Raw genomic sequence first — 55,198 nt, forward strand, 5'->3', positions numbered from 1 at the left:
GGCTTTGGGGGTGGTTTTTCCGCCCACCGCTGCCGTTGGGGCCTGTTCTTGCGGGGCCGACGCGCCACGTTTGCCGGTCAGAACGAGCCGACTCGCCACCGACTCCGGTCAGAACGAGCCGACTCGGCAGGGATATCGGTCAGGATGAGCCGACTCGGCATCCTGCGTCCTGGGCCTAGCGGCAGCGCAGGGTCTGCGAGGGGGCGACGCCGTAGGTCTGGCGGTAGGCGGCGGCGAAGCGGCCCAGGTGGGTGAAGCCCCATCGGTAGGCGACCTCGGCGACCGTGTCGCCGTGGCTGGCAATCAGGTCGGCGTGGACCCGTTCGAGGCGGATCTCCTGCAGCTTCTGGGTCGGCGTGCGGCCGAGGTAGCGCTGGAAGCCCTGCTGGAGACGGCGGATGCCGACGTCGGCCTCGCGGGCGAGGTCGGAGGCTGCCCACTCCCGGGCGGGGTCGGCCTCCATCGCCTCCACGACGCGGGAGACGATGCGGGGCTGCACCGACCCGACGGCCGGTTCGAAGGGAAAGCAGGCAGCGACGAAGGCAGCCGTCAAGGTGCCGGCCAGCCGGACCCTGACCCGCTCGTCACCCACCAGCGCGGGGTTGCGCATGGCCTCGGTGCCGAGCGAGCCGAGCAGGCCGATCCACGCCCGGGCGCCGTCGGCGCGCAGGTCGAGCTGGGCAGGCAGCCGGTCGGTGTGCAGGCCGACCAGGGCCGCGACCTCCTCGACCAGGTAGTCACGGTCGACCCGCATCCCGACGATGGAGCAGTCGGCCGACCAGCGCGTCATCTTGGTCGGCCGGTCGGGAGGGCACACCGTCGCCTGCCCGTCGAGCGAGAGCACGTGGGCGCCACCGACGTTGGCCTCGAGCACACCGCTGCGCGGGACGTTGACGGCCCAGGCACCCGGGTGGTCCGACTCCACCGACACCTCCGCGCCCCAGCCGATCCGGGTCAGCCGCACCGGTCCGAGGTCGACGGCACGCAGCTCGGCGGGGCGAGCGGGCCGGCCACGCATGATCAGGGCATGCGGGAAGTAGGCCCGGGAGACCTCGTCGGAGAAGGTCTCCATGTCGCCGGACGACCCGGACGATGCGGTGAGAGTGCCGGTCACGCTCATCTGTCACCCCCTAGTGACGTCCTTCACATTAACAGCGTGAACGCCCGTCGCCGAGAGCGTCCGGAGACCGTCTGAAAACCAAGTGCGCAATCCGGACAGCCCCTTCGCCCAGCGGATCGCCGCCCTCCTGATCCGGATCTAGCGTCGTCCTCCAACGTGACCGCCGCCACACATCCGCGGCCCCGACGAAGGAGGAGCACCATGGACCCACGCACCCTGCGGTCGACCTTCGGCCGCTTCGCGACCGGCGTCACCGTGATCACCTGCCGCACCCCCGACGGGGCGCACCACGGTGCCACCGTGACGGCGTTCACCCCGATATCGCTCGACCCTCCGCTGGTGCAGGTCGCCCTGACGCGTACGTCCAAGGCGGCCGCCTTCCTCGAGGGCACCGGCTTCGCGGTCAACATCTTGGCCACCGACCAGAGCGACGTCGCCATGCACTTCGCCGGCCGCCCCGGCAGCGACCCGCTCCCCTGGCGCGAGGGCGCGACCGCGCCCCGGCTGGGCGGGACGGCCGCGACGCTGGTGTGCCGCCCGTGGCGTACCGACGACGGCGGGGACCATCTGCTCTTCCTCGGTGAGGTCGTCGAGGTGATCACCACCGACCGCAAGCCCCTGCTCTTCCACGACAGCGCCTTCCACCAGATCGGCAATCCCTCCTCGGAGGTCGTCTGGCTCGGCTGCCAGGACGACCCGAACACCGGCTGGTTCGACGCCACCGCGTCGTTCACCGCCATCGAGGTCCCGGCGATCCCGCGATCCACCCACTACTGATGCCCGCCCGAAACAACCAGTCCAAGGAGACACGATGAGCGACACCCTCGCCCCCGAGACCCAGTCCGAGAACGGGCTCCCCGACGGCCCGCCGACCGTCAACCCTGCCGCCGACTCGCCCGCCAACAAGCAGGCCAACTTCGCCTCCCGGCCGATGACCGGCGAGGAGTACATCGACAGCCTCAAGGACGGCCGCGAGATCTATCTCAACGGTGACCGCGTCAAGGACGTCACCAGCCACCCCGCCTTCCGCAACCCGATCCGGATGACGGCGCGCCTCTACGACGCCCTCCACACCGGTGACCACGTGGACGAACTGACGGTGCCGACCGACACCGGCAACGGCGGCGTCACCATGCCGTTCTTCAAGACCCCGACCTCCTCGGCAGACCTGCTCAAGGAGCGCGACGCGATCGCGCGCTGGGCGAAGATGACGTGGGGCTGGATGGGCCGCAGCCCCGACTACAAGGCCAGCTTCCTCGGCACGCTGCACGCGAACAAGGAGCTGTACGCCCCGTTCCAGGACAACGCCGAGCGCTGGTATCGCGAGTCCCAGGAGAAGGTTCTCTACTGGAACCACGCGATCATCAACCCGCCGGTCGACCGCCAACTGCCGCCGGACGAGGTCGGCGACGTCTACATGAAGGTCGAGAAGGAGACCGACGCCGGCCTCATCGTCTCGGGCGCCAAGGTCGTGGCGACGGGCTCGGCGATCACCAACTACAACTTCATCGCCCACTACGGCCTCCCGATCCGCAAGAAGCAGTACGCGCTCATCTGCACCGTCCCGATGGACGCGCCGGGCATCAAGCTGATCTGCCGCACGTCCTACACCCAGCAGGCGGCGCAGAACGGCACCCCGTTCGACTACCCGCTGTCGAGCCGGATGGACGAGAACGACACCATCTTCATCTTCGACAAGGTGCTGGTGCCGTGGGAGAACGTCTTCATGTATGGCGACGTCGACCGGATCAACGCGTTCTTCCCGCAGTCGGGCTTCCTGCCGCGGTTCACCTTCCAGGGATGCACCCGCCTCGCGGTCAAGCTCGACTTCATCGCCGGCCTGCTGATCAAGGCCCTCGAGACCACCGGTTCGGGTGACTTCCGCGGCGTCCAGACCCGCGTCGGCGAGGTCATCGGCTGGCGCAACCTGTTCTGGTCGCTCACCGAGTCGATGGCCCGTGATCCCGAGCCGTGGATCGGCGACGCGGTGATCCCGAAGCTGGAGTACGGCCTGACGTACCGGATGTTCATGATCCACGGCTATCCGCGGGTCAAGGAGATCATCGAGCAGGACGTCGCCTCCGGCCTGATCTACCTGCCCTCGGGCGCCGCCGACTTCAAGAGCCCGGAGGTCCGCCCCTACCTGGACAAGTACGTCCGCGGCTCCAACGGCATCACCGCCGTCGACCGGGTCAAGGTCATGAAGGCCCTGTGGGACTCGATCGGCACCGAGTTCGGTGGCCGCCACGAGCTCTACGAGCGCAACTACTCCGGCAACCACGAGAACGTGAAGGCCGAGCTGCTCTTCGCCGCACAGAACCGCGGCGACGTCGCCAAGATGACCGGCTTCGCCGACCAGTTCCTCTCCGAGTACGACCTCGACGGCTGGACCGTGCCCGACCTGTTCTGAGCACGGCCCTCACCCACTGATCGGACGGCGCCCCTCCTGCCCCGGGGGCGCCGTCCTCAGCTCAGCACGAACCAGAGGCCCACGGCGGCGGGCAGGACCCCGAGGATCAGCCACGGCGTGAACGGGCTGCGCCGGTGGATGAGGAAACCGCCGGCCAGACCGAGCACCCCGAAAGCCGCCGCGATGACGCACAACCCGATCCGCGAGCTCTGGTAGACCGGGTCGATCGCCACCGCCCCGACGGCCATCCCGACCGCCAGGTGGGCAACGGTGAACACGACGAGCACGGACGCGACCCACTGCTTCACGTGAGTCAGCGACTTGTCGTTGACGGGCCGGATCGGGTTGTCCGGGTCCATCAGGTGGCGTGGTCGTCGCGGTTGGTCGTTCACGATCCAATTCTTACCAGGCGAACTGTTTGTGCACAAACAATTGGTACGCTAACTCACATGCCGACGAAGAAGGACCCGCTCTCGGAGATCGAGAACCCCCTCGCCCTCGATCAACAGGTCTGCTTCGGCCTTGCCGTCGCCGCCCGCAGCGTCATCGGCCTCTACCGGCCCCTGCTCGAACCCATGGGCCTGACCCACCCGCAGTATCTGGTCATGCTGGCCCTGTGGGAGGAGGAGCCGCTCCGCGTCTCCGAGCTGAGCCGAAAGGTCCAGCTCGACCCCGGCACCCTCTCCCCGCTGCTCAAGCGGCTCGAGGCCCAGGACTACGTCCGGCGGGAACGCAACAAGTCCGACGAGCGCTCGCTCGCCGTCGTCCTGACCGAGCGCGGACGCGCGCTGCGCGACGACGCCGAGAAGATCCCGCCCGCCATCGTCGAGCGCCTCGACATGAGCGTCGACGAGCTCATGGAGCTCCACCGCCGGCTGCTGGAGGTCATCGCCGCCGCGACCAGGTGACCACACCCCGAGAGGCATAGATCACCTATGCATCCGGAAGAGGATCACCTCTCGCCAGCGTTATTTGAATGTTGGATCAAATGACGCCCGGACCCTGGCCCGGACAGACGCGAGGAGAGAGAAATGACGTTCGAGAACAAGGTCGCACTGGTCACCGGTGGCGGTAGCGGGCTCGGGGAGGCGATCTCGAAGGAGCTCGCCGGGCTGGGCGCCAAGGTCGTGGTCGCAGACATCAACCTCGAGGGCGCGACCCGGGTCGCCGACGAGATCAAGGCCACGGGCGGCGAGGCGACTCCGCTGCAGTCCGACACCTCGAAGGTCGAGGACGCGGAGCGCTCGGTGAAGTTCGCCGTCGAGACGTACGGGAAGCTCAACTACGCGGTCAACAACGCCGGGATCGGCGAGCGTCCGGCACCGGTCGGCGAGCTGGTTCCCAGCGACTGGGACCGGGTCATCGGCATCGACCTCTCCGGCGTCGCGTACGGCCTGCGCTACCAGATCCCCGAGCTGCTCAAGACCGGCGCCGGCGAGTCCGCGATCGTGAACATGGCCTCCATCCACGGCGAGGTGGCTGCCCTCGGCAACCCGGCCTACACCGCCGCGAAGCACGGGGTCATCGGGCTCACCAAGAACGCCGCTGCCGAGTACGGCCCGGCCGGACTGCGGATCAACTCCGTCGGCCCCGGCTACATCGACACTCCGGCCGTCCAGGCCGTCTCCGCCATCGAGGGCGCCCACGAGGCCCTGGTCGCCAAGCACCCGCTGGGTCGCCTCGGCCGACCCGAGGAGATCGCCACGGTCGTCCGTTTCCTGCTCTCCGAGGACGCCTCGTTCGTCACCGGTGCGTACTGGAAGATCGACGGCGGCTACACCACCGTCTGACGGCCCTCAGCGGGACGCCAGCGCGCCCGCGAGCGAGTCGAGGGCACCAGGGACGATCGAGAAGTAGGCCCATCTGCCCCGCTGCTCGCGGGCGACCAACCCGGCCTCGACCAGCAGCTTCATGTGATGGGAGACCGTCGGCTGGGAGAGCCCGACCGGCTCGGTGAGGTCGCAGACGCAGGCCTCCTTGTCCTCGGCGGCCGCGATGATCGAGAGCAGCTTGACCCGGCTGGGGTCGCCGAGCGCCTTGAACATCCGCGCCAGCGCCTCGGCCTGGTTGTCATCGAGAACGCCTGACGTCACCGGCGAGCAGCACGCGACGGCGGCGGACGGGAGCACGGGAAGAACGGTCATGAGTACGACTCTACCGAATGATATTGACGAACGTCGATATGAGTCCTAGGGTCGCCCTCATATCGACGTTCTTGAATCTGAGGAGCATCATGACCGACCTTCCCGTTGCCGTCATCGGCGCCGGCCCCCAGGGCCTCGCGGCCGCTGCCCATCTCCTCGAGCGCGGCCTCACCCCGCTCGTGCTCGAGCAAGGGAGCGAGCCTGCGGCGGCCGTCGCCGAGTGGGGTCACGTACGTCTCTTCTCGGCCTGGCCCGAGCTCGTCGACAAGGCCGCCGCCCGGCTCCTGGAGCCAGCCGGCTGGGCCGCGCCGGAGTCGGGCTATCCCACCGGCGCGCAGTGGCGCGAGCGCTACCTCGTCCCGCTCGCCGACGCCCTGGACGACCGCGTCCGCTACGGCGCCACGGTCACCGGCGTCTCCCGCAAGGGGCGTGACCGGCTGGTCGACGCCGACCGCGCCGAGCAGCCGTTCGTCCTCCACGTGACGAGCGCCGACGGCACCGAGGAGCGCCTCGAGGCGCGCGCCGTCATCGACGCCTCCGGCACCTGGCGCCGACCCAACCCGGCCGGCGCCGACGGGCTCCCGGCACTCGGAGAGCGTGCCGCACACGCCGCGGGCGCGCTCGGCTACGCCGTCCCGGACCGCGCCCACTCCGAGGCGTACGCGGGCCGGCACACAATCGTGATCGGCGCCGGCGACTCCGCGTTCAACGCTGTCAACGAGCTCACCGCCATCGCCAAGAACCACCCGGAGACGCGGATCACGTGGGCGATCCGCCGGGCAGTCTCGACGAACACCTTCGGTGGCGGCGAGGCCGACGAGCTCCCGGAGCGGGGCGCCCTCGGCGTACGTGCGAAGAAGGCCGTCCAGGACGGCTCGGTCGAGCTGGTGACCGGGTTCCGCACGGAACGGGTCGACGGCGCCACCGTCATCGCCGAGGACGGCCGTGTGATCGAAGCCGACCAGGTCGTCGTCCTCACCGGCTACCGCCCCGATCTCGGCTTCCTGAGCGAGATGCGCCTCGACCTCGACCCGACACTGGAGGCGCCGCGCAACATCGCGGTCCAGATCGACCCCAACCTGCACTCCTGCGGCTCGGTCAGCGCGACCGGCGCCAAGGACCTCGCCCAGCCCGAGCCCGACCTCTACCTGGTCGGGATGAAGTCCTACGGCCGCGCGCCGACGTTCCTGGCGATGACCGGCTACGAGCAGGTACGCAGCGTGGTCGCCGAGCTCGCCGGCGACCACGACGCAGCCGCGCGGGTCGAGCTGGAGCTCCCCGACACCGGGGTCTGTGGCGGAGCCGGCGTCTTCGACGACCCGGACAGCACCACGAGCGGCGGCTGCTGTGGGACCACCGCACCGAGCGAGGAGATCTTCACGATCAGCCGGACGCCGATCACTCTCTCGTGATCGGGTGAGCGGGTGTCACGCCGAGCTCACCGAGCAGGGTGAGCACCCGCTGCTCGATCTCGTCGCGGATGCCGCGCACGTGCTCGATGTCTCCACCCTTGGGGTCGGTGACCTTCCAGTCCTCGTAGCGCTTGCCCGGGTAGAACGGGCAGGCGTCGCCGCAGCCCATGGTGATGACGGCGTCGGCGCTGCGTACGACCTCGTCGGTCCACGGCTTGGGGAACTCCCCGGAGATGTCGATCCCCAGCTCGGCCATGACCTCGACGGCGACCGGGTTGATCGCCGCTGCCGGCGCCGAGCCTCCCGACCAGCCGACCGCCTGGTCACCGGCGTAGTGCTGAAAGAAGCCGAGCGCCATCTGGGAGCGGCCGGCGTTCTCGACACAGAGAAATAGCACGTTCATCGAACGCTCTCCTTGCGTGGGGGACGTGGGGTTCAGGAGTCGAAGCGGGACGCAAGCGCCTTGATGCGGTTCTCGAGCTGGGTGTAGGCGACATCGAAGGCCTCGGGGCCCTTGTCCACCGGATCCGGGATCGACCAGTGCAGCTCGCCGGGAACCTTCGGCGTCTCGTGGGCACGGTCGCACACGGTGATCACCAGGTCGTCGGGATCGAGCACCTCATCCATCTGCCGAGGCTCCACCATCGGGAGGTCGAGGTGGTGGCGGGCAGCGGCGTCGACCGTCCCCGGATTGATGCGGTCGGCCGGATGGGTGCCGGCCGAGACGGCCGGGATCGCGCTGTTCTGACGCCACAGCGCCGCGGCCAGATGGGATCGCGCCGAGTTGCCCGTGCACACGAACAGGACACGCCTGGGCACCGCCACGGGGGACGCGGTGCCCAGGCTCTCGAGCGCGTCCTGCTCGAGGTGCAGGTACGTGCGTCTCCCGTCGCCCTCGGAATGATGACGGGACACGACGCCTGCGCTCACCAGCGCCTGGACGTGGTGGGCAAACAAGTTCGACGGGACATTGAGCATCCCGGCGAGCTCTGTGGGGGAGGCATCACTTGTCTGGAGGAGGTCGACGATGCGCAACCGCACCGGATCGCCGAGGGCCGCATGAATCCTGGCCCGACGTTCCAACCCGGCCTGTCTCTCAACCTCCATTGACTCAATATTGACTGAGCAATCTCACCAAGTCAAGAATGCCGGAGTGAACTCTTCCCTGCCCCGCCGCCTGCTCGCCGAGCTCGTGGGCACTGCCCTGCTGGTTGCCGTGGTCGTCGGATCCGGCATCGCCGCGCAGCAGCTCTCCCCCGACGACACCGGCCTCCAGCTCCTGGAGAACTCGATGGCGACCGTCTTCGGGCTGGCCGCGCTGATCCTGATGTTCGGGCCGGTCTCAGGGGCGCACTTCAACCCGGTCGTCTCGCTCGCCGACTGGTTCCTCGGCCGCCGCGCGAGCACAGGACTGTCGCTCCCCGAGGTCGGCGCCTACACGGTCGCCCAGGTCGTCGGCGGGATCGGTGGCGCCGTGCTGGCCAACCTCATGTTCGATCTCGACGCCGTCACGATCTCGGCCAAGGACCGTGTCTCCGCCGGTCATCTCCTGGCCGAGGTCGTCGCCACGCTCGGACTCGTCGCGCTGATCTTCGCGCTCGTACGCAGCGGCCGCGGCGCCCTGGCGGCGCCTGCGGTCGGAGGCTACATCGGCGCCGCGTACTGGTTCACCAGCTCCACCTCGTTCGCCAACCCGGCGGTCACGCTCGGCCGGGTCTTCTCCGACACCTTCGCCGGTATCGCGCCCGGCTCGGTCGCGCCGTTCGTCCTCGCGCAGCTCGTCGGGCTCGTCCTCGGCGTGCTCCTGGTCCTGGCCCTCCACCCGGACACGAGCGAGCGCGCCGAGGACGTCACCATCCCGCGCTCCTGACGAACCCCACCCTCGCCCGCGACTATCTCGACGCGAACCATGCCTCCTTGAACTGCGTCAGCGCATCGACATCAAGTTCGTCGCAGGTCAGCTGCTTGTCCGCGGTGATCGCGATGACCTTGCTCCCCACCTGGGTTGCCGAGCCGGCGAGGGCGCCGTCTGCGTTCGTGACGAAGGCCCTGAGATCCTGCAGGTCGGGGTCTTGCAGCTGGGTGGGGTAGAGCACCGCGACGTACCCGTCTCCGACGGAGTGACCGAAGTCGCCAAGCGGGGCTTCCTCCGAGGGCTCGAAGAACTTCTTCGACGCGTGGTCGCCCCTCGCCGGGAGTGACTCGGTGCGATCGGCGACCGTGCAGACGTCGCTGGAGATGTTGTAGCCGGACGCAGTGATCTCGTCCGGTTCGGTGAACATCTGGTAGGTCACCATCGACGCTCCCACGGAGCCGCCGACGATGAGGGCGGCTGCGGCGAGCTTGACCGCGGTGGGTTCCCGGTCGTTGCCCACGATCGTGGCGACGAGGAGTCCGATCGCGAGGACGGCGAAGATGACCATGATCTGGCCGATCTCGATGCCGATGTTGAAGGCGATCACTCGCCACAGCTGACCGGCTTCGGGGATGCCGAGGTCCTGGAACCTAGTGGCCAGCCCCAGTCCGTGGACGAGCCCGAACCCGAGTACGACCGCGCCGAACCACACGAGGCGCTGCGGACGTCCGAGGATGGCTATGACGGCAACGACGACGACACTGAGGGCGATCACGATGTCGACGGCTTCGGGGTCGATCCGCCATCCTGCGAGGGTAGCGGCGATCAGTGTGGTGGAGTGGCCGAGCGCGAAGAGGCTGATCATCTTCGCGGCCACGCGCACCTGCGAGGCGACGAGGAGCACGCCGGCGACGAACAGGACGTGGTCCCATCCGAGCAGCATGTGCTCGATACCGATCGGGACGAACTCCAGTACGGACTTGTCGGCCGCCTCGCTGCCGATGCCGTGTGCGCGGGCCGGGGTCGGGGCGAAGACGAGCAGCGCCCCGATGGCGGCGACGACCGGCCATCTGAGCTGCAGGGGTCGGGCAAGCATGTCGAGACTCCTTGTGGGGGTCAGGTCGAAAGTCTGGGTGTCAGGGGCTGGGCTCATGTCAGGCTCCGAAGAGCAGGTAGAGGCCCATGTAGGTGTAGAGCACCATCGCGACGAGGAGCGGCAGCTGACCGGCGATCTGGTGTCGTCGAGGGAGGATCTCCAGGGCGCGGTCGTGGGCGGCGATGACGCCGAGCACGTGGCCGCTGACGATGGCGAGCACCTTGGTCGAGGCCAGAAGCGTCGCGTGCTGGGAGAACCAGTAGTTGACCTCCCAGTCCGCCGTGCCGAACAGGTTCGCCCCGGTTCCGATCGGGTCGCTGATCTGGATCAGGGTCTGTGAGCCGACCTGGACGAAGAAGCTCAGGTAGTGCGCCACCATGTAACCGACGACGATCGGGACGATCGAGTGCGCAAGCTGACGTGGGATCCGCCAGCGATCGGCCCCGTCATCGACCCCGGTCGCCATCGACGCCACCACGAACACGACGCCCACCATGGTGACCGCCGCCAGGAGTCCGGCCGTCCCCAGCACGGTCGAGTCGATGCCGCTGGACTGGACGAACCGGATCCAGGTCACGCTCTCGCGCCAGCTGTCGTACGCGGTGCTCCCGAGAAGAACCGAGACCGTGGCCACGAGCCCGGGTTCGCCCGGGACACGGGCGAGGTGGCGCAGCGGACTGATCCAGACCAGATTGCCTCGGTCGTTGCGCGCCCATGGTGAGAGGTGCGAGAGGAGGGTCGAGTAGACCTCGAACGGGTCGGCACGCTCGAGCCATCGCTCGCCGAAGATCGCGCCGCCGAGCAGCATCGCCGCCAGGTAGAACGCGAACCAGGTTCGTACCGGACCCAGGTAGGTCGCTTGGGGAGAGACGAGCTCGAGCCAGACGAAGGCGAACAGCCCGACCGCGGCCGGCCAGTATCCCAGCCAGGCCGGGTAGCGCCTCATGCCTTCGGAGGGCGGTCGTCCAGCAGCCCTGGAGAGGACGAGGTGCACCGTGCGTGCCGGGCTGACGGCGCGGTAGAAGCGTCCGAACAGCAGCGAAGCCGGGACGATCCCGACCCAGAGCCAGACGTAGACCACCCCGAAGGTGGGGTTGTTCAGCAGGTCCGGACCGAACAGCGCAGGCCAGAGCATGAAGCCGAAGAACACCATCCCCAGCGCACGGACGCTCAGAGTCCAGCTGCGACTGTCGAGGATCGCGGCGAGCTCGAAGGGGACGGGTCGTTCGCCGCCGGGGTTCCCGAACCGCGGCGTACGCCACGCCAGGAGCAGCACGACGAAGGACAGCGCGAGCGCGGCCGTGCCCCCGGCGATCGCGAAGGCGGCGGGGATGGGCAGGTCTGCTCCCCCGCCCAGGCCGTGCATGGGCAGGATCAGTGGGAACACGTCAGCGGACCTCGATGATGGCGACGACGGCGCTGGTCTCGTGATCCTCGACCTCGACGGTGCCTGGCGTGTTCACGACGAGCTCGGTGTTGGTGGCCCCGGCGGCGAACTCGATGAACTGCTCCGGCGCGGAGTGGACGTGCAGCTCGCCGGCCCGGTCGGAGTCGACCTCGACCAGGAGCTTCTCGCCGGCGCCGAGATCGATCTCCTCGGCGTTGGGCGATACGTCCTTCCCGTTGATGTCGACCGTGAGGAGCGGTCCGAGATCGGTCGACTCGGGCGTAGGGCTGGCCGGTGCTCCGGACGAGGTGGCCGCCGAAGGGGTCACCGAGGTCGTCGCGTCGGTCGGTTCGGCGGTTGGCGCGGCATCCTCGGCGGTGCTCCCGCATGCGGCGAGGGCGAGGGCGAGCGTGACGGTCGCAGCGGCGGTGGCGCAGGTGCGACCGAAGGGGCGGTGGAACGAAGGCATGGGTGCCTCTCTTATGAGTCGTGTCTGAAGGGTCGCTCGCGCACGCCGCAAGACGTCGCATGGCGAGCACGCGACGCGGCGAGCACTCGTCCGCTACCGGACGAGGTGGGAGGGTCAGATCACGACGACAGGCGGACCACGACGGGCCACGCCGCCGGTCAGAGGTGCCAGGTGCAGGCGTGGTCGGGTCGGCAGGGCCGCAGGCGCAGCGGGGAATCGTGTCTCGATCGGTGCCAGGCTGCTGCGGGCGATCAACGCACCGAGGCTTCCGACGGCGACGGCGGCGACCACCAGGATGAGGCGCCACAGCGCCTTCTCCCCCTGCGCGAGCCACCAGGCCACGACCAAGGCACCTAGGAGGTGTCCCAGCGCCATCGCCAGATGCGGCCCCGTGAAGTCCTCGATGATGTGCGAGAGCCAATGTGGCGCTGCCGGCGCGGTCCCGGGGGCCGGCGGCGACATCGACAGGTCGTAGAGCGATCCCTGCCTGCCTGTTCCGGATGCAGCGGGAGCTTGAACGGAGCGTACGACGACGTCTGCCGGCGAATGATGATGCTCATGGTCGCCACGGTGGCCGGCGAGCGCGGTGAGCATCGCGTGAGTCACGAACTGGCCACTGCCGACCAGCACCATCAACCGGAGGGCGCCGGCCGGGATCCCCATCGCAGCGATGGTGACGACCGCAACTCCGGCGAAGACGGCGATCAGCCAGGGGGCGGAGGGCAACAGTCCGCCGGCCCAGACGTGACACAGAACGCCGATCCCGACGGCCACGACGGCTGTGACGAGGCCGCGCGTCAGCCGCAGGCCGCTGCCGACGCGGAGGTCACTCACACCGGGATCCTCCCAGATGGGGGCTCGATCTCCGCATACGGACCCAGCCGAGGATCGCTCCTGTAACCGTGGTTACAGTGAAGGTATGGCGCAGATCGATGAACCAGGCGAATGGGTGTTCCTGACATACTCGCTCCCGCGCGATCCCTCGACGCCCCGGTTGGCGCTGTGGAGGAGCCTCAAGCGGCTTGGAGTCGTCCAGCTGGCCGATGGGCTGGTGGCGCTACCGGCCGATGCTCGGACACGGGAGCAGCTGGAGTGGGCTGCCGAACAGACCGTCGGGTCGGGCGGACGGGCGAGCGTGTGGCTGGCCCGGCCGACGACGCGGGCCCAAGGGCGCGATCTCGCACAGACCATGAACTCCGCCCGCACCGAGGAGTACCAGGTGGTCATCGACGACGCCGTCGCGGCGTTGGATGCTGAGGAGGTCGACCGCATCAGAGCACTACGGCGGCTGCGTGCGGAGAACAACCGCATCCGACGCCGTGACTTCTTCCGCCCACCGGCGCGGGAGCAGGCCCGCCAGGCCCTCACCACGCTCGCCGCGACGCTCCATGACAACGCCATCGCGGATCTCGCCGAGCCGGAGGTACGACGATGAAGTGGGCAACCCGGGTCGGCGTCCACATCGACCGAGCCGCGTGCGCGTGGCTGATCTGTCGACGCATCGACCCGGGCGCGGAGTTCGTCTTCGTCAGCGACCCCGAGGACGTGCCGGAGGATGCGACCCCGTTCGACATGCGCGGCGTCGACCTCGGCCACCACGGCAACGACTGCACGTTCGAGACCATCCTGCGCCGCTACAGCCTCGACGATCCCGTGCTGTGGCGGATCGCGGCGATCGTCCACGAGGCGGACCTCGAGGACGAGGCGTACGACGCCCCGGAGGCGCCCGGCTTCGACCTGATCCTGCGGGCGCTGTCCGTGGTCCACGACGACGACGCCGTCCTCGAGCTGACCGCGCCGATCTTCGACGCCGTCCACACCTACCTACGACGGACCATCCTCACCGGAACGGACACCCCATGACGCTCGAGACGGCCCGACCCCGTGACGTGATCCCGCTGCGGGAGGCAACCCGCGCATGGTTCGCGATCTCCTTGCAGACCTTCGGCGGACCCGCCGGACAGATCGCGGTCATGCAGCACAAGCTGGTCGACGAGAAGCGCTGGATCGGTCAGCAGCGGTTCCTTCATGCACTGAACTACTGCATGCTGCTGCCCGGACCCGAGGCCCAGCAGCTGGCCATCTACGTCGGCTGGCTGCTCAACGGCACTCTCGGCGGGTTCATCGCCGGCGTCCTGTTCGTGCTCCCCGGTGTCGTCGCGCTCCTCGCCCTCTCCGCGCTCTACGTCGGCGCCGGGTCCACCGCACTCGTGACCGGACTCTTCGCCGGCCTCGCCCCCGCGGTCATCGCGATCGTGGTCCAAGCCGTTCAGCGCGTCGGCAAGCGGGCGCTGCACCATCCGATCCTGGTGGCGATGGCCGTCGCCTCGTTCATCGCGCTGACCGTCTTCAAGGTCCCGTTCCCCATCGTGATCGTCGTCGCCGGTCTGCTCGGCTGGCTGGTCGGTACGCGGGTTCCCGCCTTCACCCGGAGCAAGGGTCACGGCAGCACGGACGACGGCCCGGAGCCGCTGATCAGCGATGACGTCCTCCATCAGGACGCGCCCTCGACGGTTCGGGGTCTGAAGGTCCTCGTGCTCGGTCTTCTCCTGTGGTTCGCCCCGGTGACGCTGGCGGCGATCGTGTTCAGCCGCGACAGCGTCTTCGTGGACCAGGGCCTGTTCTTCTCCGGCGCCGCCGTCGTCACCTTCGGCGGTGCGTACGCCGTTCTCGCCTACGTCGCCCATCAGGCGGTCAACGTCTTCGGCTGGTTGAAGGCCGGCGAGATGGTCCGCGGCCTCGCGCTCGCCGAGACCACGCCGGGACCGCTGATCATGGTGGTGCAGTTCGTCGCCTTCGTGGGTGCCTACCGCAACCCGGGCTCGCTCGACCCCTGGGTCGCGGCCGTCCTCGCCTCGCTGCTGGTGACCTGGGTGACCTTCGTGCCCTGCTTCCTGTTCATCTTCCTCGGCGCGCCCTACGTCGAGCGACTCCGGAACAACCACCACCTCACCGCGGCGCTCACCGGGATCACCGCGGCGGTGGTGGGCGTGATCGCCAACCTCGCGCTCTTCTTCACGCTGCACACCCTGTTCGACCGATCCCGCACCCTGACGTGGGGCCCGGTCGACCTCGACCTCCCCGTCCTGACCTCCTGGGACCCGGTCGCGTTCGCGATCACCGCGGTCGCGATCGCGCTCGTGTTCTGGCGCAAGTGGTCCACAATGCGCACGCTCGGCGTCTGCGCGGTGCTCGGGCTCGCCTCGACCCTCATACCTCGCTGACCGCGGTGAGCAGGTGCGGCCAGGCGGTCGAGGTCGGGTCGCCCCAGGCGGCGTGGTCGGCGTCGTCGACCACCTCCAGACGTACGCCGGGGTGTGCTGCCGCATAGCGCTCGGAGATCGCGAGCGGGATCACGGTGTCGGCGGCGCCGTGCAGGATCCGCACGGGGACGCGAGGGGCAAGGCCGAGCGGGTCGGCGGCGGCGTACGCCTCGGGGGTCTCGGCCGGGGTGCCGCCGAGGAACTCCTCGACCGCGCCGTCGCCGAGGCCCTCCTGGCTCATCGCGGTCAGCGCGGCGGCGGGGGCCAGCGCGACGACGCCGGTGACCAGGGTGCCCGGGCGGGAGGCGGCCCACAGCGCGAGCTGGCCGCCGGAGGAGTGTCCGACCAGGGTGATCCGGCGGGGTGCGTCGTTGTGGATGGTCCACTCCCGGCCGCTGAGCTGGATCGACTCGATCGCGGTCTCGACGTCCTCGAAGGCCTGCCGCCACTGGCCGGGTCCGTGCCGGTACTCCACCGTCGCGGTCAGGTGGCCCGCATCGGCCAGCGCCCGGCCCGCGGACCAGGTGCGCATCCGGTCGGAGTCGCGCCACATCCCGCCGTGGAGCAGCAGCACGAGCGAGTCGGTCGCCTCGGCCGGCTCGAAGACGTCGGCGACCTGACGAGCGGTGGCGCCGTAGCGCATCGTCGCGTCGGGGTAGGTGTCTGTCAGAGTCATGAGTTCTCCTCGCGGTTGCGGCTCTTTCGGCTGTCGTGGTCGAGCAGCACGCTGACCGCGACACCGACCACCAGCCCCCAGAAGGCGGAGCCGATGTTGAAGACGGTGATGTCGGCGACGGTGACCAGGAAGGTGACCAGCGCGCCGGTGACGTAGGGCCCGCTGAAGGCGGTCTGGAAGGCGCCCTGGAGCGGCTTGAGCATGGCCAGGCCGCCCAGCACGGCGACGTACGCCTCGGGCATGGTGGTGATGACCCGCACCATGCCGGGGGCGAGCAGGCCGAATCCGATCGCGAGTACGCCGCACCAGATCGCCGCGGCATAGTGCCGCCGTCGCTCGCCGGAGGCGGTGACCAGCGCGTTGGTCGGCCCGGCCAGGCAGGTGGACACCCCGCCGAACGGGGCCGCGACCAGGGACGTGACGCCGCACCAGCCGGTCACCTGGTTCATCCGCGGGTCGTGGCCGGCAGCCCTCAGGACCGCCATGCCCTGGCCGTTCTGGACGACCAGGACCGTGATCAGCAGCGGGATGGTGAGCTCGACGAAGGCGGAACCGGTGAAGACGGGTGTCGTCCAGACCGGGTCGACCAGCCAGCGGCCGGAGACCTCGACGGCCGGTCGGTCGGCGAGGGCCACCGCGACCGCTCCGACGGCGAGCGCGACCAGTACCGCCGGGAGCCAGCGCGCCAGCCGTGGGACCGCGCTGACGGCGACGAAGGCGACCACCATCGGCCCGGCGATCACCAGGTCGCGGTCGACGGCGAGGACCAGGTCGGTGCCGAAGCGGAGGAAGACACCGGCCACCATCGCCATCACGATCGGCATCGGCAGCAGGTGCATGAACCGGTCGACCTGCCGGGTCAGGCCCAGCGCGACCAGGAGCAGCGCCGCCATGACGAAGCCGCCGACCGTCTCCGGCCAGGAGGTGCCGGCGGCCATCGCCTGGCCCACGACAACGGTGCCGGGGATCGTCCAGAAGTAGACCAGCGGCTGCCGGCTCCAGCGCGAGGCGATGATCGTCAGCACGCCGTTGAGGCAGAAGACCGCGCTCACCCAGGACGCGACGACACCCGCGGAGAGCCCGGCTCCCTGGCCGACGGCGAGGATCACCGCGACCGGGCCGGTGCAGGAGAACAGGAAGCCGATGAAACCGTTGACCAGCTCGTGACGGCCCAGGTCGCGCCTCAGGCCGGTCGGTGCTTCCCGGGCATCCAGACGCGTGCTCATGGCTCCTCCGTCGGCTCGGCCGCCATCGCCGCGAGCTCGGTCCGGCTGCGGACGCCGAGCTTCGCGTAGATGCGGGTCAGGTGGTACTGCACGGTCTTGGGCGAGACGAACAGCTGCGCGGCGACCTCGCGGTTGGAGAGCCCCGAGGCGACCATCTCGGCGACGGTCTCCTCCTGCGGGGTCAGGTCCACCGGCCCGCGCTGGCCGCGCGGCGCGCGCACTCCCCCGGCGCGCAGCTCGCGCTGGGCCGCATCGACGTAGGTCAGCGCTCCGAGCCCGTCCCACAGGTCGCGCGCGGAGGAGAGCAGCGCCTCCGCGTCGCGGCGGCGACCGGCGCGACGCAGTGCCTGCCCGTAGGCGAAGGTGACGCGGGCGCGTTCGTAGCGCAGCGGCAGCCCGTCGAGCAGCTCGAGCGCACGGTCGAAGGTGTCGCGGACCCCGGCGAGATCGCCGCGAGCACCGTGCCAGCGGCCCCGGGCGGTGGCCAGCCTGGCTTGGGCGGACCGGTGCTGCTCCTCACGGGCGCGGGTCTCGTGCGGGCGGAGGAAGTCGTCGGCCTCGTCCAGCCGGCCCTCGGCGATCAGCGCGGCGGCGTACGTCTCGGCCCACGGCCAGATGGCGGGCTCGGTCAGCGCGCTGCCGGCCGGAGCCTGGGTGAGCGGCTCGAGGATGCGGAGGACGGCACGGAAGTCGCTGCGGGCCTCGGCGAGGTGAGCGCGGGCGAGGAGTGCGGGGACGCGCATGATCTCGTAGCCCTGCGCCCCGACCTCGGCGGCACGGGCGGTGCGAGCAGCGTCCTCCCAGCTTCCGCGCAGCAGGTGGGTCTCGGTGGCGGTCCACTCCAGCAGCGGGGTGACCAGGGCGATGCCGGACTCGGCGGCGAGCGCCCGTCCGGCCGCGACCGTCTGTAGGGCGGCGTCGCCCTCGCCGGTCAGGAACTGCACCCGCGCCAGCCAGGCCAGCGCCCACATCGAGATCCGGGTCGAGCCGCCGAGGACCCGTGGGTCGGTGACCCCTTCTAAGCGGCTGCGGGCCTCGTCGGGCTCGTCGGCGAGCACGTCGAGCCAGCCTCGGCCCATGGTGACCCGCTGGGTCTGGGCGCTGTGCCCGACACGGCGGGCGGCCAGGGCGTACGCCTCGTGGGCGTCCCCGAACCGGCCGGCCATCGCCAGGCCGAGCCCGCGGATCGCGGCCGCCTCGACGCCCGCCGCCGAGTCGCGGCCTGCCAGCGAGATCGCCCGGTCGGCCCAGGTGACCAGCTCGTCACCGCGGCACAGCGCCAGCGAATGCAGTACGTGCCGGGTGGCGATCAGCGCGGCGGTCTCCGGCTCCCGGTCGGCGTTGACGATGTCCCAGGCGCGCTTGAGCCGCACCTCGGCCTCGGTCGCGCGGCCGCGCAGGATCGCCAGATAGGCGAGCACCGCGTCGCGCAGCGGCGTCTCGCGCAGGCTCTCGACGATGGGGACCAGCGCCGCGGCGCCCATGCCGTCGCCCGCCGCGACCAGGGCGTCGACGGAGCGGATCAGCCGGTCGTCGCGGCGCACGGGGTCCTCGGTGAGCCGGCTGGAGTCACCGTAGAGGGCAGCGGCCTCCGCCCAGGCGCCCTCGTCGCCACGGCGCTGGGCCAGCCGGGCGACTTCCTCGGCGAGCTCGGCGTCGGGCAGCGGGGTGGCGGCGACGAGGTGCCGGGCCCGGCGGACCTCGTCGTCCACGACCGCGGCGGCGCGCTGGTGCGCATCGGCGGCCCGGCGAGCGCCCATCGTCGCCAGCACGGCGACACCGACCAGCGGCGTACGCCATCGGGGGCGGTGGTCGCGGGTGGTCTCGACGAGCCCGGCCGTGACCAGGGCGTCGACCGCGGAGAGTGGATCCTCGAGGCCGGCCAGGGTGGCGGCCTGTCCCAGGGAGGCGTCGTCCCCGAGGACGGCGAGTGCCTCCGCCAGCGCACGGTCCTCCGGACCGCAGCCGGCGAGCGCGAGCCGGATCTCCTCGCGTACGTGGACCGGTGCGGGCAACTGGGTGTCGGGCCGTGCCCAGCGGGTCGGCGGCAGCTCGTCGAGCAGCGCGACCGCGTCGCGCGGGCTGCCCGCAGTGTGGCGGGCGAGGACCTCGGCCATCGACGGGTGCAGGACCCGTCCGCGCAGCGAGGCCAGCTCACCGACCGCGGCCGCGTCCAGCCCCTCGATGCGTACGGTCTCGGCGGCGATCTCGCCGAGGAACGGGGTGCTGCGGGTCGCCGCCAGCACCACGAGCACCGGCGCGTCGCGGTGCCGGCGCAGCGCGGAGGCGATCGCCTGCAGCGAGAGCGTGTCGGCGAGGTCGGCGTCATCGACCAGGATCAAGCCGGGCTCCTCCCCCGATGCGACGGCCTCGGCGGCTCGCGCGACCAGGACATCGGCAGCTGCGGCCGGATCGGCCGGCGGCTCGTCTCCGAGCAGCTGCCGGAGAACCGCGCCGGGCGAGTCCTGCTCCCACGCACCGGCACGGGCCTTCAACGCCGGGGTCGCGACCCGGTCCGCCAGTCCGCGCAGGAGCGCGGTCTTCCCCAATCCCGGGTCTCCGAGGACGAGGACGGCTGCGGAGCCGGAGGCGCGGGTGAGGGCCAGCCGCGAGGTGAGCTCGACGAGCTCGTCCTCGCGGCCGACGCACCCAGCTCGTTCTATGAGCACGGTCACACCCTAGGCCCCCTTCAGGCTGGTACGCCGTCGTCGAGCGTGACGCTCACGACGGTCTCCTCCGGAGACCGCGGCACGGCCACGGTCACCACGGCACCGAGCACGGCGACCCCCGCGAAGATCTGGAAGGCGGTGGTGCCGCCGACCCCGGCGGCGACCAGTGCCCCGCCGATGATCGGTCCGACGATCCCGCCGAGCCGGCCGAACCCGGCGCACCAGGCGACGCCCGCGCCGCGGGCCCGGGTCGGGTAGAAGTTGGCGACGAGCCCGTAGATCAGCACTTGCGTACCGATCGTGCCGACGCCGGCGATCGCGACGGCCGGGAACAGGATGGAGAGCGGCAGCCCGAGGGGCAGCAGCAACAGCATCAGGGCGGCGAGCACGAAGGTCGTCGAGACCACCTTCTTGGCCCCGGTGCGGTCGGCGACGTACGAGGCGAGAAGGCCGCCGAGGATCGCGCCACCGTTGAGCACCAGCAGGAAGGTGAGCGCGTACGCCTTGCCGTAGCCGTTGTCCTCCATGATCTTCGGCAGCCAGGTGTTCAGGCCGTAGGTGAGCAGCAGGCCGGAGAAGCTCATCAGGCCGAGCACCATCGTCGGGAACGCGAGCGGGCGGCGGGCCAGAGCACTGAAGCCGACCGCCTCCTGCGCGGCACTGGTCGAAGCGACCCGGCCGCGGGAGTCGAGCCACAGCTGCGACTCGGGCAGCTTGGCGATGGCGAAGGGCAGCAGGAGCACCAGCGGAGCGGCGCCGATCGCCATCAGGATCCGCCAGTTGGAGCCGCTCGGATCGATGATGAGCGCCATCACGGAGGCCGTCACACCGCCGGCGGGGATGCCGCTGTAGACGATCGCGTTGAGCCGGTTCTTCCGCTCCGGCGGAGCGAACTCGGCGACCAGGGCGCCGACGGTCGCCAGGATCGCACCCAGCCCGATGCCGGTGAGGAAGCGGAGGATGCCGAAGACGGCGATCGACTGGGCGAACGCGGTCGCGGCCATCCCGAGCGAGAACCAGGTGATGCTGGCGAGCACGACCTTCCGGCGGCCGATCCGGTCGCTGACCGCGCCGGCGCTCAGCGCGCCGACGAGCACGCCGACGAGGGCGTAGCTGCCCAGTGTCCCTGCCTGGCCTGCGGAGAGCTGCCCGATCTGGGAGGGGTCTGCCATGAGGGTCGGCAGCACCGTGCCGTAGACCACGAGGTCGTATCCGTCGAACATCAGGGCCAGCGCGGAGAGCGCGACGACCCAGGTGAGCTGACGCCCGTTCTTGTCGTGCGTGTATTCGGACATGGGTGATCTCCATGGGTGACGCGAGCGTGCTCGCGAAGGGAGGGACGGCCCCGAGAGAGGACCTGGTGGCTCAGCCGAGGTCACCGCCGGCGACGGGCAGGACCGTGCCGGTGATGTAGGAGGCTTCCTCGGAGGCGAGGAAGCAGATCGCAGCGGCCTGCTCGTCGAGCGTGCCGTAGCGGTGCATCAGTGAGGTCTCGAGGGTCTGGTCGATGTGGGCCTGGAACCAGGCCTTCTCGGCGTCGTTCCGAGGTGTTGGAGTGCCCCGGGAGATCCGGCGTGGCGGAGCCTCCGTACCTCCCGGGGCCGTCGCGGTGACCCGGATCCCCGACCCGGCGTACTCCAGCGCGAGCGAGGCGGTGATCGCGTTGATCCCGCCCTTCGCCGCGGAGTACGGGATCCGGTGGATGCCGCGGGTCGCGGCCGAGGAGACGTTGACGATGACGCCGTGGCCGCGCTCGACCATGCCCGGCAGGGCGGCCCGGCAGGCGTAGAGCGTGGTCATCAGCGACCGGGTGATCTCGGCGTCGATCTGGTCGGCCGTGAACTCGGTGAACGGCTTGAAGTTGATCGCGCCGCCGACGTTGTTGATCAGCACGTCGATCCGGCCGTACGTCTCCAGCGCCCGCTCCACCAGCGCGGCCGCGCCCTCGTAGTGCTCGAGGTCGCACTCGACCGCGCTCGTGGTCGCGCCCTGGCCGGTGAGCTCTTCGGCCACCTCGGCCACCAGCGGCGAGCGGTCGGCGAGGACGACCTTGCCGCCCTCGGCGGCCACCCGTCGCGCGACCTGCGCGCCGATGCCCTGGGCCGCGCCGGTGACCACCACGACCTGGCCGGCGAACCGGCCCGGGGTGATGAACCGCGGCCTGGTCGCGGCGGCCGACTCGGCCATCGCGCGCCGCATCGTCTCCTTGGACCGCTCGCTGTGGGCCTTGATCAGCTCGCGGGCGGCCGCTCGGTCGCCGCGCTCGAAGGCCTCGACGATGTCGAGGTGGTCCTGGGTGCACTGCGGGTGGCACCAGGTGGCGTTGCGCAGCACGTCCTCCATCCGGCCCTTGACCCCGAGCGCCTGGTAGGCGGCCAGCAGGTGGCTGTTGCCGGTGAGGGTGAACAGGTAGTCGTGGAACGCGGCGTTCGACTCGGTGTAGCCGTGGGCGTCGAGGAACCGGTCTCCGTCGACGTACGGCAGGGTGGACTCGGCGAGCAGCCGGTAGCCGGCCAGCTTCTGGGAGTCGAGCCGCCCGATGGTCAGATCGAGCGCTCCCACCTCCAGCGCCGCCCGGGCCTCGAAGATCGCGTCGGAGGCCGAGATGTCCGGGTGCTCCTCACCGATCGTGTAGCCGTCCTCGGTGGTGTCCCCGCCGGTCTTGCCGGCTCCTCCGCTGGTCGAGCCGCCGGAGCCGCTAGGCGGAGGCGTGTCGAGACCAACAGAGTCGTCTCGAGCGAACGTCACCTGACCGCCGATGCTCCGCGCCTCGGGCGACTCGATCAGGTCCTCGACCGTGTTGGTCTCGACACGCTCGCTGGCGCTCACGGCTCGACCAGCGGGAGCTGGCGCGACCAACTGGCCGGCGATGCGGCGTACGACATCACCGTCATCACGCGCCACGGCAGCCGATCCGCTGGGACCGAGGTCGAGCGCCGGAAGCATCGACTGCCCGGCGATGCCACGCGCCTCGGGGTGCGTCTCCAACTCGACGTGCACGGCTGACGCCTCGGCCGACGCGGGCGACGGGGCCGACGCCTCGGCAGTGGTTGGCACCGCGAGGGCGAACTTCTCGTAGTAGAAGCCGGTGGGCTCGAGGCCGGCACCGGAGACGTGGGTACGCACCGCCTCGACCATCGGCGGCGGGCCGCACAGGTAGATCGCGACGTCGCCGTCGTGCAGGTCGTCGTCGCCGATCAGGCTCGTCACGTAGCCCTTGTTGGCCGCGGTCGAGTCGGGGTCGGAGACGCAGTGGTCCCAGCTGAAGCCGGGCAGCCGCGAGACGAGCTCGCGGACCTCGTCGAGCTTGACCAGGTCGTCGTCGGTGCTGACGCCGTAGACCAGCCGGCCGCCGCGGTCGCAGCCGTCGACATCGAGCTGGCGCAGCATCGAGAGCACCGGTGCGAGCCCGGTGCCGCCGGCCAGCATCAGCACGGGCCGGCGTGCTTCGCGCAGGAAGAAGGACCCGTTCGGCCCGGTGAAGGTGACCTCGTCACCGACGGTGGCGCGCTCGGTCAGCCAGGTCGACATCGCGCCGCCCGGGGTGAGCTTGACCAGGAAGACGAGCCGCTCCTCGTGCGGGGCGTTCGCGAAGGAGTAGGACCGGGTCACCTCGGTGCCGGGCACGGCGATGTTGACGTACTGCCCGGGCAGGAAGGCCAGCTCGCCCCGGTTCGGGATGTCGATGGAGAGCTCGACCGTGGTGGGGCTGAGCCGGTCCAGGCCGACGACGGCGCCGGTGTAGCTCGCGGCGCCGGTCTTGGCGACCTCGGAGGTGGTGGCGATCTGCAGCGCGAGGTCCGAGCGCGGCTTCATCGAGCACGGCAGGGCGTACCCCTCGGCGGCCTCCGCCTCGGAGAGCGCGTCCTCGATGTAGGTGCCGCCGTCGTACTCCCCCGACTCGCACAGCGCCTTGCACGTCCCGCAGGCGCCGTCGCGGCAGTCGAGCGGGATGTTGATCCGCTGGCGGTAGGACGCGTCGGCGACGGTCTGGTCCTCACGGACGGTGATGAACCGGGTCACCCCGTCCTCGAAGGAGAGGGCGACCTGATGGGTGGCTACCCCGGTGGCGGGTTCGCCAGAAATGGGCTCAGCGGTTGCAGTCATCGTGATGCCTCAGACGTGGTAGATGTCGACGACGTGGTGGATGTAGTCGTTCTTGAGCACCACGGTCTTGCGGCGGATCTGCGGCTGCTCGCCGGAGAAGTCGATCGTGTAGAACGACGTGCCGTAGTAGGGGTCGACGGTCTTGTAGCGGAAGTACATGGTGTGCCAGTTGAAGCGCACGTCGACCAGGTCACCGCGGCGCTCGATCACCTCGACGTTGCTGATGTTGTGCGACGTACGCGGCTCCGGCAGCGAGGTGGCCGAGGACCGCTCCGTACGGATCCGGAAGACCCGGTCCTCCAGGCCACCCTTGTTGGGGTAGTAGATGAGCGACATCTCGGTCTGCGGGTCCTCGGTGAGGAGGTCGGCGTCGTCCCAGCAGGGCATCCAGTAGACGACGTCGTCGGCGTAGCACTCCAGCCACTTCTCGAACTCGCGGTCGTCGAGGAAGCGGGCCTCACGGTAGAGGAACTGCTCGATCGAGTTCTGGGTGATGAGCTTCGCCCCTGCCGGGGCGGCGTTCTGGGTGAGCGTCATGGTCAGTTGCCCTTCTCGTTCGCGATGGCCGTACGCATCTGCTCGGTCCACTGCGCGTGCATGACCGGGTAGAGACCCTCGTCCTCGTTCTTGGCACCGGCCGAGATCACGCCTGGCATGTCGAGGGCCTCGGCGACCTCGTCGGGTCCGGTGTGCCAGTGCTCGGCGCCGCGGCTCATGTCGTTCCACGGAGCCGCGGAGGCCTGGTAGGTCAGGAAGCAGGAGCGGAACTCCTCCAGGTCGTCGGGCGTGGCCATGCCGGAGGCGTTGAAGAAGTCCTCGTACTGCCGGATCCGCCAGGCCCGGGACTCAGGGCTCTCACCCTTGGGGGCGATGCAGTAGATGGTGACCTCGGTCTGGTCGACCGAGATCGGACGGAAGTGCCGGATCTGGGTCGAGAACTGGTCCATCAGGTACACGTTCGGATAGAGCAGCAGGTTGCGCGAGCCCTTGACCATGAACTCGCCCTTGGCCTCGCCGAACTTCTCCTTGAGCGTGTCCATCTGGTCCCACAGCGGTCGGTCGGCGGGGTTGGCCGCCCAGGTCCACAGGCACAGGTGGCCGTTCGGATAGGACCAGTAGCCGCCACCCGCCTTGCCCCAGCTGCCGGCGTCGACGGTCTTGGTGGTGTTCTTCGACTCGCCGGTGTTGCGCCGCGAGGTGGTGGCGGCGTAGTTCCAGTGGGTGGCGGTGACGTGGTAGCCGTCGGCGCCGTTCTCCGCCTGGACCTTCCAGTTGCCGTCGTAGGTGTAGGTCGAGGACCCGCGCAGCACCTCGAGCCCGTCGGGCGACTGGTCGACCAGCATGTCGATCACCTTGACGGTGTCGCCGAGGTGCTCCTCGAGGGGCAGTACGTCCTCGTTGAGCGAGCCGAACAGGAAGCCGCGGTAGCTGTCGAAGCGGGCCACGTGGGTCAGGTTGTGCGAGCCCTCGGTGTTGAAGCTCTCCGGGTAGCCCGCGTCGTCGGGGTCCTTGACCTTGAGCAGGGTGCCGTCGTTGCGGAACGTCCAGCCGTGGAACGGACAGGTCAAGGTCATCCGGTTGTCGGTCTTGCGCCGGCACAGCATCGCGCCACGGTGGGCGCAGGCGTTGATCATGCAGTGCAGCTCGCCGTCCTTGTCGCGAGTGATCATCACCGGCTGCCGCCCGATGTAGGTGGTGAAGTAGTCGCCGGGGTTGGGCACCTGGCTCTCGTGGGCGAGGTAGATCCAGTTGCCCTCGAAGATGTGCTTCATCTCCAGCTCGAAGACCTCTTCGTCGGTGAAGATCCGGCGGTTGGCGCGGTAGATCCCGGCCTCGCGGTCCTCGACCACGGCGTCCGACAGGACGTTCTCGATGTGGCCCAGGCTCTCGGTGAGCGGTGCGGTCATGGTGATGCCTCCAACGGGTGACGGTCACCACACCTTCGCAAGGCAGTGGCGGTCGTCACACCAGGCGAATGCCCAGTTCCGACCTAGGCATCTATTGATCATTCGAATCGATCAATAGGCGTCAGTTTCGTCCTTGTTGTTTATCTATCGCGGACCTAGTGTGGCGATCGTCACCAGCTTTTCTGAGGAGCGCTTCCATGGAGCTACGCCACCTGCGGTACTTCGCAGCGGTCGCCGAGACCTGCCACTTCGGGCAGGCCGCGGCGCAGCTGCACATCGCCCAGCCGGCGCTCTCCCAGGCGATCCGCCAGCTCGAGTCCGAGCTCGACGTCACCCTGTTCACCCGGACGACCCGCCAGGTCTCCCTGACCCCGGCCGGCGAGTTCCTGCGCACCGAGGCCGCCCGGGTGCTGGCCGCCGTCGACGACAGCATTCGAGGCGTACGCCGCATCGGGGCCGGCCGCCACGGTCTGGTCCGCCTGGGCCTGACCGGCACCGCCTCCTTCTCGCACCTGCCCGGCATCGCCCGGGTGGTCAAGCGCGAGCTGCCCGAGGTGGCGCTCGAGATCCACGCCGACCTGCTCACCCCGGCCCAGTGCGAGCGGCTGCAGAGCGGCGCGCTCGACCTCGGCGTACTGCGGCCGCCCGCGACCGGCGAGGGGCTGACCCTGCGCACCCTCGAGGTCGAGCCCCTCGCGCTCGCCATCCCCGTCGACCACCGGCTCGCCGTCGAGCCCGTCGTGGCCCTGGCCGACCTGCGCACCGAGCCGTTCATCGCCTACAGCGCCCGCGACTCGGCGGTCAACGAGGCGGTCCTGCGCAGCTGCCGCGAGGCCGGGTTCGTGCCGCGCCGCGAGCACGAGGCGCCCAGCACCGCGGTCCTGCTGGCGCTGGTCGCCGCGGGCCTCGGCGTGGCGGTCGTCCCGGCCTCGGTCCGCGCTCTCCCGCTGGAGGGCGTGGTCTTCCGCGACCTGCTCGACGCGGGCAGCGTCGAGCTCTCCCTCGCCTACCGCACCGATGACGACAACCCCGTCGTCGACGCCGTCATCGCGATCCTCGAGGCCGCCGACCTGTTCACCGCACCCCGTCTGGAAGTTCCCCGATCATGAAGATCACCAAGATCGAGGCGATCCCGTTCGCCATCCCCTATCGCAAGCCGCTGCGATTCGCCTCCGGCGAGGTCCACACCGCCCAGCACGTGCTCGTCCGGGTGCACACCGACGACGGTGTCGTGGGTGTCGCCGAGGCGCCGCCGCGGCCGTTCACCTACGGCGAGACCCAGGCCGGGATCATCGCCGTGATCGACCAGCTCTTCGCCCCGCAGCTCGCCGGGCTCACCCTGCTCGAGCGCGAGACGGCCCGTGCCCTGATGGAGCGCACGGTCGGCAACCCGACCGCGAAGGCCGCCGTCGACATGGCGATCTGGGACGCCCTCGGCAAGACCCTGGACCTGCGGGTCGTCGACCTGCTCGGTGCCTTCACCGACCGGATGCGGGTCTCCCACATGCTCGGCTTCGACACCCCCGAGGCGATGGTCGCCGAGGCGGAGCGGATGCGGGAGACGTACGGGATCTCGACGTTCAAGGTGAAGGTCGGCCGCTCCCCCATCGAGCTCGACACCGCCGTCGTCCGTGCGCTGCGCGAGCGGTTCGGCGCCGAGATCGAGCTGTACGTCGACGGCAACCGCGGCTGGACCGCGGCCGAGTCCGCCCGCGCGATGAAGCAGATGGCCGACCTGGATCTGCTCTTCGCCGAGGAGCTCAACCCCGCCGACGACGTCCTCGGGCGCCGCTGGCTGGTCAGCCAGGTCGACGTGCCGTTCATCGCCGACGAGTCGGTCCCGACGGCGGCCGACGTGACCCGCGAGGTGCTCGGCGGCTCCGCCACCGCGATCAGCATCAAGACCGCGCGCACCGGCTTCACCGGGTCGCAGCAGGTGCTCCATCTCGCCGAGGGCCTCGGGCTGGAGGTCGTGATGGGCAACCAGATCGATGGCCAGCTCGGCAGCGCCTGCTCGATCGCCTTCGGCGCGGCCCACCGGCTCACCTCCCGCCGCGCCGGTGAGCTCTCCAACTTCCTCGACATGGCCGATGACCTGCTCACCGAGCCGCTCGAGATCCGCGACGGCGAGCTCGCCGTACGTCCTGGTGCCGGCCTCGGGGTCGAGATCGATGCCGACAAGCTCGATCGCTACCGCACCGACAACTGAACACCTGACCCCACCGCAACACGAGAGGACACACCCATGACCACCGACCAGACCCTCGAGTCCACCGAGGCAGCTTCCGCGGCCGCCTCGGGCGCCTCCGCCACCGAGCGGTTCGCTGCCGACAAGTCGCCGTTCGAGGCCGTCAAGGACACCCCGCCCGAGCGCGTCGACGTGCTGGCCAAGCGCGTGCTCGGCGCGATCTACGACACGATCCGCGAGGAGAAGGTCAGCTACGACGAGTACAACGCGCTCAAGGCGTGGCTGATCCAGGTCGGCCAGGACGGCGAGTGGCCGCTCTTCCTCGACGTCTGGGTCGAGCACGAGATCGAGAAGGTCGCCACCGAGCACCGCGAGGGCAACAAGGGCACCATCGAGGGCCCCTACTACGTCCCCGCCGCCCCGGAGCAGGGCGCGAACGGCACCATCCCGATGCGCGAGGGCGAGTCCGGCACCCCGCTGACCTGGGCCGGAAAGATCACCTCCACCGACGGCACCCCGCTCGACGGCGCCAAGGTCGAGCTGTGGCACGCCGACGCCGACGGTTTCTACTCGCAGTTCGCCCCCGGCATCCCGGAGTGGAACCTGCGCGGCAGCTTCACCGTCGGCTCCGACGGCGCCTTCGAGATCCACACGATCCAGCCGGCTCCCTACCAGATCCCGACCGACGGCTCCTGCGGCAAGCTCATCGCTGCCGCCGGCTGGCACGCCTGGCGTCCGGCACACCTGCACGTCAAGGTGTCGGCCCCGGGCCACGAGCTCCTCACCGCCCAGCTCTACTTCCCCGGTGACGAGCACAACGACGACGACATCGCCTCGGCGGTCAAGCCCGAGCTCGTGCTCGCGCCCGTCGCCGGCGAGGACGGCTCGGTGAGCGTCGACTACGGCTTCGTCCTCGACCCGGTTCGCGGCTGATGCTCTATCACGTACGCATGGACGTCCGGATCCCGCACGACCTGGATCCGGACGTCCGCGACGACACGATCGCCCGCGAGAAGGCCTACGCCCAGGAGCTCCAGCGCGCCGGGAAGTGGCCGCACCTGTGGCGGATCGCCGGGGAGTACGCCAACTTCTCGGTCTTCGACGTCGAGTCCCACGACGAGCTCCACCAGATCCTCTCCGGCCTGCCGCTGTTCCCCTACATGGACGTCCAGGTCACGCCCTTGGCGAAGCACCCGTCCAAGGTGGACTAGAGGCGTTCGAGCACTCGGTCGGCTTCGCGCCGCAACGGCGCGAAGCCGTGCTCGATCGCCAGCTGCCGGCCCCGGTGGGCATGGACCCGGGCGGTGTCGTCGTCCCCCTCGGCGTGGAGCGCCTTCGCCAACCCGATCCGGGCACGGGTCTCGGTGAACGAGGCGATGTGCGCGTGGCTGAGCCGGACCGCGTACTCATAGGTCTCGGCGGCGTCGCGGTGGCTCCCGGTCGCGTCGAGAGCAGCGGCATAGCTGCACGCCGTCGAGGCGACGAAACGTACGTCCCCGTGGGCTCGCGCGGTCAGGTGGGCCCGGTCGGCGAGCTCGAGCGCGGCGGCGTGGTCGCCCCGCACCAGGGCGAGCAGGCTGAGCTCCTCGAGCACGTTGGCCTCGGCGAACGGGCTCCGGTTGTGCGTGGCCTGCGCCAGCGCCGACTCCAGCCGTGAGCCCGCTGAGTCGAGCATGCCCAGGGCACGCTCGGCCGCAGCCAGGGTCGCGAGCTCGAGAGGGGTCGGGCTCCCCTGTGCCTCGCTCAGCTCGACCGCCTTGAGCTGGTGGGCGCGCGCTTCCTCGAAGCGGCCCTGCTCGGTGCAGGTGATGCCGTACGCCTGGTGGGCCCAGGAGCGCAGCCCCTCGGCGCCCTCGGCGTCGCCGAGGATCTCCAGCGCGCGCACGTAGGCGGCCTCGGCCTCGCGTCCCGAGTCGGCGACCCGGTAGCGGTGGCCCTCGACGATGGCCGCGAACGCCTGCCCCGGCATCCATCCGCTCACGTCGAGGAGGCGTCGCGCCCGGTCGGCCTCCGCCCAGGACTCGTCCATCCGGCCGAGAACCTCGAGGGCGTCGGAGCGCAGCGTACGCAGGAAGGCCTCGGCGCGGACCTCGTCCTCGTGCATGGCCGCTTCGACACCCACGGTGACGAGGTCGAGGTAGGTGGTCACGTCGAGGCGGGTCCGGTAGTGGATCCTGGACTGGTCGACGAGCTTCCAGGCGTAGTGGCGTCGGCGTGGGTCGGTCGCGACCTGCTTCGTGAACGCGATCAGCAGCTGGGCCTCACGGTCGAGCCAGGTGCGGGCGTCGTCGGCCGAGTCGAAGCGGTTGCCCGGCGACGACTCGATCTCCAGCGCGCGCAGGCGGCCCGGATAGACCGTGTCGGCAGCGCTGACCGCGGTGTCGAGGAGCCAGTCGGCGAGCCGGCCCTGCGCCTCCGGCTGCTCGGGATCGGCGGCGGTCAGATCGCCGGCATGGAGCCGGAGCAGGTCGTGGTAGTGGTAGCGGCCGACACCGTCGTCGGCTCTGTCGTCGGGCCTGACGGTCTGCAGCATGTTGGCGTCGACCAGGTCCTCGAGCAGCCGCTGTGTGGTGTCCGGGTCGCGGTCGAGGACGGCGCACGCCGGGGCAGGGTCGAAGTCGTAGGCCGAGATCAGCGAGCACAGCCGGAAGGCGCGCTGCGCCTCGGTCGGCATCGCGGCATAGGAGATCTCGAGGCTCGCCGCGACGCTCACCTCGCCGACGGCCAGCTCGGCGAGGCGGTGCGAGCTCGCGGTGAGTCGGTCGGCGTAGGTCTCGATCGACCATTCCGGGCGGCTCAGCAACCGAGCCGCGGCGATCCTGAGCGCGAGCGGGAGGCGGCCGCAGGCCAGCGCCAGCGACTCGCTCGCACGAGGCGCGGCGGCGACGCGCTCCTGGCCGACGATCGCGCCGATGAGGTCGACGGAGGCGTCGGTGCCGAGCTCGCCGAGGTGGATCTGTCGCGCCAGGTCGATCAAGCCCGCGAGGGCCGGCAGCCGGTGGCGGCTGGTGATGATCGTCCGGGTGGCACCGAGACCGGGCAGCAGCGGGATGACCTGGCCGGGGTTGTCGACGCTGTCCAGCACGATCAGCATCCGCCGGTCGGAGAGCTCGCTGCGGAAGAGTGCCGCGGCGTCGGCGTCGTCGGTCGGGATCTGCTGGCCGGAGAGGCCGAGCGAGCGCAGGAACCGCCTCAGCACCGATCCGGGTTCCACGGCCTCGCCCGAGACACCGTGGAGGTCGGCGTAGAGCTGGCCGTCCGGGAAGTCGCCGCTCAGCCGGGCCGCCGCGCTCAGCGCCAGCGCACTCTTGCCGGAGCCCGCCGGACCGGTGACCAGCACCGCCGCACCGCCCCCGTCGCCGAGCCCGGCCTCCAGCGTCGCCAGCTCGACATCGCGTCCGATCAGCACCGGCGCCGCCGGCATCTCGCGAGGTACGTCCCGCCGGCGCGCGCCCTCGACCAGCGTCGGTCGCCTGGCGTGCCAGCGTCCTTCCAGCGTGCCTTGATGCACGTCCTCGAGCACCGGACTCGGGTCCAGCCCGAGCTCCTCGGCCAGAGCCTTGCGAGCGGTGTCGTAGGCCGCGAGCGCCTCGGCCTGGCGACCGGCCGTCGCCAGCGCCTTCACGTACGCCGCCCACAACGGCTCGTCCAGCGGCCGCAGCCGGGCGAGCTCGGCCACGATCGGGAGCGCCTCGATGACATGGCCCTCCTCCGCGGCCCGGCTCGCCCAGCTGAGCACGACCGCGACGTACTCGTCCTCGACCGCGCCCGAGAGCCACGGCGCCTGCTCGAACCCCTCGGGGCGCCCACGCCACAGGCGCACCGCCCGGGTCAACGCGTCCATGTCGCCACTCTCGACCAGCTCCCGGAACCGGACCAGGTCGAGCTCGTCGGCGGAGGCGTCCAGGCGCAGGGTGCTGCCTTCCTGGGTGACCGCGATCGGCGCGACGAGGGCACGCAGGCGCCGGAGCAGCTGGGCCATCCGCCGGCCCGCGGCCTCGGAGGTCAGCTCCGGCCACAGCAGGTCGAGCAGCTCGTCGCGGGCGACCCTCTCCCCCGGCTCCAGGGCCAGCCGCCTCAGCAGCAGCCCGACCTGGTCGGGCACGTCGAGCGGCGCCCCGTCACGGACGACGACGGTCGGGCCGAGGACGGCGATGCTCGCGTCCGCGCTCTCGGCCGCCTCGCGACCCGGCGTGGGGTCCTCGGCGAACCGGGCCGTCTCCTCCTGGGTGAGGTCCAGCGCATCGGCGAGCGCACGCAGCGAGGCCGTCCGCGGACGCCTCGTCCTCCCCTGCTCGAGATCCCGGATCGAGGCGACGCTGAGACCCGAGGCGCGGGCCAGCGCACCCTGGGTCAGCGAGCGCGCCTCGCGCATCTGCCGGAGCCAGGGACCGAACGACCCTTCACGGCGCACCCTGGCCTCCGTCAAGGCCCCGAGCCTGGTGAGTCACCACGAAATCCTATCGAGTCGGTCGATGCTGGACTATACGGCGCTCGCTGCGGGCGACGCCTGGTCGACTCGACCCGCAATAGCACGGAAACCTCGGCGTTCTACTGTGGTGGAGCCCGAGTTCAACGGACAGCAAGGCCTCCAGGCCGGGAAAGCGGACACCTCCGGGCACGACCACCGTCTGCTCCGAGCAAGGAGATCACCCATGAGCACCTTCCATGTCCCCGCCGTCGACATCGCTGCGTACGTCCAGGGCGGAACACCCCAGGAGAAGGCGGCCGTCGCGGCCGCCATCGACACCGCCTGCCGTGAGGTCGGCTTCATCCAGATCCTCGGCCACGACGTCGCTCCGTCGGTGGCCGAAGGCCTGGCCGCGGCCATGGACGACCTCTTCGCCCTGCCGCTCGCAGAGAAGACCCGGTGGCGCCGCCCGGCCGCCGAGAACCGTGGCTACACCCCGCCGAAGTCGGAGACGCTCGCGCTCAGCGCCGGCGTGCAGTCCGAGACGCGGATGAAGGACTTCTTCGAGGCCTTCAACGTCGGCTCGTCGGTCTCCGACCATCCCGACGCCGACCTGGTCGCCGCGCACTACGCGGAGAACACTTGGCCCGCGATCCCCGACTTCCAGGTCCGCATCGACGCCTGGCGCGCCGAGGCCGCCCGGGTCGCACGCACCATGGTCACGATCTTCGAGGACGCGCTCGACGTGGAACGGGGCACGATCGCGAGCCTCGCGGCCCACCCGATCGAGGTCCTGCGGATGAACAACTACGCCCTGCCCGAAGGCACCCGCGTCGAGGTCGACGAGGACATGATCGGGATGGGCGAGCACACCGACTACGGCATTGTCACGATCCTGTGGGCCGACCGGGTCAAGGGCCTCCAGGTCCTGCACGGTGGCGAGTGGCACGACGTCAGCCCGGCCGAGGGTGCGCTCCTGATCAACCTCGGCGACCTCACGACCCGGCTGACGAACGAGCAGTGGCTCTCGACGCTGCACCGGGTCAAGCCGCCGATCGTCGGTGGCACCATCCAGCGACGCCGGTCGGCCGCGTACTTCTTCGACGGCGACGCCGAGGCCAAGATCGGCCCGCTGCCGGGGTTCGTCGACGACGTGCACCCGCGCCTCTACCGCGACGTCACCGTCGACGAGCACATCGCCGCCAAGCTCGCGGGCTCCCGCGCCGGCGTCCTCAATGCGGCCGCCGGCCGGGAGGCGGCCCGCGTGCTCACCGCGGGTCGCTGACCAGTTGTGCTGGCGAATGCGTCGGGTGACATCGGGGCTAGGGCCGGTCCAGGCCCGCGGCGGCAGCGGCCCAGCTCCACAGCGCCTCGGCCTCTCCGCGACCCGGGCGGGTCGCAGACCGGTAGCTCGTGGGGCGCTGGCGGCGATCGTGCCAGAAGGTGCCGGACGGCGGGGTGGGCTCGGTGGCCGCGAGCCACACCGCCGTGTCCGCACCCTCCTCGGCCGGGCGCAGCAGCGGTCGGCTCAACGTACGGAAGGCGGGGAGCGATCGGGCGAGGCCCGGTGTGTCCGCCCAGCCGGGGTGCATGACGAAGGTGGCGATCCGGTCCGGTGACCACCGCCGGTCCAGGATCGGTGCCAGCTCCACCTGCATGCGCTTGGACCTCGCATAGGCCACGGCGCCCTGGTAGGTGCCTTGCTCGAACTCGGGGTCGTCCACGGGAAGTGGCTGGGTGTACATCCCGCCCGAGGCGACGAAGACCTGCCGGGCGCCGCGCTCGGCGCGGCGCAGGGCCGGCAGCAGCTGCTCGGTCAGCCGGATCGGCCCGAGCACATGGGTGGCGACGGACAGCTCGTGACCCTCGACCGACTCGGTCCGCTCGGGCGGCATGACGCCCGCGTTGTGCACGAGCACGTCGAGAGCGGTGCGGCCGCCGTCCCGCTCGCAGAAGTCTTCGGCGAACGCGTCGATCATGGCCGGATCGGAGACGTCGCAGCGCTCCGTCCGAAGCTCGGCGGCCCGCCCCTCGACGCGCAGCACCCGCTCGATCCGGGCAACCGCGGGGGCGGCGCGTTCGGGTGAGCGTACGAGGATGTGGACGCGTGCACCGAGGCGGGCCAGACCCAGCACGGTGGCCTCGCCGAGACCGCTCCCGCCGCCGGTGACCACAGCGGTCCGCCCTGTCAGAGCTCCGGGACGCGGGTCGTTCTCGGCCCAACGACGGTGACGGATCGCGTAGCCGAGGCGGGAGTAGCCCAGCAGGACCGTGCGGTCGAGCACGCGGTCGAGACCCTGGTCGGGCGCTGCGGTCCGGCTCATGTGCGCACGCCCCCGAGGACGTGTCGCAGCGCCTGCTCGGCCTCGACGAACCGGAAGCGGTGCTCGAGCCCGAGCAGTCGTTGCGGGACCACCCGCTGGTTGGCGAAGGCCACCTCCTGCGCCCCTTCCCTACCCAGGAGCAGGCGGGGCCCGAACGAAGGTGTCGGCAGGATCGCCGGGCGGTGCAACGCTCGCCCCAGCGCAGCGGCGTAGGCGCGCTGCCGCAGCGGAGAGGGGGCGACGGCGTTCACCGGGCCCGAGAGTCCGGGATCCACCAGAGCCCGGTGGTAGATGTCGACGAGATCGTCGATCGCGATCCAGGACTGCCACTGCTCCCCCGAGCCCATCGGGCCGCCGAGTCCGGTGGCGAACAGGGGCCGCTGCAGGCGCAGGGCCCCGCCACGCGGGCTCTGCACGATCCCGGTGCGCACCAGGACGACCCGCATCTCCGCGTCGACGGAGGCCAGGGCCGCCTCCTCCCAGTCACGGACGACGTGGGCGAGGAAGTCGTCCCCGGTCGTGGAGTCCTCGGTGAGGACCTCCTCGCCACGGTCGGCTCCGTAGATCCCGATCGCGGACGCACAGACGAAGACACCCACGCCGGCCTCCGCAGCGGCCCGGGCGAGCAGACGGGTGGGCCCGATGCGTGAGCCGCGGATCAGCTCCTTGTGCCTGTCGGTGAAGCGGCCGGCGATGCTGTGGCCGGCCAGGTGGACCACGGCGTCCACCCCGGCCAGCGAGGCCGGGTCGGGGTCGTCCGGGTCCCAGGCACGCTCGTCGGGCGCGCTCGGGCGGTGGCGCACCAGGCGGACGACGGTGTGCCCGCCGGTGGTCAGAAAGGCCGAGACCGCGCTTCCCACCAGGCCGGATGCGCCGGTGACCGCCACGGTGAGCCGAGGTGTGCCGGCCGCCGAGCGGTGGGCGGCCAGGTCGTCGGCGAGCTGACGCTGCCGGTAGGCGAACATCGGCTCGAGCAGTCTCCTCGGCAGTGTCGTCGTGACCCTGTCGACCACGGTGGTGCCCTCACCGGCGCTCTCGAAGTCGTGTCGATGGTGCCACGACACCGGCACCAGGAACGGACGCGAGACCAGGCGGTCGGCGAAGCTGCGCTCGGCGACGTACTCCTCGGGCAGGTGCTGGGCCACCCATCGCCGCCCGGCCGGGAAGGCGAGCACCGCGGTGCCGCCGGCGAGGTCCTGGGCCTCCTCGGCGATCCGGACGGGCTGCCACGGGGGCACCAGCCGCTGGAACGCGCCGGGCCGGCCGTGCCAGTCGAAGACGACGTCGGCCGCGTCCGGCACGGTGTGCCGGAACTCGTGGGTCGTCGTACGGAAGGTCATCAGTTGGAGTCCTTCAGCTCTGCCAGCCGGGCCAGTGCCACGCGACGCTCCTCGGCGTGGTCGACGATGCGTTCAGGGTAGCCGTCGGCGAACCCCTCGGGGTGGCGCCACGGCTCGTGGGCCGCCGCCCCTGAAAGGTGGCGAAGCTCGGGTACCCAGCGTCGGACGTAGTCACCCTGGGGGTCGAACTTGAGGCCCTGGGTGATCGGGTTGAAGACCCGGAAGTAGGGCGCGGCGTCAGTTCCGGTCCCGGCCACCCACTGCCAGCCGTGATTGTTGGAGGCCACGTCGCCGTCGAGGAGATGGTCGAGAAAGTGCCGGGCGCCTACCGGCCACCAGATGTGCAGGTCCTTGACCAAGAAGCTCGCGACGACCATCCGCACCCGGTTGTGCATCCAGCCCTCCGCGAGCAGCTGGCGCATACCGGCATCGACGAACGGGAATCCGGTCGTGCCCGACTTCCACGCCTCCACCAGCTCGGGGTCCTCGTCGTACTGCATGCCGTGCATCGTTCCCCGCAGGTCACGCCATGCCGACCCCGGTTCGTGCCAGAGCACATCCGCGTAGAACTCACGCCAGGCCAGCTCCGCGACGAAACGCTCGACATCCTCCCCGGAGGCACCGGTGTCGTGCGCGTCCAGATCGGCCAGGAGCGTACGCGGGTGGATCTCGCCGTACTTCAGCGCTGTCGAGATCCGGCTGGTCCGGTCGAGGTCGGGCCGGTCCCGGGCCGAGGCGTAGCCGGCCAGCTCCTCGGCACAGAAGTCCTCCCAGCGGTGGAGCGCCGTACGCTCGCCGGCCTCCTGGTCGAGATCGTCGGGATGGTCGGGCAACGGCTCCGAGTCGAGCTTCGTCATCCACTCGACCTGAGGGTCACCGGCGGGTGCCCTCCATCCGTGCTCGCGCCATGCCCGTAGGAAGGGGGTGAAGACGCGGTAGGGCGCCCCGCTCGCGTTCCGGACGCGGCCCGGGGTCACGGCGTAGGAGCTGCCGGTGCCGACCAGCCCGATGTCGGCGTCCGCCAGCCGCTGCTCCACCTCCTCGTCGCGCCGCCGGCCGTAGGGGGTCGTCTCGGTCGAGATGTGCACCCGGCTCGCTCCGGCCTCGGCGGCGACCTGGGCCACCACCTCGGCCGGGTCGCCCTGACGGATCACCAGCGCACCGCCCGTCTCCTCGCGCAGTGCTGCGAGCGAGGCCAGCAGCCGCCCCCACCTCCGCCCAGTGCCGGCCAGGCGCGGGTCGAGCACGAACAGCGGCACCACGTGCCCTTCGGCGGCCGCGGCCTGCAGGGCCGGATGGTCCCCCAGCCGCAGGTCTCGCCGGAACCACATCAACGACGTCGTCATGGGTGGTCCCGTCCGCCGGCCTCCAGGCGGATCTGGGCAACGTCGATGGCCTCGGCCCGGAAGCCCGCCTCGCAGTAGGCCAGGTAGAACTCCCAGGTTCGACGGAACTCGTCGTCGAAGGCGTCCGACTCGATCGTCGACCACGCGGCCAGGAAGGCGGAGCGCCAGCGGCGCAGGGTCTCGGCGTAGTCGGCTCCGAACCTGTCGGTGCGGGTCACGCTCAGGCCGGCCCGGGCGGCCTGCTCGGAGATGGCGGTGGCGGACGGAATCAGCCCTCCCGGAAAGATGTGCTTCTGGATCCAGCCGTAGGAGTTGCGGGTCGCCAGATAGCGCTCGTGCGGCATCAGGATCGCCTGCAGGGCGATCGCCCCGCCCGGACGCACCAGCCGCGACAGGGCGGCGAAGTACTCCGGCCAGTAGCGCTCGCCGACCGCCTCGATCATCTCCACGCTGACCACGGCGTCGAAGGTGCCGACGACGTGTCGGTAGTCCAGCACGAGCACCTCGACCCGGTCGGTGTAGCCGACGGCCTCGACCCGTTCCCTGGCCAGCGCCGCCTGCTCGACCGACAGCGTGACGGTGGTGACCCGTGCGCCGCGCCGAGCCGCCTCGATCGCGAGGGTCCCCCACCCCGTGCCGATCTCCAGCACCTCGTCACCGGCACCGACGCCGGCCAGGTCGAGGACCGCGTTGACCTTGCGCAGCTGGGCCTCGTGCAGGCTCTGCTCGGAGAGGGGCCGGGTGTGGTCGAACAGAGCCGAGCTGTAGCTGAGGCTGGGGTCGAGGAACGCGGCGAACATGTCGTTGCCCAGGTCGTAGTGGGCGGAGATGTTCTCCTGGGAGTCCTCCAGGGCACCCCGCTGCTCGGCGGGGATGGGCTGGTCGACCAGGCGGTGCAGCCGCCGCATCCAGCCAGGGAGCGGCCGGGAGAGGCGCTCTGCGTAGGGAGTCAGCGCGTCCGCGAGATCGGTGCCGTCCGCGGCGTGCCAGTCCCCGGCCGAGTAGGCCTCACCGAGGCCGATCTTCGGGTTCGCCGCGATCCGGCCGTAGAACGACTGCGGGCGCCGCAGCTCGATGGCCGGCCTGCCTGCGGCAGGTGATCCGGCTCGCTGGTTGAGCAGGCTGCCGTCGGGGAGCACGACGTCGACCGGGACCCGCCGGGTCGCCACGCGCAGGATCTGCTTGGCGATGCCTGCTCGCAGGCTCCCGGTCGCGGGCGGCGCGCTCTGCACCGGCGGCTCGAGGGTCACAGGCTCTGCACTCATGATGTGGCCTCTTTCTGAGGAACAGGACGGGGGAAGACGGGCAGCCTGCGCAGCCACAGCCGGATCCCGTGGAACCGGATGAGCGCGCTGACCCGATGGGGCATCAGCAGGTGGGTGAGGCTGACCCGCAGCAGCGCACGGCGCGTCGCGGGCTCCGGGGTCCCGCGGGTGGTCGCGGTCAGCACGCGTGCGCCGTCGCGGTCGAGGCCGACGGTCACGGAGACCTGTCCGGGGTCGACCTGTAGCCGGATGTCATAGGTCCCGGCCATGTCGTTGAACGGCGATACGTAGAAGGCCTTGTCGGTGCTGGCATGCCCACGTCGATCGATGTCGAGCAGGTAGGCGTGACGGCCGCCGTAGGTGTTGTGCACCTCGAAGACGACCGCGCGCAGCACACCGTCGTCCGACTGCACCCAGAAGACGGTGAGGGGGTCGAAGACATGGCCCAGAACACGGGCGTTCGCCAGCATCAGCACCCGGTCGGTCGGCGCGAGGTCGAGGCCGCGGCCGGCGAGGAACGCGCCGAGATCGCCTCGGACGCCATGTCCCGACGAGCCTTTGTCGAGATGGTCCTCGGCCCGGAACCCGGCCAGCGGACGCAGCCATGACGGCAGGCGAGGCAGGTCGTCGACGTCGATGAGCCACTGGTAGCTGCGATGGCGGAACGCGTGCCGCAAAGGCACCTCTCGGGCGTGGCTGACATGGCCGACGACCAGCGCGGGCACCTCGGGAAAGACCGGTGACGGGATCACCACATCACCCCGAACGACTCCGCCGCCTCCACCCCGGAGCGACAGCCGTCCTCGTGGAAGCCCCAGCCGAGGTGTGCACCGGCGAAGGCCAGGCGAGGTCCGCCGGCCGTACGCAGCCGGGCCGCTGCCGCGACCGCCTCGGTGGTGAAGACCGGGTGCTGATAGCTCATCCGTGCGGTGACCGTGGCCGGGTCGACATGCTCGGTGGCGTTGAGCGTCACCACATGCTCGTCTTGGTCCTCGAGACCCTGGAGCCGGTTCATCCAGTAGCTGACGACCACCTTGTCGGCGCCACCGCCGCACGAGGCGAGGCGATAGTTCCAGGACGCCCGGGCACGGGGCGAGGCCGGCAGCAGGGCGGCGTCGCGGTGCAACCAGGTCTCGTTCCGCGAGTACCCGATCGCCCCCAGGTCGGCCTTCTCCTCGGGAGTCGCATCGGCCAAGAGCCTCAGGGCCTGGTCGGCGTGGGTCGCCACCACCACACGGTCGAAGCGCCTGAACCCGGCCTCTGTTCGCACCTCGACCCCGTCGGCGTACCGCTCCACAGCGGTGACCGGTTCGCCGACACGGACCTCACCCACCCGCTCGGCGATCTTGTCCACATAGGCGCGGGAGCCGCCCACGACCGTGCGCCAGGTGGGTGACCCGGTGACCTGGAGCATCCCGTGGTGGTCGAGGAAGGCGAACAGGTGCCGCGCCGGGTAGGCGGCAGCGTCCTCGTCACCGCACGACCAGACGCAGGAGACCAGCGGAACGGCGAAGTGCTGGACGAAGTAGTCGCTGAAACCGCCTTCCTCGAGGAACTCGCCCCACGTCAGATCGCTGTCGGTCTCGAGGAGACGGCGGGCGCGACGGTGGAACCGCGGCACCTGCGCCAGCATGCGCAGGAAGCGCGGGTCGCCGAGACGACCCGGGTCGGCCAGGATGCCGCCGAGACCCTTGCCGCCGGCGTAGGAGAGGCCGCAGTCGTCGCAGACGATGCTCATGCTCATCTCGGTCGGCCGGGTCTCGACACCGAGCTCCCCGAAGAGGCGGATCAGGTTCGGATAGGTGCGCTCGTTCATCACGATGAAGCCGCTGTCCACACGCAGAACGGCGTCCGATGCGGTCGAGACGTCGTGGGTGTGCGCATGGCCGCCGAGCCTCTCCTCGGCCTCGAAGAGCGTGACGTCGTGGCTGCGGGCGAGGAGGTACGCCGCGGTCAGCCCCGAGACTCCGCCACCGATCACGGCGACCGTCGGTCTCGGGGTGTCGGCCGCTGGGCTCATGGGGAACTCCCTCGTCAGGCAACGGCATCGCCGCTGGCTAGTTTCTGAAATCGAACGTACAATGTTTGTACAAGGTATGTCAAAGGTTTGAAAGGGGCACGATGATGAAGATCGATCGAACCGTGGAGACCTCCGCAGCGACCTCCGAGGTGTTCGACTTCCTGGCCGACTTCACCAACACCGAGGAGTGGGATCCGGGCACGGTTCGCACCGACCGCATCTCCGGGGACGGCGGGGTGGGGACTGCGTACGCGAACACCTCTCGCTTCCTCGGGCGCAACACCGATCTCACCTACGTGGTGGAGGTCTATGAACCCGGCACACGCCTCGTGCTACGCGGCGAGAACAAGACGGTCGTGGCTCATGACACGATGACCTTCGTACCGACAGCCGCGGGCGGCACTTCCGTGCGTTACGTGGCCGAGTTCGAACTGAAAGGCATGGCCAGGATGGTCGCCCCACTGCTGACCCCCGCGTTCACGCGGCTGGGTGACTCCGCGTCCGAGCAGATGCGCACGACACTGGACCGACTGGCCCGGTAGCCGCGCAGATGTACACCATCAAGCACGCGGCACAGCGGGTCGGGATCACCACCGCGACGCTTCGTGCCTGGGAGCGCCGGTACGGCGTGATCGCTCCCGACCGGACCGAGAGCGGCTACCGCCTGTACGGCGATCGCGACGTCGCGGTGCTGCGCTCGATGAAGGAGCTCGTGGACCAGGGATGGTCGGCCAGCCTGGCTGCGGCCGAGGCGATCCGGATCGATCGCGCGCAGCCCGCTCACCAGATCGCTGCGGACCCGCGGAGCGACGGAACCCGTCCCGCCCTCGACCTCACCGATCGACTGACGACCGCCGCGTCGGCACTCGACACCACCGGCCTGGCCGCGACCCTGGACCAGGTGTTTGCCCTCGGCGGCTTCGAGACGGTCATGACCGACCACGTCTTCCCTGCCCTGGAGGACCTCGGGGACGCCTGGGCCGACGGCCGGGTCAGCGTCGCCGGCGAGCATCTGGCCTCGAACGCGGTGATGCGTCGCCTCGCCCTCGCGTACGAGGCTGCGGCCGCCCACGGCCACGGGCCTCGCATCGCGCTCGGGACAGCATCCGGCACCCGCCACGAGATCGGTCTCTTCGCCTTCGCCGTCGCCGCCCGACGCCACGGTATGGACACCGACTACCTGGGCGCCGACCTGCCGGTCGACGACTGGCTCGGCGTCGTCGATGATCCCGCCCTCGCCGCCGCGGTGCTCGTGATCCCCACCACCGCCGACATCATCGCCACCGCCGCGGTGATCACCGCCGTCCACGACCACCGCCCCGATCTCCTCGTGGCCGTCGGCGGAGGACAACAGAGCCACGCTCCCGAACCCGCCGTACGCCTGGGTCACGACATCGTGGCCGGCGCGAGGACCCTTGCGGCCCTGATCTCCGCGAGGACCTCCGTCTAGTCAGGCAGGGTGGCGCGGAGCACGCGCACGGTGTTACCGCCCATGATCGCCGCCACCTCGGTCTCGTCATAGCCTCGGTCGACGAGCTCTTGGGTGATGGTGGCCAGATCGCTGGTGTCCCAGCCGACGGTGGTGGACCCGTCGTAGTCGCTGCCGAGGGCCGCCGTCTCGATGCCACCGACCTCGACGACATGGTCGATGGCGTCGACGACGGCCTCGACGGTCAGGTCGCACACCGCGGCGTCCCAGTAACCGACGCCGACGACGCCGCCGGTCGCGGCGACCCCGCGTACCTCCTCGTCGGTCAGGTTGCGGTTGACGTCGCAGGTCGCCTGTACGCCACCATGGCTGAGCACCACCGGCTTGGTCGCCATCGCGAGCATCTCGGCGACCGCGGCGTGGCTGGCATGCGCGATGTCGACGATGATGCCGCGACGCTCCATCTCGGCGAACACCTGGCGCCCGAGATCGGTGAGGCCGCCCTTCTCGACACCGTGCATGGAGCCGGCCACCTCGTTGTCGAAGAAGTGCGTGAACCCCGCCATCCGCATGCCGGCGTCGTAGAGCGTGTCCAGGTTGTCGAAGTCGCCCTCGAGGTTCTGGAGACCCTCGACCGAGAAGAGCGCACCGGCGACCTGCTTGCCGGCCTCACGGTCGGCGATCAGGGCATCGAGGTCGGCACGGGTGCGGATCAGCCGCAGCTTGCCGTCGGAGTCCGCCGCCGCCTTGTCGAGCTTCTGGGCGTGGTAGAGCGAGCGGTCGAGCAGCGACGTCCAGGTGCGGGGCGGCTGGAGCTGGGCGAAGGTCAGCAGGGTGATGTTGTCGGTCTCGCCGGTGTTGCTGTCGTAGTTCTGCCCCTTGGGCGACTTCGACACCGACGAGAACACCTGCAGCGCGACGTTGCCGTCCTCCATCCGGTGCAGGTCCATGTGACCCCGGTCCGAGTGCTCGAGAAGGTCGCGGTCCCACATCAGGGTGTCGCTGTGCATGTCGATGACCTGCAGCGAGTCGTGCAGCTGTCGCGTCTCGGGCGTGACCTCCGGCAGGCTGGCCGGACGGATCTTGTTCTGGCCGTTCTCCACGATCCCGGGTGCCAGCGCGAAGAAGCCGGCGCCCCCGATGACGAGAATGGTGAGTACGGCCAGGAGCAGGCGCTTCGTCCAGCGTCTTGTCATTTTTCTCGGGGTCCTCTCGGGCAGGCTCGGAACGGCCGAGCTCACGGCGGGGACGAGTATCTCGGCACGTACGTCGGCGGCCGGTGAATTGGACCGAATCGCTCGTCCGTCCGGACGATCGGACAGGATGTGACCATGGCGACACTGGATGAGGACGACTTTTCGCTTATCCACGCGCTCCAGATCAGGCCGCGTGCGTCCTGGACCGACCTGGCCGCCGCGCTCGGCACCTCCCCGGCGACCCTGAGCCGCCGCTGGGAGAGGCTGCGCGCCGACGGCAGCGCCTGGGTGATGGGCCATCCGAGGGTCCGGGGGCACGACGGAGCCAGCCTCGCCATCGCCGAGATCTCCTGCGTCGGCGGACGGGCCGGCACCCTCGCCCAGGAGCTGGCCGCGTGGCCGATGATCATCACCATCGAGGAGGCCGCCCGCGACTTCGGCCTGATCGTAACGGCCGTCGGTCTCGGCCCCGGCGACATGCCCAAGCTGCTGCTCGACGACCTGTCCGCCCTCCCGGGCGTTCTCGGCGTACGCGCCCACCACGTCGCCCGGCTCCACGTCGACGCGAGCAGCTGGCGGGTCGGCGGGCTCGATCCCGAGCGCGCCCGCGCCGTGACCCGGATCCCGGACCACCCCGGCACCACGTCCACCCCCGTCAACCCCTGGGCCGAGCCGTACGCCGCCCTCACCCAGGCGCTGATCCGCAACGGCCGCAGCAGCGCGGCCGACATCGCCCGCCAGACCGGCCGGCCGCTGTCGACGACCCGCCGCCAGCTCGGCCAGCTGCTCGCCTCCGACGCCCTCACCTTCCGCTGCGAGGTCGCCCAGGGCATGACCCCGCTGCCCATCGTCGTGCAGACCTGGTGCCGGGTGCCGGTCGGCGACGTCGCCGAGTGCCTCACCCGCCTCCGGGCCACCCCCGGCGTACGACAGGTCGTCGGCCTGCCCGGACCGACGAACCTGCTGATCAGCACCTGGACCCGCTCGGTCGAGAGCGCGATGCTCCTCCACGAGCACCTCCAGCGCGACCTGCCCCTCGAGGTGGTCGAGTCCGCGATCGTCCTGCGCCAGATCAAGCGCCTCGGCTGGAGGCTCGACGACCTCGGCCGCTCCACCGGGACGCTGGTCCCCTACCCGCCGAGCACCGACCGCACGTCACACGACGGGGAGCCGTCTCGTCTCCAGGGGTGAACCCACACTTCAGGAGAGAGACAATGCACATCGCCCTGTGGATCACCGCCGGACTGCTGGCCCTCGTCGCATTGACGGGCGGCCTCACCAAGACCTTCGTACCGTTGGACAAGCTGTCCCGGCACGACGGCGCCGCCTGGACCCGCGGCGCCAGCCCGACCTTCGTCCGGACCCTCGGCATCCTCGAGATCCTGGCCGCCATCGGGCTCGTCCTTCCCGCCGTGCTCGACATCGTGCCGGTCATGGTGCCCGTCACCGCTGCCTGCTGGATCGCGCTGATGATCGGCGCGATGATCACCCACGGTCGTCTCGGCCAGGCCAAGCTGGTGATGGTCAACGTGGCCTACCTCGCCCTGGCCGTCTTCATCGTCGTCGGCCGCTTCGGCACCACTCCTTTCGCGGCCTGACCAGCTCGTCGAGTCGGCGCATCTGCCCCGCTGCCAAGGCCCCCGCTGGTCGAGCCGCGAGCGCCAGCGAGCGTGTCGAGACCAACACGGTCGCTTCCGCGTCTGGTCCCGGTCGAGCGCGTGGAGTTCTGCCCATCGGCAGTGGCTGGGGCCTGGTTCTTCACCGCGTCGCCGAGTCGGCGCATCTGCCTCGTCGACGAGTGCCGAGTCGGCGCATCTGTCTCGTCGACGAAACCTCCGCCGCTGGTCGAGCCGCGAGCGCCAGCGAGCGTGTCGAGACCAACACGGTCGCTTCGGGTGCCTGATCTCCGAGGGGCAAGGTTGTTGCGTTCCCCTGACGGACATCGGTTGGAGACCGGTTTTCGGGGGACCGTGGGCCGCCGACCCGTGCTTGGAGGGTCTTCTCGACGGACCCCGGAGTAAAGGACGGCCTGCGGCCGCCGGCTTCGCCGGCCGCTTCGCGGTCCTTGACACCGGGGTCCGTCGAGAAAGATCTGGCTGGCTATCGGGGCGGCGGCCCGGGTGTGGCGCGGAGGATTCTTGCTGCGGAGGGTGGGGCTTGTGGGGGTGGAGGGGTGGCCCTTCGGGCCACTTACCATCCACAGGAGCGAGGACGTTCGCTCAACGCGAAAATAGGGTTTGAACTGGGAAAATAGATGGCAACGAAGGTCGTTGAGGCGTAGAATCAGACCCATCACAACACCTCGTGAAGGAAGGGCTGGCGATGAGTCTCGGCCGCGACATCGACCACTGGGGCACAAACCCCGGTGACGCGATCGGCGCCGCCTTGCAGGCTATCGAGACCGCCCTCCACGACCTGTTCGCGAGTGACCCGGCCTATTGGCGCACCAGCCAGAAGAAGGACCTGCTCGAACGGTTGGAGAAGCTCCAAGCCCAACAGGCCGCACTGAAACTCCGGGTCCTCGCCGTCGCGGGTGATATCGCCGAGGAGACCGGCGACAAGGATGCCTCCGCGTGGATGCGGGCCGAGCTCCTCCTCGACAAGGGTGTGGCCAGGTCGCAGATCAAGCTGGCGACCGGGGTGGCGAAGTACGACCTCGTCGCAGCCGGTCTGACCGAGGGCGTGGTGTCTTTGGACAAGGCCCGCGTCATCACCCGGGCGTTGGACAAGGTCCATGCCGACCCTGTCGCGAGTGCCGAGGACCTGGCCCTGGCCGAGAAGCTCCTGGTCGACTACGCCACCCAATTGACCGCGAACGAGCTGCGGATCGTGGGCCGGAAGATCCTGACCGAGGTCGACCCCGCCCGGTTCGAAGACGCCGAAGCCAAGGCTCTCCTCGCCGAGGAGGAACGTGCCCAGCAGAGGACCGCGCTGCGGGTCTGGGACAACCACGACGGCACCGTCGGGTTCGACGGCGTCTTGCCGACCTCGATCGGGATGCGGTTCAAACGGCTCGTCGAGGCCTACGCCCAACCCCGCAAACAACAACTGGTCGCGAAAGGTGCAGGCTTGCCGCCGTGGGAACGACTGATGGGCCAGGGGTTCTCCCGGCTCCTGGAGACCCTCGACCCCGCCGGCCTGCCCCGCCACGGTGGGGATGCGACCACCATCAACGTGGTCATCAGTCTCGAGGAGCTCCGCAAGGACCTCGGCATCGCCACCCTGGGTTACGACGAGACCAACGGGACCACGATCACCGCCGCCGAAGCCCGCAAGCTGGCGTGCAACGCCACCATCATCCCCTGGGTCCTCGGCGGTGACGGCGAGGTCCTCGACGCCGGACGGGCCAGCAGGTTCTTCCAACCGATCCAGCGCAAGGCGCTGCGGCTACAGCAGAAGTGCTGCCAGGCCGAAGGGTGTGACATGCCCCCGGAATGGTGCGACGCCCACCACCTCGATCCCTGGGCTGCAGGTGGCAGGACCAACCTGAAGGACGGGGTCTTGTTGTGTCCGCATCACCATCGTCTGGCGCACGCCCCGGCGTACGTCCATGAGCGACTACCGGATGGCACCATCCGATTCACCCGCCGCACCTGATTCCGATCAGACCGCGGGCCACTTTCCGTCCACAACCTGCCCTCGATCCGAGTTATCCACAGCCTCGAGGTCGCTCCTTGCTCGACAACTGCGAGCCGGGAATCGTGGCGCCCATGGGATACCAAACAGACTTCGTCGGATATCTGCAGATACTGCCTGAGCTCAACGAGGACGAACGCGAGCTCATCAACCGGATCTCCGGCTCGGTCTACGTCGACCGCCGCGAAACCGGGTTGCAGGCACTCGACAACGACAACGCCGCTGCGCTGGCCCTCCAGAGAACGGCGCCTCGCGGATGGTCCAACTGGTCGGCCTGCCCCCAGGGCTGCTGTCTGAGCTACGACGGCGGGGACAAGGCCAACCACATGGTGCCCTGGCTGAAGTTCCTCATGTCGACATACCTCACGCCCGGCGCGGCCGCTTCCGGCCGCGATGGGTTCGAGACCTTCACCTGCGATCACGTTCTCAACGGGATGGTGGTCGGTTCCCGAAGGGACAACCGGGAGCTCTACTCGATCACGGCGCGCGACAACGACGTCGAGGTCGAGCTGCTCTGGCCGGGAGTCAAGGACTGGAGCAGCTACCCACCGCTTGCCTACCAGGCCGAGATCGACCGTTTCCGCCAATGGGTGGTCGATCAGCCATCGGTCGACACTCCAGAGGACTGGTCGCGATGGTCCTAGAACGCCTCCAGCGTGCGTGTGACCGTCGTCATGTCCGGCTGGCATCACGTCAGTCCGAAACGGGCTTGGACGCGTATTCCATGCCGTTCCTAGGCTGCGGAGCCAGCGGCCTCCCTCCAGGGAGAGCCATCGCGGAGAGGGCAATCGCATGGGCATGGAGTTCGATCGGCGTTCACTCTTCAAGGTCGGCGCGAGCGTCGCCGGCGGCGGCGCGCTGGCCGCGAGCGGGCCGGGAATCCAGCAGGCGGCTCAGGCCGCTTCGGTCCCCGAGCGGAGGCTCACACGCAACGGGGTGGTGGTCGGGTTCGTCATCGGCGAGCCCAAGGTCGTCGACCAGGGCACCCAGGCGGTCGTCGAGGTGCCGGTGCTGGCCGAGGGCGGGAGCCGGCTGGCGGTGACCCAGCGCGTACGACCCAGCGCCGCTGAGCAGATCGCAGCCGGCATCACCCACGGCACCCTCGTCGACTTCGTGGTCAAGCGCGGCGAGGTCGTCGTGGACGACGACCAGACCCAGCCCTTCCACACAGTGCTGACCAAGTCGGCGAGGCCGGTCTTCGCGACGCAGCGATACGGCCCGGAGCTCGCCCCGCGCGACGGCAGCCCGGGCGCGATGGTCGCCGCCGGCTGGGTCTACGCCAAGAGCACCCGGACCATCACGATCGGCGACGGGCGGCAGGTCACCGAGGACATCGGCGGTCGCCCGCTCCCCCGGCCGAGCAAGCGCTACGAGGAGACCTACCGGGTCGCGCCCGACGTCGAGGTCTACCGGGTGGACACGTCGAGCCGGTCTGCCTCGCAGCCCTCGACGTTCGCCGCGGTGCCGGTGACGCGCGACTACGCCTACAGCACCACGAACCGGCAGGCCGCGTTCGTCGTCTTCGACCGCGACTTCCGGGAGGCCGACGACGCCCGGGTGCGTCAGATCTTCTACTTCACGCCGCAGGACGCCTCGGACGGCAAGCCGGTGTGGGACGTACCCACGCAGAGCGACCTGCTCACCGACAAGGGCGTCGACCCGGTCTCGGGGCAGCGCTACGTGGACATCGTCGCGACCGGTGTCGCCGCGGCGCCCTACACCCGCAGCACCGAGCCGTTCGAGATCGTGCCCAACACCTTCTACTTCGTCGGCGACAACGAGGTGTCCTGCTACCTGTTCAACACCGACATGGGCACCCGGAACCGGCGCGACAACCGGCTCGTGCTGCTCGACACCGGCTGGCCCAACAGCGGCTACCAGTACTGGAAGAACATCGAGGCGATGGGCTTCGACCCGCGCGACATCGACGACATCATCATGGCCCACGGGCACGGCGACCACTACGGCACCACGGTCGAGCTGGTCACCATGATCGAGAACGCCGGCGGCACGGTCCGGCTGCACTCGCCGCGCGAGGACATCGTCGGCCTGGGCCAGGATGCCGTGGGCAACACGTGGAATCTCCCGCCTGCGCTGCCGGCCACCGAGACCCTGATCAGGGAACGCAGCGACTTCCTGGTCTACGACGAGTGGATGGACTTCGGCAACGTACGCCTGATGCCGCTGTGGTCGCCCGGCCACACCCCCGGGTCGGCCTCGTTCGTGTTCGAGGTGAAGAACCCTCGCGACGGCAGACGGCTGACCTTCGGCTACATGGGCGGCTACGGCTGGAGCCCGAAGATCGTCTCGCCGACCAACGGCTGGCAGCGACTCGGCTTCCCCTACAACCTGGCCTGGCTCCAGCAGCGCGTCGCACCCGACTACGTCACCGGCCAGCACGCCAACCAGTTTCCGCTGGTCGAGATCTACCAGGCCCTCAAGGCCTACAACAACGACCCGGCCAACCGCGACCGCCAGCTGACCATGCTCGACGCGATGGTCCCGGGCGAATGGGTCAACTACCTCGAGAAGAGATACGCCACCGCCACCAACGCCATCGCCGACACCCAGCCCGGCTACCAGAGCATCGAGACCTACGGCCCGTTCAAGCCCGGCCGCGAGAACGGCGCCCAGGACGTACGCGTCCGGCTGGTCGACGGCGGCCAGGTGCAGCACGGCTACGACCGCGCGCTCAACCGCAACCCGCGGATCCCGCTCCTGGCCGACGGCATCAACATCAAGATCGACAGCTTCGTCCACGACCCCGACGGCTGGTACGTCCAGTTCGAGCTCGACGTCCTCGACTCCTACGGAGGCTTCCTCCCCGGCGTGGGCCCCGTCGAGTCCATCCGCCCCGAGGTCACCGAGATCCTGCGTACGCAGCGTTTCGGGAGCCGCGCCGAGGCGGAGGCGGTGCTCGCCACGGTCAGCGCGGGCGGGACCTACCGGGTCGACCTGACCCCGGCCAGCGCCATCGTCATCCCCACCGACGGCTCCCCCGTTCTCGAGGCCGACTGACGGCGACGCCTCAGCTGTCCTCGGACTCCAGCCGTTCGGTCTCGAGGCGTAGTGCCTCGATCACGCCGGTGACCCAGCGTCCGATGGCGGCGAGCTCGTCCTGATCGAAGCCCTGGTTCATCTGCTCGATCCGCTGGGCGAGCCCGGCCGCCGTCGGACGTGAGGTCTGCTGGAAGTGTGGTGTGGTGTGGATCCGGAACGAGCGGCGATCGCGGGAGCTGCGCTCGCGGCGTACGTAGTCCGCGGCGACCAGCTTGTCGACGATCTTGGTGACGGCGGCGTTGCTCAGGCCGGTGGCGGCGGAGAGCTCCCCGGGGGTGATGCCGTCGGGATGGCGGGCCACGAGGTCGAGCATCTTGTGCTCGCTGTTGCCGACACCCAGCCGGCGGGCGATGGCCTCGTGGAACATCACCACATGGAGACTCAGCTCCGCACCGAGTCGGTTGCCGTCCTCGGACATGTGCTCCCGTCCTCACTTAATTTGTTTCACCTTGGTGAAATAACAGGCTAGTCTCCGGCCATGAAGATCGAGCTGTCGCCACCCCGGGCGACCACGGATTCCCTGACCTTCGCCGGCGCCCTGCTCCGGTGCTACGTCGCCACCCTGCTCGTGGGTGCTCCGCTCGCGGCACTGCTGCTGACCCCAGGGCTCATGCGCAGCCGGGTTGCCCTGGTGCCGGGGATCACCTCGTTCGGCATCACCGCGTTCCTGGTGCTGTCCTTCCTGCTGATCGCGGTGGCACCCCGCCTCTCGGCGCGGGTCGCACCCGGTGCCGGATGGCGGCCGGGCCTGGTGCGCAAGGTCGGCCCCGCGCTCCGTCGCGAGCTGCCTCGTCAGTGGTGGGGCCGGGCCGGCGAGGCGCTGCTGATCTTCGTCGCGTCCCAGCTGACCGGCGGCTTCATCGCCTGGATGATGCCCTATATCTGGGCCGACCCGGCCTCGACCGACGACCACGTGATCTGGGTGCTCCACTACCCCAACTACGCGACCCAGGCGGTCTCGATGTACCTCGTCATCTGCCTGGCGGCTGCCTGGTTCGGCACCCGGCTGCGCCAGTTCGCCGTCGACATCGAGTTCGTGGACCACGGACAGCCGGTGTCATAGCTGGTCCGGCCGACGGCTAGCCCCGCAGCACGGCGCGGAGCCGACCCACCTGGGCGGTCCGCTCGGCCAGCCGCTGCTCGTCAAGACTTCTGGCCTGCGCAGCGGCAAGGAGCTCATGAGTACGCCGCACCGCGGTCGCCTCGTGGGCGACGAGCGATGCGACCAGGTCGGCGAGAGTGGCGTCGAGCTCGGCCGCCGGCACGACGCTCTGCGCCAGGCCGATCCGCTCGGCCTCCGCGGCGCCGACCTTACGAGCCGTGGCGCAGATCTCGAGCGCTCGCGAGTAGCCCACGGCATCGACCAGCGGCTTCGTGCCGGCCAGGTCGGGGACCAGCCCCAGCGCCGGCTCCTTCATGCAGACCCAGGCGTCCTCGGCCATGATCCGCAGGTCGCACGCCAGCGCCATCTGGAAGCCCGCACCGATCGCGTACCCGTCGACGACGGCGATCGAGATGAACCTCGGGTCGGCCAGCGCCGCGAACGGCCGCTGGTACTCCCCGATCAGGTCGATGACCTCCTGGTCGCTCCGCGCCAGCGTCGCGACCAGGCTGCCCTCCACCTCGGTCTGACCCGGGTCGACCAGCGACAGGTCCAACCCGGCCGAGAACGTGCCCCCGGCGCCGCGCACCACGACGACCCGCACCTCGTCCGGGAGCGAGTCGAGGAACCCCGCGATCGCCGCCCACATCGCCGGATGCTGCGCATTGCGTACGTCAGGACGGTCCAGCAGCACTGTCGCCACCGCACCGTCGACACTAAGACCGACACCTGGCTCGTTCACGTTCATGGCTTCGCTGATCCCTTCGGGCAGGAGCGCGTCAGGCGACGCGGCACACCAACGTAGAGGACCTTCTGCGTTGGTGTGACCGCGCCCCGGCGCGTCAGGGTCTCGCCGCAGCGACCAGTTCCTCCCGGAGCGGGTCGGTGTCGCTAGTGATCCTGCGGCGACGCAACCAGCAGACGTACGCAGGTGCGGCCGTCGACGCGGTCGAGGTCGATCGTGCCGCCGTGCGCCCGGGCGATCTCGCGGACGATCGTCAGGCCGAGACCCGGGTCTTGCGGCCAGGTGTGGTCCGGCAGGCCGTCACCCTCGTCGGTGACCGCGAGGACCGCACCGCCGGGCACGGCACCGACCACGACCTCGATGTCACCGGCGCCGTGCCGGATCGCGTTGTCGACGAGGTTCGACAGGGCCCGGTCCAGCCGGGTGGCGTCGCCGTGGATCTCGACGGGGCGTGGCGCCACCAGCTCGAGGCCACGGCTCCCGGCGGCCGCCCGGAACCGCTCCACGACCCGCCCGGCCAGGGCCACCAGGTCGACCGGACGCGACTCGATCGGCAAGGACAGAGCCCCGGAGCCGGCGCGCTCGAGAAGATCCTCGGCCAGCGCGATCAGGCGTCGCACCTCCTCCTCGACCGAGCTCAGGGCGACCCTCAGCTCCTCGGGCGTCCTCGGCCGAGCCAGCGCCAGCTCGATCTCGGTGAGCATCAGCGCGAGCGGCGTACGCAGGTCGTGGCTGGCGTCGGCGACGAACCGCCGCTCCCGCTGCAGGCCGTCGTCGAGGCGCCCGATCATCGCGTTGAGGGTGAGCGCGAGCCGGCGCAGCTCGTCCTCGGCCTCCGGGACCGGCAGGCGTTCACCGGCGCTGCGCGCCGAGATCGTCGCCGCGTGGGAGCGCATCCGCTCGATCGGCCGCAGGCCCACGCCGGCGACGAGGTAGCCGAGCCCGCCGGCGAGGGCCAGGGCGATCGGACCGGCGATCAGCAGCTGGTTGCGCAGGGTGGTGAGGGCCTCGTCCGCGTCCTGACGCGACGTACCGACGACCAGAAAGCCCTCCTCGACCGGCTTGACCAGGAGCAGGAGCCGCTCCCGTTCCGGATCAGGTCGCCCCGCGGCTGCGGCGTCGTCGTCGAAGACGGTCACGGTCTTCACGAGCCAGCCGCCCCGGGCCGACGCCCGGAGCTCGGCGGCGTCGAGAAGCGGGCCCGCGACGAGCTCCGAGGACGCCTCGACGTCACCTCCCGCGGTGAGGACCTGGGCGTGGACCTCGCCGCCGAGGGCCGAGACGGCTTCCACCAGGTCGCCGTCCTCCGCCTCGAGCCGGTCGGCCTCGGCTCCGACCGAGTCGCGCAGGCGGTCCTCGAGCGCATCGCTGACCCGCAGCTGGACCAGGAGGCCGAGGCCGGTGACCGCGATCACCGTCGCGGCCAGGAAGGCGAGCGCGACCCGGGTGCGCAGCGGCCACCGCGCCGGCGACCAGCCCCTCACGACGTCTCCGCGGTGAGTCGGTAGCCCACGCCGCGTACGGTCTGCAAGGTGCTCACGCCGAAGGGCCGGTCGATCTTCGCGCGCAGATAGCGCACGTAGACGTCGACGACGTTGGAGGTGACGTCGTGATGGTCGCCCCACGCCAGACCGAGCAGCTGCTCGCGGGTGAGCGCCTGGTCGTGCCGTCGCATGAGGGCCTCGAGCAGGGTGAGCTCCCTGGTCGACAGCGACAGCTCGGCCGCCCCGCGCCAGGCCCTCCTCGCCGCCGGGTCCATCCGCAGGTCGCCGACCTCCAGCACCACCGGCCTGGGCACGGGGCCGCGCCGGGCCAGTGCGCGCATCCGGGCCAGCAGCTCCTGGAAGGCGAACGGCTTGGCCAGGTAGTCGTCGGCACCGCTGTCCAGGCCGGCGATGCGATCCACCACCGCGGTGCGTGCGGTCAGCATCAGGATCGGGGTCCACACCCGCGCGGCACGGACCCGGCGACAGACCTCGAACCCGTCGATGTCGGGCAGCATGACGTCCAGCAGGATCACGTCGTACTCGCCACCGCGGGCCGACGCGAGAGCCTGCGCGCCGGTTCCGACGGAGTCGACGACGCCGCCGCGCTCGGTGAGCCCGCGGGCGACGAGCGCGGCGAGCTTCGCCTCGTCCTCGACCAGCAGCACCCGCACGTGCTCATGCTAGGCGCGCAGATGAGCGCCGGATGAGAGCCTCATCGACTCCTCATCAGATCGGCCTAGCGTGAGAGACATGAAGATCAAGCTGAACCGCAAGAGCATCGCAGTTGTCATCGGAGGCGCGGCCGTGGTCACTGCCGGAACCGTCGGCGCAGCACGTGCACTGTCCGGCGACGACGACACCACCGAACGGCCCATCCCCGCCTCCGCGCTCGATCAGGCCGAGCAGGCCGCGCTGGACGAGACCGGCGGCGGCAAGGTCACCGGGACCGAGGTCGACGACGAGGAGAGCAAGTACGAGGTCGAGGTGACCCTCGAGAACGGCGACCAAGTCGACGTCCAGCTCGACGAGCACTTCCAGGTCGTCGGCACCGACGGTGACCACGACTCCGGCTCCGACGACTGACCCGAGGACGTACGATGCCTCGCCTCGCCATCGCCCTCACCTGTTGTCTGGTGGCGCTGACCGGGTGCGGCGCCGATCATGTCGCCACGAAGGCGACCGATACCGATCCCAGCGAGTTCACGGCCGAGGTCACGAACCCCTGGTTCCCGCTCGAGCCGGGAACGCGCTGGACGTACCGCGAGACCACCGAGGACGGCGAGGCCCTCGACGTGATCGTCACCGCCACCTCGGTCACCCGCGAGATCGCCAACGGCGTCACCGCCCGGGTCGTACGCGACACGGTCACCCGCGACGGAGAGGTTCTCGAGGACACCCTCGACTGGTACGCCCAGGACGGGGCCGGCACGGTCTGGTACCTCGGCGAGGACACCGCCGAGTTCGAGAGCGGAAAGGTCGCCACCCGCGAGGGGTCGTTCGAGGCCGGGGTGGACGCGGCCCGGGCCGGAGTCATCATGCCCGCCTCGCCGGAGGTCGGGACGAGCTACCGGCAGGAGTTCTACAAGGGCCATGCCGAGGACGAGGGCGAGGTCCTCGCGACCGGCCGGCATGCGACGGTGCCCGCCGGCGACTACCGCGACCTGCTGCTGACCGCCGACACCACGCCGCTCGAACCCGACGTGCTGGAGCACAAGTACTACGCGTCGGAGGTGGGACTGGTGCTCACCATCGACAAGGAGACCGGCGGCCGCGAGGAGCTCCTCTCGGTCACGCAGGTCTCACCTGCGGAGGCTCGCCGCGCCGGCGAAGCACGGCTGGGCGAGGCGTACTGACCTTGCACCGCAGGCCCGGCGCGATGCGCCGGGCCTGCGGTGGTGGGGCTGCCGT

53 protein-coding genes (1 of these 53 cut by a window edge) are annotated in these 55,198 nt (G+C 70.2%); 24 read left to right on the plus strand and 29 right to left on the minus strand.

Annotated elements, in window-relative coordinates; all coding sequences use genetic code 11:
* Positions 1–175: 175 nt before the first annotated feature.
* A complete protein-coding gene (locus ACFV9G_RS01825; protein ID WP_378724376.1) occupies positions 176–1,120 on the minus strand; it encodes an AraC family transcriptional regulator in 945 nt (314 codons plus the stop codon).
* A gap of 201 nt (positions 1,121–1,321) precedes the next feature.
* Between ACFV9G_RS01825 and ACFV9G_RS01830 the strand changes: the two genes are divergently transcribed.
* Together ACFV9G_RS01830 and ACFV9G_RS01835 are read left to right on the plus strand one after the other, a co-directional pair.
* Positions 1,322–1,897 carry a flavin reductase family protein gene (locus ACFV9G_RS01830; protein WP_378724378.1) on the plus strand — a complete coding sequence of 192 codons (576 nt, stop codon included), beginning with the start codon at positions 1,322–1,324 and terminating at the stop codon, positions 1,895–1,897.
* 34 nt (positions 1,898–1,931) lie between these two features.
* The gene (locus ACFV9G_RS01835) at positions 1,932–3,530 is read left to right on the plus strand and encodes a 4-hydroxyphenylacetate 3-hydroxylase family protein (RefSeq protein ID WP_378724379.1); all 1,599 of its coding nucleotides are present in this window, start codon (positions 1,932–1,934) and stop codon (positions 3,528–3,530) included.
* A 56-nt stretch (positions 3,531–3,586) separates the two neighbouring features.
* Here ACFV9G_RS01835 and ACFV9G_RS01840 read toward each other — a convergent pair whose 3' ends face one another.
* Positions 3,587–3,922: a hypothetical protein gene (locus tag ACFV9G_RS01840; protein WP_378724381.1), complete on the minus strand. Its 336-nt coding sequence runs from the start codon at positions 3,920–3,922 to the stop codon at positions 3,587–3,589.
* Positions 3,923–3,979: 57 nt separating this feature from the next.
* On the opposite strand from ACFV9G_RS01840, the gene ACFV9G_RS01845 reads away from it, so the two are divergent.
* Positions 3,980–4,438, plus strand: coding sequence for a MarR family winged helix-turn-helix transcriptional regulator (locus ACFV9G_RS01845; RefSeq protein WP_378724383.1), 459 nt, complete (start codon positions 3,980–3,982; stop codon positions 4,436–4,438).
* 123 nt (positions 4,439–4,561) lie between these two features.
* Positions 4,562–5,320: an SDR family NAD(P)-dependent oxidoreductase gene (locus ACFV9G_RS01850; protein WP_378724385.1), complete on the plus strand. Its 759-nt coding sequence runs from the start codon at positions 4,562–4,564 to the stop codon at positions 5,318–5,320.
* Positions 5,321–5,326: 6 nt separating this feature from the next.
* On the opposite strand, the gene ACFV9G_RS01855 is transcribed toward ACFV9G_RS01850, so the two are convergent.
* Entirely contained in the window at positions 5,327–5,674 is a 348-nt protein-coding gene (locus tag ACFV9G_RS01855) for an ArsR/SmtB family transcription factor (RefSeq protein ID WP_378724387.1), read from the minus strand.
* 89 nt (positions 5,675–5,763) lie between these two features.
* On the opposite strand from ACFV9G_RS01855, the gene ACFV9G_RS01860 reads away from it, so the two are divergent.
* Complete coding sequence (locus ACFV9G_RS01860; protein WP_378724388.1) at positions 5,764–7,086, plus strand: NAD(P)-binding domain-containing protein; 1,323 nt, start codon at positions 5,764–5,766, stop codon at positions 7,084–7,086.
* Here ACFV9G_RS01860 and ACFV9G_RS01865 read toward each other — a convergent pair.
* Positions 7,073–7,489, minus strand: a complete 417-nt coding sequence (locus ACFV9G_RS01865) for an arsenate reductase ArsC (RefSeq protein ID WP_378724390.1) — start codon at positions 7,487–7,489, stop codon at positions 7,073–7,075. The genes ACFV9G_RS01860 and ACFV9G_RS01865 overlap by 14 nt on opposite strands.
* Positions 7,490–7,521: 32 nt before the next feature.
* Positions 7,522–8,193: a helix-turn-helix domain-containing protein gene (locus ACFV9G_RS01870; protein ID WP_378724392.1), complete on the minus strand. Its 672-nt coding sequence runs from the start codon at positions 8,191–8,193 to the stop codon at positions 7,522–7,524.
* 46 nt (positions 8,194–8,239) lie between these two features.
* On the opposite strand from ACFV9G_RS01870, the gene ACFV9G_RS01875 reads away from it, so the two are divergent.
* Positions 8,240–8,956, plus strand: a complete 717-nt coding sequence (locus ACFV9G_RS01875; protein ID WP_378724394.1) for an aquaporin — start codon at positions 8,240–8,242, stop codon at positions 8,954–8,956.
* Positions 8,957–8,978: 22 nt separating this feature from the next.
* On the opposite strand, the gene ACFV9G_RS01880 is transcribed toward ACFV9G_RS01875, so the two are convergent.
* The 4 genes from ACFV9G_RS01880 to ACFV9G_RS01895 form a co-directional block, all read right to left on the minus strand.
* On the minus strand, positions 8,979–10,037 hold the full coding sequence (locus tag ACFV9G_RS01880) for a HupE/UreJ family protein (protein ID WP_378724396.1): 1,059 nt from the start codon (positions 10,035–10,037) through the stop codon (positions 8,979–8,981).
* 58 nt (positions 10,038–10,095) lie between these two features.
* Entirely contained in the window at positions 10,096–11,424 is a 1,329-nt protein-coding gene (locus tag ACFV9G_RS01885) for a hypothetical protein (protein ID WP_378724398.1), read from the minus strand.
* A gap of 1 nt (position 11,425) precedes the next feature.
* Complete coding sequence (locus ACFV9G_RS01890; protein ID WP_378724399.1) at positions 11,426–11,893, minus strand: hypothetical protein; 468 nt, start codon at positions 11,891–11,893, stop codon at positions 11,426–11,428.
* A gap of 114 nt (positions 11,894–12,007) precedes the next feature.
* Entirely contained in the window at positions 12,008–12,727 is a 720-nt protein-coding gene (locus ACFV9G_RS01895) for a hypothetical protein (protein ID WP_378724401.1), read from the minus strand.
* An 85-nt stretch (positions 12,728–12,812) separates the two neighbouring features.
* Here ACFV9G_RS01895 and ACFV9G_RS01900 point away from each other — a divergent pair, with 85 nt between their 5' ends.
* The 3 genes from ACFV9G_RS01900 to chrA are packed head-to-tail and all read left to right on the plus strand — an operon-like array spanning position 12,813 to position 15,117.
* Positions 12,813–13,328: a Chromate resistance protein ChrB gene (locus ACFV9G_RS01900; protein WP_378724403.1), complete on the plus strand. Its 516-nt coding sequence runs from the start codon at positions 12,813–12,815 to the stop codon at positions 13,326–13,328.
* Positions 13,325–13,756, plus strand: coding sequence for a chromate resistance protein ChrB domain-containing protein (locus tag ACFV9G_RS01905; RefSeq protein WP_378724404.1), 432 nt, complete (start codon positions 13,325–13,327; stop codon positions 13,754–13,756). Before ACFV9G_RS01900 ends, ACFV9G_RS01905 begins: the two co-directional genes overlap by 4 nt.
* Positions 13,753–15,117 (plus strand): chromate efflux transporter, encoded by a 1,365-nt coding sequence (chrA, locus tag ACFV9G_RS01910; RefSeq protein WP_378724405.1) that lies wholly within the window; start codon positions 13,753–13,755, stop codon positions 15,115–15,117. Before ACFV9G_RS01905 ends, chrA begins: the two co-directional genes overlap by 4 nt.
* Here the strand turns inward: chrA and ACFV9G_RS01915 are convergent.
* The 7 genes from ACFV9G_RS01915 to benA all read right to left on the minus strand — a co-directional run bounded on the left by ACFV9G_RS01915 (position 15,104) and on the right by benA (position 25,741).
* Positions 15,104–15,832: an alpha/beta hydrolase family protein gene (locus ACFV9G_RS01915; protein WP_378724407.1), complete on the minus strand. Its 729-nt coding sequence runs from the start codon at positions 15,830–15,832 to the stop codon at positions 15,104–15,106. The two genes, chrA and ACFV9G_RS01915, sit on opposite strands and share 14 nt — an antisense overlap.
* Positions 15,829–17,058: a benzoate/H(+) symporter BenE family transporter gene (locus ACFV9G_RS01920; RefSeq protein ID WP_378724409.1), complete on the minus strand. Its 1,230-nt coding sequence runs from the start codon at positions 17,056–17,058 to the stop codon at positions 15,829–15,831. The genes ACFV9G_RS01915 and ACFV9G_RS01920 overlap by 4 nt, the downstream gene beginning before the upstream one ends.
* Entirely contained in the window at positions 17,055–19,727 is a 2,673-nt protein-coding gene (locus ACFV9G_RS01925; protein WP_378724411.1) for a LuxR C-terminal-related transcriptional regulator, read from the minus strand. The genes ACFV9G_RS01920 and ACFV9G_RS01925 overlap by 4 nt, the downstream gene beginning before the upstream one ends.
* A gap of 20 nt (positions 19,728–19,747) precedes the next feature.
* Complete coding sequence (locus tag ACFV9G_RS01930; protein WP_378724413.1) at positions 19,748–21,022, minus strand: MFS transporter; 1,275 nt, start codon at positions 21,020–21,022, stop codon at positions 19,748–19,750.
* A gap of 70 nt (positions 21,023–21,092) precedes the next feature.
* Positions 21,093–23,834, minus strand: coding sequence for a benzoate 1,2-dioxygenase electron transfer component BenC (gene benC, locus ACFV9G_RS01935; protein WP_378724415.1), 2,742 nt, complete (start codon positions 23,832–23,834; stop codon positions 21,093–21,095).
* A 9-nt stretch (positions 23,835–23,843) separates the two neighbouring features.
* Positions 23,844–24,371, minus strand: coding sequence for a benzoate 1,2-dioxygenase small subunit (benB, locus tag ACFV9G_RS01940; protein WP_378724417.1), 528 nt, complete (start codon positions 24,369–24,371; stop codon positions 23,844–23,846).
* A 2-nt stretch (positions 24,372–24,373) separates the two neighbouring features.
* Positions 24,374–25,741, minus strand: coding sequence for a benzoate 1,2-dioxygenase large subunit (benA, locus tag ACFV9G_RS01945; protein WP_378724419.1), 1,368 nt, complete (start codon positions 25,739–25,741; stop codon positions 24,374–24,376).
* 197 nt (positions 25,742–25,938) lie between these two features.
* Here benA and ACFV9G_RS01950 point away from each other — a divergent pair, with 197 nt between their 5' ends.
* Genes ACFV9G_RS01950 through catC form a run of 4 tightly spaced genes read left to right on the plus strand, consistent with a single transcriptional unit; the run spans position 25,939 to position 29,140 of the window.
* Complete coding sequence (locus tag ACFV9G_RS01950) at positions 25,939–26,850, plus strand: LysR substrate-binding domain-containing protein (RefSeq protein ID WP_378724421.1); 912 nt, start codon at positions 25,939–25,941, stop codon at positions 26,848–26,850.
* Entirely contained in the window at positions 26,847–27,950 is a 1,104-nt protein-coding gene (locus ACFV9G_RS01955) for a mandelate racemase/muconate lactonizing enzyme family protein (RefSeq protein WP_378724422.1), read from the plus strand. The genes ACFV9G_RS01950 and ACFV9G_RS01955 overlap by 4 nt, the downstream gene beginning before the upstream one ends.
* Positions 27,951–27,986: 36 nt before the next feature.
* On the plus strand, positions 27,987–28,862 hold the full coding sequence (catA, locus tag ACFV9G_RS01960) for a catechol 1,2-dioxygenase (protein ID WP_378724424.1): 876 nt from the start codon (positions 27,987–27,989) through the stop codon (positions 28,860–28,862).
* Entirely contained in the window at positions 28,862–29,140 is a 279-nt protein-coding gene (catC, locus tag ACFV9G_RS01965) for a muconolactone Delta-isomerase (RefSeq protein WP_008361945.1), read from the plus strand. The genes catA and catC overlap by 1 nt, the downstream gene beginning before the upstream one ends.
* Here the strand turns inward: catC and ACFV9G_RS01970 are convergent.
* Positions 29,137–32,358, minus strand: coding sequence for a BTAD domain-containing putative transcriptional regulator (locus ACFV9G_RS01970; protein WP_378724426.1), 3,222 nt, complete (start codon positions 32,356–32,358; stop codon positions 29,137–29,139). The genes catC and ACFV9G_RS01970 overlap by 4 nt on opposite strands.
* A 226-nt stretch (positions 32,359–32,584) precedes the next feature.
* Here ACFV9G_RS01970 and ACFV9G_RS01975 point away from each other — a divergent pair, with 226 nt between their 5' ends.
* Entirely contained in the window at positions 32,585–33,625 is a 1,041-nt protein-coding gene (locus tag ACFV9G_RS01975) for an isopenicillin N synthase family dioxygenase (RefSeq protein WP_378724428.1), read from the plus strand.
* A gap of 37 nt (positions 33,626–33,662) precedes the next feature.
* Here the strand turns inward: ACFV9G_RS01975 and ACFV9G_RS01980 are convergent, their stop codons facing one another.
* From ACFV9G_RS01980 to ACFV9G_RS02005, 6 genes are read right to left on the minus strand one after another with little or no spacing between them, the layout of a single operon-like run.
* Positions 33,663–34,664, minus strand: a complete 1,002-nt coding sequence (locus ACFV9G_RS01980; RefSeq protein WP_378724430.1) for an SDR family NAD(P)-dependent oxidoreductase — start codon at positions 34,662–34,664, stop codon at positions 33,663–33,665.
* Positions 34,661–36,004 (minus strand): TIGR01777 family oxidoreductase, encoded by a 1,344-nt coding sequence (locus tag ACFV9G_RS01985; RefSeq protein WP_378724431.1) that lies wholly within the window; start codon positions 36,002–36,004, stop codon positions 34,661–34,663. The genes ACFV9G_RS01980 and ACFV9G_RS01985 overlap by 4 nt, the downstream gene beginning before the upstream one ends.
* Complete coding sequence (locus ACFV9G_RS01990; protein ID WP_378724432.1) at positions 36,004–37,350, minus strand: cryptochrome/photolyase family protein; 1,347 nt, start codon at positions 37,348–37,350, stop codon at positions 36,004–36,006. Before ACFV9G_RS01990 ends, ACFV9G_RS01985 begins: the two co-directional genes overlap by 1 nt.
* Positions 37,347–38,615: a class I SAM-dependent methyltransferase gene (locus ACFV9G_RS01995; RefSeq protein ID WP_378724434.1), complete on the minus strand. Its 1,269-nt coding sequence runs from the start codon at positions 38,613–38,615 to the stop codon at positions 37,347–37,349. Before ACFV9G_RS01995 ends, ACFV9G_RS01990 begins: the two co-directional genes overlap by 4 nt.
* Complete coding sequence (locus ACFV9G_RS02000) at positions 38,612–39,367, minus strand: DUF1365 domain-containing protein (RefSeq protein ID WP_378724435.1); 756 nt, start codon at positions 39,365–39,367, stop codon at positions 38,612–38,614. The genes ACFV9G_RS01995 and ACFV9G_RS02000 overlap by 4 nt, the downstream gene beginning before the upstream one ends.
* Positions 39,364–40,635, minus strand: coding sequence for an NAD(P)/FAD-dependent oxidoreductase (locus tag ACFV9G_RS02005; RefSeq protein WP_378724437.1), 1,272 nt, complete (start codon positions 40,633–40,635; stop codon positions 39,364–39,366). Before ACFV9G_RS02005 ends, ACFV9G_RS02000 begins: the two co-directional genes overlap by 4 nt.
* Positions 40,636–40,739: 104 nt before the next feature.
* On the opposite strand from ACFV9G_RS02005, the gene ACFV9G_RS02010 reads away from it, so the two are divergent.
* Entirely contained in the window at positions 40,740–41,177 is a 438-nt protein-coding gene (locus tag ACFV9G_RS02010; protein ID WP_378724439.1) for an SRPBCC family protein, read from the plus strand.
* Positions 41,178–41,185: 8 nt separating this feature from the next.
* A complete protein-coding gene (locus ACFV9G_RS02015) occupies positions 41,186–42,085 on the plus strand; it encodes a MerR family transcriptional regulator (RefSeq protein WP_378724441.1) in 900 nt (299 codons plus the stop codon).
* Here the strand turns inward: ACFV9G_RS02015 and ACFV9G_RS02020 are convergent.
* Complete coding sequence (locus ACFV9G_RS02020; protein ID WP_378724443.1) at positions 42,082–43,260, minus strand: dipeptidase; 1,179 nt, start codon at positions 43,258–43,260, stop codon at positions 42,082–42,084. The genes ACFV9G_RS02015 and ACFV9G_RS02020 overlap by 4 nt on opposite strands.
* Positions 43,261–43,395: 135 nt before the next feature.
* On the opposite strand from ACFV9G_RS02020, the gene ACFV9G_RS02025 reads away from it, so the two are divergent.
* The 5 genes from ACFV9G_RS02025 to ACFV9G_RS02045 all read left to right on the plus strand — a co-directional run bounded on the left by ACFV9G_RS02025 (position 43,396) and on the right by ACFV9G_RS02045 (position 49,914).
* Positions 43,396–44,451, plus strand: a complete 1,056-nt coding sequence (locus tag ACFV9G_RS02025; RefSeq protein WP_378724445.1) for an Lrp/AsnC family transcriptional regulator — start codon at positions 43,396–43,398, stop codon at positions 44,449–44,451.
* Positions 44,452–44,474: 23 nt separating this feature from the next.
* Complete coding sequence (locus ACFV9G_RS02030; protein ID WP_378724447.1) at positions 44,475–44,858, plus strand: DoxX family protein; 384 nt, start codon at positions 44,475–44,477, stop codon at positions 44,856–44,858.
* 724 nt (positions 44,859–45,582) lie between these two features.
* Complete coding sequence (locus ACFV9G_RS02035) at positions 45,583–46,857, plus strand: DUF222 domain-containing protein (RefSeq protein WP_378724449.1); 1,275 nt, start codon at positions 45,583–45,585, stop codon at positions 46,855–46,857.
* Between the two features lie 77 nt (positions 46,858–46,934).
* Entirely contained in the window at positions 46,935–47,540 is a 606-nt protein-coding gene (locus ACFV9G_RS02040) for a hypothetical protein (protein ID WP_378724451.1), read from the plus strand.
* Between the two features lie 148 nt (positions 47,541–47,688).
* The gene (locus tag ACFV9G_RS02045; RefSeq protein ID WP_378724453.1) at positions 47,689–49,914 is read left to right on the plus strand and encodes an MBL fold metallo-hydrolase; all 2,226 of its coding nucleotides are present in this window, start codon (positions 47,689–47,691) and stop codon (positions 49,912–49,914) included.
* Positions 49,915–49,924: 10 nt separating this feature from the next.
* On the opposite strand, the gene ACFV9G_RS02050 is transcribed toward ACFV9G_RS02045, so the two are convergent.
* Positions 49,925–50,374 (minus strand): MarR family winged helix-turn-helix transcriptional regulator, encoded by a 450-nt coding sequence (locus ACFV9G_RS02050; RefSeq protein ID WP_378724455.1) that lies wholly within the window; start codon positions 50,372–50,374, stop codon positions 49,925–49,927.
* Between the two features lie 60 nt (positions 50,375–50,434).
* On the opposite strand from ACFV9G_RS02050, the gene ACFV9G_RS02055 reads away from it, so the two are divergent.
* On the plus strand, positions 50,435–51,019 hold the full coding sequence (locus ACFV9G_RS02055; RefSeq protein ID WP_378724456.1) for a hypothetical protein: 585 nt from the start codon (positions 50,435–50,437) through the stop codon (positions 51,017–51,019).
* Between the two features lie 16 nt (positions 51,020–51,035).
* Here the strand turns inward: ACFV9G_RS02055 and ACFV9G_RS02060 are convergent, their stop codons facing one another.
* The 3 genes from ACFV9G_RS02060 to ACFV9G_RS02070 form a co-directional block, all read right to left on the minus strand.
* On the minus strand, positions 51,036–51,806 hold the full coding sequence (locus ACFV9G_RS02060) for an enoyl-CoA hydratase/isomerase family protein (protein ID WP_378724458.1): 771 nt from the start codon (positions 51,804–51,806) through the stop codon (positions 51,036–51,038).
* Positions 51,807–51,949: 143 nt separating this feature from the next.
* Positions 51,950–53,287: an ATP-binding protein gene (locus tag ACFV9G_RS02065; RefSeq protein ID WP_378724460.1), complete on the minus strand. Its 1,338-nt coding sequence runs from the start codon at positions 53,285–53,287 to the stop codon at positions 51,950–51,952.
* Entirely contained in the window at positions 53,284–53,961 is a 678-nt protein-coding gene (locus ACFV9G_RS02070; RefSeq protein ID WP_378724462.1) for a response regulator transcription factor, read from the minus strand. Before ACFV9G_RS02070 ends, ACFV9G_RS02065 begins: the two co-directional genes overlap by 4 nt.
* Positions 53,962–54,040: 79 nt before the next feature.
* Between ACFV9G_RS02070 and ACFV9G_RS02075 the strand changes: the two genes are divergently transcribed.
* Positions 54,041–54,373: a hypothetical protein gene (locus ACFV9G_RS02075; RefSeq protein WP_378724463.1), complete on the plus strand. Its 333-nt coding sequence runs from the start codon at positions 54,041–54,043 to the stop codon at positions 54,371–54,373.
* Between the two features lie 14 nt (positions 54,374–54,387).
* The gene (locus tag ACFV9G_RS02080; protein WP_378724465.1) at positions 54,388–55,143 is read left to right on the plus strand and encodes a hypothetical protein; all 756 of its coding nucleotides are present in this window, start codon (positions 54,388–54,390) and stop codon (positions 55,141–55,143) included.
* A 54-nt stretch (positions 55,144–55,197) separates the two neighbouring features.
* Here the strand turns inward: ACFV9G_RS02080 and ACFV9G_RS02085 are convergent, their stop codons facing one another.
* On the minus strand, position 55,198 holds a 1-nt sliver of the coding sequence (locus tag ACFV9G_RS02085; RefSeq protein WP_378724466.1) for a right-handed parallel beta-helix repeat-containing protein. Its footprint extends 1,892 nt past the window's final position; only 1 of the gene's 1,893 nt is visible here; its start codon lies off the right edge, out of view; the stop codon is cut by the window's right edge — 1 of its three bases falls inside, at position 55,198.

Origin of the sequence: Nocardioides sp. NPDC059952 (genome assembly GCF_042730435.1) — a bacterium.
Lineage (GTDB): Bacteria > Actinomycetota > Actinomycetes > Propionibacteriales > Nocardioidaceae > Nocardioides.

What these genes read in the sequence shown, in the direction of transcription:
- ACFV9G_RS02080 (WP_378724465.1), top strand. Translation starts at nt 54,388, where the DNA reads ATGCCTCGCCTCGCCATCGCCCTCACCTGTTGTCTGGTGGCGCTGACC.
- ACFV9G_RS01985 (WP_378724431.1), bottom strand. Translation starts at nt 36,004, where the DNA reads ATGACCTTCCGTACGACGACCCACGAGTTCCGGCACACCGTGCCGGAC.
- ACFV9G_RS02055 (WP_378724456.1), top strand. Translation starts at nt 50,435, where the DNA reads ATGAAGATCGAGCTGTCGCCACCCCGGGCGACCACGGATTCCCTGACC.
- ACFV9G_RS01920 (WP_378724409.1), bottom strand. Translation starts at nt 17,058, where the DNA reads ATGAGCACGCGTCTGGATGCCCGGGAAGCACCGACCGGCCTGAGGCGC.
- ACFV9G_RS01850 (WP_378724385.1), top strand. Translation starts at nt 4,562, where the DNA reads ATGACGTTCGAGAACAAGGTCGCACTGGTCACCGGTGGCGGTAGCGGG.
- ACFV9G_RS01825 (WP_378724376.1), bottom strand. Translation starts at nt 1,120, where the DNA reads ATGAGCGTGACCGGCACTCTCACCGCATCGTCCGGGTCGTCCGGCGAC.
- ACFV9G_RS01880 (WP_378724396.1), bottom strand. Translation starts at nt 10,037, where the DNA reads ATGCTTGCCCGACCCCTGCAGCTCAGATGGCCGGTCGTCGCCGCCATC.
- ACFV9G_RS01855 (WP_378724387.1), bottom strand. Translation starts at nt 5,674, where the DNA reads ATGACCGTTCTTCCCGTGCTCCCGTCCGCCGCCGTCGCGTGCTGCTCG.
- ACFV9G_RS01865 (WP_378724390.1), bottom strand. Translation starts at nt 7,489, where the DNA reads ATGAACGTGCTATTTCTCTGTGTCGAGAACGCCGGCCGCTCCCAGATG.
- ACFV9G_RS01980 (WP_378724430.1), bottom strand. Translation starts at nt 34,664, where the DNA reads ATGAGCCGGACCGCAGCGCCCGACCAGGGTCTCGACCGCGTGCTCGAC.
- ACFV9G_RS01915 (WP_378724407.1), bottom strand. Translation starts at nt 15,832, where the DNA reads ATGACTCTGACAGACACCTACCCCGACGCGACGATGCGCTACGGCGCC.
- ACFV9G_RS02075 (WP_378724463.1), top strand. Translation starts at nt 54,041, where the DNA reads ATGAAGATCAAGCTGAACCGCAAGAGCATCGCAGTTGTCATCGGAGGC.
- ACFV9G_RS01950 (WP_378724421.1), top strand. Translation starts at nt 25,939, where the DNA reads ATGGAGCTACGCCACCTGCGGTACTTCGCAGCGGTCGCCGAGACCTGC.
- ACFV9G_RS01835 (WP_378724379.1), top strand. Translation starts at nt 1,932, where the DNA reads ATGAGCGACACCCTCGCCCCCGAGACCCAGTCCGAGAACGGGCTCCCC.
- ACFV9G_RS01975 (WP_378724428.1), top strand. Translation starts at nt 32,585, where the DNA reads ATGAGCACCTTCCATGTCCCCGCCGTCGACATCGCTGCGTACGTCCAG.
- ACFV9G_RS02030 (WP_378724447.1), top strand. Translation starts at nt 44,475, where the DNA reads ATGCACATCGCCCTGTGGATCACCGCCGGACTGCTGGCCCTCGTCGCA.
- ACFV9G_RS01870 (WP_378724392.1), bottom strand. Translation starts at nt 8,193, where the DNA reads ATGGAGGTTGAGAGACAGGCCGGGTTGGAACGTCGGGCCAGGATTCAT.
- ACFV9G_RS01900 (WP_378724403.1), top strand. Translation starts at nt 12,813, where the DNA reads ATGGCGCAGATCGATGAACCAGGCGAATGGGTGTTCCTGACATACTCG.
- ACFV9G_RS01990 (WP_378724432.1), bottom strand. Translation starts at nt 37,350, where the DNA reads ATGACGACGTCGTTGATGTGGTTCCGGCGAGACCTGCGGCTGGGGGAC.
- ACFV9G_RS01930 (WP_378724413.1), bottom strand. Translation starts at nt 21,022, where the DNA reads ATGTCCGAATACACGCACGACAAGAACGGGCGTCAGCTCACCTGGGTC.
- benA (WP_378724419.1), bottom strand. Translation starts at nt 25,741, where the DNA reads ATGACCGCACCGCTCACCGAGAGCCTGGGCCACATCGAGAACGTCCTG.
- ACFV9G_RS02015 (WP_378724441.1), top strand. Translation starts at nt 41,186, where the DNA reads ATGTACACCATCAAGCACGCGGCACAGCGGGTCGGGATCACCACCGCG.
- ACFV9G_RS01845 (WP_378724383.1), top strand. Translation starts at nt 3,980, where the DNA reads ATGCCGACGAAGAAGGACCCGCTCTCGGAGATCGAGAACCCCCTCGCC.
- ACFV9G_RS02025 (WP_378724445.1), top strand. Translation starts at nt 43,396, where the DNA reads ATGGCGACACTGGATGAGGACGACTTTTCGCTTATCCACGCGCTCCAG.
- ACFV9G_RS02050 (WP_378724455.1), bottom strand. Translation starts at nt 50,374, where the DNA reads ATGTCCGAGGACGGCAACCGACTCGGTGCGGAGCTGAGTCTCCATGTG.
- ACFV9G_RS02020 (WP_378724443.1), bottom strand. Translation starts at nt 43,260, where the DNA reads ATGACAAGACGCTGGACGAAGCGCCTGCTCCTGGCCGTACTCACCATT.
- benB (WP_378724417.1), bottom strand. Translation starts at nt 24,371, where the DNA reads ATGACGCTCACCCAGAACGCCGCCCCGGCAGGGGCGAAGCTCATCACC.
- catA (WP_378724424.1), top strand. Translation starts at nt 27,987, where the DNA reads ATGACCACCGACCAGACCCTCGAGTCCACCGAGGCAGCTTCCGCGGCC.
- ACFV9G_RS01890 (WP_378724399.1), bottom strand. Translation starts at nt 11,893, where the DNA reads ATGCCTTCGTTCCACCGCCCCTTCGGTCGCACCTGCGCCACCGCCGCT.
- catC (WP_008361945.1), top strand. Translation starts at nt 28,862, where the DNA reads ATGCTCTATCACGTACGCATGGACGTCCGGATCCCGCACGACCTGGAT.
- benC (WP_378724415.1), bottom strand. Translation starts at nt 23,834, where the DNA reads ATGACTGCAACCGCTGAGCCCATTTCTGGCGAACCCGCCACCGGGGTA.
- ACFV9G_RS01995 (WP_378724434.1), bottom strand. Translation starts at nt 38,615, where the DNA reads ATGAGTGCAGAGCCTGTGACCCTCGAGCCGCCGGTGCAGAGCGCGCCG.
- ACFV9G_RS02005 (WP_378724437.1), bottom strand. Translation starts at nt 40,635, where the DNA reads ATGAGCCCAGCGGCCGACACCCCGAGACCGACGGTCGCCGTGATCGGT.
- chrA (WP_378724405.1), top strand. Translation starts at nt 13,753, where the DNA reads ATGACGCTCGAGACGGCCCGACCCCGTGACGTGATCCCGCTGCGGGAG.
- ACFV9G_RS02035 (WP_378724449.1), top strand. Translation starts at nt 45,583, where the DNA reads ATGAGTCTCGGCCGCGACATCGACCACTGGGGCACAAACCCCGGTGAC.
- ACFV9G_RS01905 (WP_378724404.1), top strand. Translation starts at nt 13,325, where the DNA reads ATGAAGTGGGCAACCCGGGTCGGCGTCCACATCGACCGAGCCGCGTGC.
- ACFV9G_RS02010 (WP_378724439.1), top strand. Translation starts at nt 40,740, where the DNA reads ATGAAGATCGATCGAACCGTGGAGACCTCCGCAGCGACCTCCGAGGTG.
- ACFV9G_RS01830 (WP_378724378.1), top strand. Translation starts at nt 1,322, where the DNA reads ATGGACCCACGCACCCTGCGGTCGACCTTCGGCCGCTTCGCGACCGGC.
- ACFV9G_RS02045 (WP_378724453.1), top strand. Translation starts at nt 47,689, where the DNA reads ATGGGCATGGAGTTCGATCGGCGTTCACTCTTCAAGGTCGGCGCGAGC.
- ACFV9G_RS01860 (WP_378724388.1), top strand. Translation starts at nt 5,764, where the DNA reads ATGACCGACCTTCCCGTTGCCGTCATCGGCGCCGGCCCCCAGGGCCTC.
- ACFV9G_RS01955 (WP_378724422.1), top strand. Translation starts at nt 26,847, where the DNA reads ATGAAGATCACCAAGATCGAGGCGATCCCGTTCGCCATCCCCTATCGC.
- ACFV9G_RS02060 (WP_378724458.1), bottom strand. Translation starts at nt 51,806, where the DNA reads ATGAACGTGAACGAGCCAGGTGTCGGTCTTAGTGTCGACGGTGCGGTG.